The following is a 57,671-nucleotide window of genomic DNA, read 5'->3' on the forward strand; positions in this document are numbered from 1 at the left end:
ACGACCTTTGCCAGAAAATCAAAAACTTCATCGACTATTTCAACAAGACAATGGCCAAACCATTCCGCTGGACCTACCAAGGCAAGCCGTTGGCAGCCTAGCTTGACATGGTCCGAGCACTTTCATCCTGCGGTACTAGTCGAGCCGGTGCTCCTTGATCAACCCCTCGCGATAGGCATGCAACAGCGCATGCAATTCGTCGATTTCTTCCTGGATTTCGCGCCCGCGGTCGGTGTCGCCGATCAGCATCCGGCGCGGATAGGTGTGGATCACCTCGATCTCGGTGTCGATATCGAGCTCCTCCGATACCGCCTTATCAGTCGTTTCAAATGGTTGGTGGGCCGCCAGCAACAGATAGCGCGAATTGGAAATCAGCGTATAACCGGCAATACCGGTCTCCTTCTGATAGGCGCGCGAGAAGCCGCCGTCGATGACGATCAGCTTGCCGTTGGCCTTGATCGGCCGCTCGCCCTTGACCACCTTGACCGGCACATGGCCGTTGATGATGCAGCCGTGATCCGGGTCCAGGCCGAATTCGACGAGAATCTTGCGGGCGCTGTCTTCATTGTCGCGCAACGAGTAATAGGGGTTGCGCCGTTCGGCGTGCGTCGCCTTATCGGTGAGAAAATAGCGCTCAAAGGTGGCCATCTTCTCCTTGCCGAACAGCGGCGACTGGGGCGCGCACCACAGAAACCACATGACATCCATGCCGTATTGCTTCTGCGCCGGGTTATCGATATCGAAATAACCCTGCCGGGCGAGCCGGTCGACCCGGTCGAGAAAGGCCCGGCCGGTGAATGACTCACCGTCGACATTGAATGCGCGGAACTCGCCATCGTCGTTCATGGCAACGCAGCCGTGATAGAGCAGATTGCCGTCGTGGACCAGATACAGGCTGCCCTTGGCAAAGAGGAAACGGGTGTGCTGCTGGAGCTTGCGGCTATTGACAAAGGACTGCCGCAGCTTGTGGATCACCGCGCGTTCTTCGGGCGTCAACACATCGGGGTTAGCCGGATCGATCGTCGGAAACAGGGTATCGAGCAGCGGGTGTTCCACCCCATCCAGGGTGATCACCCCGCGCGCATAGTCGATCTTATCGAGCAACAGGCGGTCATTCATCAGATAGTGCGGGCGGCGCTTGATCGCCTGGCTCTCCAGCTTGAACTGGATAATGGCGATGGCCTTCTGCATCTGTGCCAACAGCCGGACTTCTTGGCTGGTAAAGCTGTGGTCCTTGGGCAGCTTGGGACTGAACAAGGCGCAGGGGTCGTCGCGGTAGTTTTCAAGCGCGAACGAGGCCAATGGCAGCATACTGATGCCATAGCCATTTTCCAGCGTCTCCATGTTGCCGTAGCGCAGACTGAAGCGGATCACGTTGGCGATACAGGCATCGCTGCCGGCCGCCGCGCCCATCCACAGGATATCGTGATTGCCCCACTGGATGTCGACCTGGTGGTATTGCATCAGCGAGTCGAGAATGATGTGGGCACCCGGGCCGCGATCGTAAATGTCGCCGATGATATGCAGCTTGGCCACCGCCAGGCGCTGAATCAGCTCGGCCAGCGCGGTGATGAAGGTGAGTGTGCTGCCGGTGGCGACGATGGTATCGATCTGGCTGCGGTAATAGGCCGCCTTGGACTCGACACCCTCCTGGTCGTACAGCAGCTCCTCGATGGTTTCGGCCACGTGACTGTGCAGAAAGTTGCGCACCGTCTCGCGGCGAAACTTGGCAGTGAGGCTGCGACAGAACTTCACCAGACGAATCAGCGTCAGCCGACTCCATTCGTCCTTGTCGGGCACCGACTGCAACATCAGTGGCGCCTTCAATTCGGGATAATAGATCAGCGTCGCCAGATTGCGCCGTTCCGACTTGGTCATCGCATTGCCGAACATATCGTCGATCTTGCGCCAGATCGACCCGGCACCATTACGGACCACGTGCCCGAAGGCCTCGTGCTCACCGTGTACGTCAGAGAGGAAATGCTCAGTCCCCTTGGGCAGCTGCAGCAGGGCCGTCAGGTTGATGATGGCCGTGGAGGCCGCCTGGATCGACGGGTGTTTTTCCGCTAACAGGTTCAGGTATTTGAGCGAGAGATCGGGGGCTGGCTTGGACATGGGATGGTTGGGCTCACTGACATGCGGTCTGGACGAGTATCTGACGCCCTATTTTCACCCCCGCGGGGCCTGGGGACCAGCGCAACCGTTCCCCGGCCAGCGCCCATTGTGCGGATTTTGCCCCAGCACCCCGTGGGAGCGGTCTTCCGCCGCGACCGGACCTGGCCGGCTACCTGAGGCATCGCCTCGCGGCCGGAGGCCGCTCCCACGGGCAAGGTTCAACTTCCGGGATGCCCGATGTTCCTTCCAGAATAGTCACACGTGCGGGCTCCGTGGTAACGTCTGCCGGTTTAGGTTAACAGACGCTGATAGTCCCAGCCCGGCGCTAGCCCGACCCAGGAAAAATCATGAATCAGAACGGAACCGACATCGAGGCCCGCCTATGGGATGCCGCGGACGAGCTGCGGGCCAACTCCAAGCTGAAGTCCTCCGAGTACTCGGTCCCGGTCTTAGGCCTCGTCTTCCTGCGTTATGCCGACCACAAATTTCAGGCAACCGTCAAGGAACTTGAGGGCGCCCGCAGCGGGCGGCGGCGGATCGGTCCGGCCGACTATCAGGCGCGCGGCGTGCTCTACCTGCCCGAGGTGGCGCGCTTCTCGGCCCTGATCCAGTTGCCGGAAGGGGCCAACATCGGCGCCGCCATCAACGAGGCCATGCGCGCCATCGAGTCCGACAATCCGGATCTGAAGGATGTGCTGCCCAAGACCTACAACCGCTTCGACAACGCCTTGCTCAAGGAGCTGCTCAAGACCCTGAACTCGGTCCCGATGGACCTTGAGGGGGACGCCTTCGGCCGGATCTACGAATACTTCCTCGGTCACTTCGCCATGAGCGAGGGTCAGAAGGGCGGCGAGTTCTTCACCCCCACCGCCATCGTCCAACTCATCGTCGCCATCATCGAGCCCTTCCACGGCCGCATCTTCGACCCCGCCTGTGGCTCCGGCGGCATGTTCGTACAGAGCGCCCGTTTTGTCGCCGAGCACCAGAAGAACCCCAGCGCGGAACTCTCCGTGTTCGGACAGGAAAAAGTCGGCGAGACCGTGCGCCTGGGCAAGATGAACCTGGCCGTCCACGGCCTGGCCGGCGACATCCGCCAGGGCAACGCCTATTACGAAGACCTGCACGACTCCACCGGCCGCTTCGACTTCGTGATGGCCAATCCGCCATTCAACGTCGACCGGGTGGACAAGGAGCGGCTCAAGGACGACCCGCGCTTCCCCTTCGCCCTGCCCCGCACCGACAACGCCAATTACCTCTGGATTCAGCTCTTCTACAGCGCGCTGAACGCCCAGGGCCGTGCCGGCTTCGTCATGGCCAACTCCGCCTCCGACGCCCGCGGCTCGGAGCTTGCGATCCGCAAAGAGCTCATCCAGTCCGGCGTGGTCGACACCATGGTCGCGGTCGGCTCCAACTTCTTCTACACCGTCACCCTGCCCTGCACACTCTGGTTCTTCGACCGTGCCGACAGCGACATCCGCGAGGGCGTGCTCTTCATCGACGCCCGGCACCTCTTCCGCCAGATCGACCGCGCCCACCGCGACTGGACCCCGGCGCAGATCGAGTTTCTGGCGAACATTGCGCGGCTGCACCGCGGCGAGGCGGCCGAGAACCTGCACGACAGCGCCGACCCGATCGCCGAGCATTTCCCTGATCGCCGGTATGCCGATGTGGCCGGCCTGTGCAAGGTCGCGACGCTGGCCGAGATCGAGGCCCAGGGCTGGAGCCTGAACCCCGGACGCTATGTCGGCGTAGCCGCCCGTGCCGAGGAAGACTTCGACTTCAAGGAGCGGCTGGAGGAGCAGAATGAGGAGTTGGAGACCTTGAACGCGGAGGCGCGGGAGTTGGAAGAGCGGATTGCGGAGAATGTGGCGAAGTTGCTGGAGGCGGAATGATGCGGCCACCTAATCATCGTTCAAGCTCCCACGCTCCAGCGTGGGAGCAAGTCCCGACGCTCCAGCGTCCCGCGGGCATCGGGCCGCTGGAGCGGCCAAGACTGCATTCCCACGCTGGAGCGTGGGAACGAGACAAGAATATGGATTTCAAATAATGAGCAAGGTATCTTCTTGGCCGAATAAAGCACTTGAGCAACACGTCGATTTGTTACCTGGCTTCGCGTTCAAGAGCAACCAGTTTACAGATGTTCCATCTGATGTGCCGCTCGTCAAAGGAGCTGATGTTCAACAGGGATATATCGATTGGGATAACTGCAAACACTGGCCAAGATCACTTACTCAAGATCTTGGTAAGTTCTGGCTGCAAGAAGGTGATGTCATTCTGGCCATGGATCGACCCTGGATTCCATCCGGCTTGAAATGGGCGTGGATCAAGCGATCGTCACCTAAGAGTTTGCTGGTACAGCGCGTTGCGAGACTCAGAGGAAAGAACGGCCTTTTCACAGATTATTTGCGATATCTTATCGCAAGTCCTCAGTTTACTGATTACATCCGCCCTATAGTTACCGGCGTGACTGTTCCTCATATCAGCGGAACTCAAATTCTCGGGTTCTCCTTTTATCTTCCTCCATTCACGACGCAGCAACGGATCGCCGCGATTCTTTCGGCCTATGATGACCTGATCGAGAACAACCTGCGGCGAATCAAGATCCTGGAGGAGATGGCGCAGAACCTCTACCGTGAGTGGTTCGTCAAGTTCCGCTTTCCCGGGCATCAGCAAGTCCGCTTTACCGATTCTCCGCTCGGCAGAATTCCGGAGCAGTGGCAGGTTGCGAGCATTTCGGATATCGCCATCATACACCGAGGCCGATCCTACAAGGGTACGGAACTCGCTGACGAAGGCGGCCGACCCTTCATCAATCTCAAGTGCATGGAACGAGATGGCGGTTTTCGGTCATCCGGACTCAAGAGATACACAGGATTATTCAAGGACACGCAAACTGTTCGTGCCGGCGAAATGGTCATGGCAATTACAGACATGACACAAGAGCGTCGCATTGTGGCCCGCGTTGGCCGGGTGTCACGCCTGGATAGCGATTTCGGCATCCTATCGATGGATCTTGTCCGAGCAGCCAGTCGAGGCAAACTATCTGAGGCGTACTTGTACGCAATGCTTCGATGGTCCGGCTTTGCTGACGAAGTGAAGCAGCACGCAAACGGCGCAAATGTGTTGCACCTATTGCCCGATCAAATTGGAGAATACCATTTCGTCTGCCCAACGCCGGATATCGCAACTCGCTTTGAAGAAATCGTCTTGCCGATGCTTTCGCTTTCCGAGACTCTTGAGCATAGAAACACGACGCTTCGCCGCACCCGCGACCTCCTCCTCCCCCGCCTGATCTCCGGCGAGCTGGATGTATCGGACCTGGATGTCGCGGTCACCGAGGAGCCGGCGGTATGAGCGAAATCTTCAACATTTACTGTGATGAGTCCTGCCATCTCCAACATGATCACCAGAAGGCGATGGTGCTGGGAGCCATCTGGTGCCCACTGGATAAGACGCACGAGATCGCAGTACGCCTGCGCGAGATCAAGCGGAAACATGGCATGCCGGCCCCGTTCGAGCTGAAGTGGACCAAGGTTTCACCGGCTAAGACAGCGCTCTATCTCGACCTGATCGATTACTTCTTCGACGATGACGATCTGCATTTCCGCGCCCTGATCGTACCCGACAAGTCCAGGTTACGACATGACGCTTTTCCCGGTCAGGACCACGATGGCTGGTACTATAAGATGTATTTTGACATGCTGAAGGTTATCTTCAGACCGGATGCTCGATACCGGGTCTATGTGGATATCAAGGATACGCGCGGGGCGCGAAAGACCGCTAAACTACACGATGTTTTGTGCAACAATATGTACGATTTTTCACGGAAAGTGATCGAGAAACTGCAATTAGTCCATTCCCATGAAATTGAACAGCTGCAGCTGGCGGACTTGCTGATTGGCGCAGTCAGCTACCTGAATCGCGGGTTAAAGGGCAATGCCGGTAAGATGGCGCTTATTGACCGCATGCAGCGGCGCTCGGGCTACACGCTGGCCAGAACCACCCTGATGCGAGAGGAGAAGATCAACCTCTTTCGGTGGCAGGCAGCGGAGTTTCAGTGATGACGAATGCGCCGAATTGGCTGCCGCCTCTGGTGCTGTTCGGGGAGCACGGCGGCGACTGGGATGCCTATCTAAACGCCATCTACGCCTATTTCAAGCAAGACTTCGTCGATAGCCAGCCGGTCTTCCAGGGACGGCGGCTCGGACTCAAGCGACACCCGCAGACCCATGGCAAAGAGGCAACCTTTTGGCACATGATTCAGGAAGGGGCAATCGAGGAGGACCGCACGCCCGACTTTCGGCGTTGCGAGAGGATTCGTTGGCCAAGACCGATCATCGAACACGATACCGACCCCGCCGTGAAGGTTTGGCGTAACCAGCGTGGACGGGAAGAACGGGTGTGCCTGTGGTTCGAGCAGGAGAACTATCTGGTAATCCTGGCGGATCGCGGGAATTATGTTTTGCCGTGGACGGCCTATCTGGTCGAGCAGCCACACAGACAGCGTAAGCTTTTGAAAGAGTATGAGGATTATCGGCGCAGCAGGACTGGAAAAGGCTGAAGCCGCCCCGGAGGACGGCTTCGTTACTCCTTCTACGCATGGCAGATGAGCTGTTACAAGTATCTGCGCACACGGCCGACAATTCAAGCTATTTGCCCGCAAGTGAGGATGAACCATGAGCCCCGCCGGCTACACCGAGGATTCACTGGTCGAGCAGCCGGCCATCGCCCTGCTGGCCGAACTGGGTTGGAGCACGGTCTGCGCCTATGGCGAATTCGACCAGGGTGCCAGCTGCCTGGGCCGGGAGACCAGGGCCGAGGTCATCCTCAAGTCCTCGCTGCGCCTGGCCCTGCTGCGGCTCAACCCGCAGGCGCCGCCCGAGGCCATCCACCAAGCCATCGAAGAAATCGCGCGCGACCGCTCGCGCCTGAGTCCCGCCGCCGCCAATCGCGAGCTTTACCAACTGCTCAAGGACGGGGTGCGGGTCCCGCTGCCCGACCCGCAGGGCGACGGCGAGACCATTGAGCTGATGCGGGTCATCGACTGGGACGCGCCGGTCAACAACGACTTTCTGCTCTGCTCCCAACTCTGGATCACCGGTGAGATGCACACCCGCCGGGCAGACCTGGTAGGCTTCGTCAACGGCCTCCCGCTGCTCTTCATCGAGCTCAAGGCGGCCATCGCCGCCTGGAGACGGCCTTTACCGGCAACCTGCGCGACTACAAGGATACGGTACCCCAACTCTTCTGGCCCAATGCATTGATCATCCTCTCCAACGGCAGCCAGAGCCGGGTGGGCAGCATCACCGCCGGCTGGGAGCACTTTGCCGAGTGGAAGAAGGTCGGCCGCGAGTCCGAGCCCGGCCGGGTGTCGCTCGAGACCATGCTGCGCGGGGTCTGCGACCCGGTGCGCTTTCTGGACCTGGTGGAGAACTTCACACTCTTCCAGGAGGTCCCCGGCGGCTTGATCAAGCTGACGGCGAAGAACCACCAGTACCTGGGCGTCAATAATGCGATGCAGGCCCTGAGGGTCGTCCGCACCCGCGATGGCCGGCTGGGCGTGTTCTGGCATACCCAGGGCAGCGGCAAGAGTATCGCCATGCTGTTCTTTGCGCAAAAGGTGCTGCGCAAGGTCCCGGGCAACTGGACCTTCGTCATCATCACCGACCGCCAGGAGCTGGACGGGCAGATCTACAAGCACTTCGCCTCGGCGGGGGTGGTGACCGAGGGCCGCGCCCAGGCGGAAAGCAGCAAGCACCTGCGCCAGTTGCTCAGGGAGGACCATCGCTATGTCTTCACCCTGATCCACAAGTTCCGCACCGAGCCGGGCGAGGTCCACCCGGTGCTCTCGGAGCGCCGCGATATCATCGTCATCACCGACGAGGCCCATCGCAGCCAGTACGACACCCTGGCGCTCAATATGCGCACGGCCCTGCCCAATGCCGCCTTTCTGGCCTTCACCGGCACGCCCTTGATCGTGGGCGAGGAGAAGACCAGGCAGGTCTTCGGCGATTACATCAGCGTCTATGACTTCCGCCAGTCGGTGGCGGACGGTGCGACGGTGCCGCTCTATTACGAGAACCGCATCCCCGAGCTACAACTCACCAACGACGACCTCAACGCGGACATGGAACGCCTGCTGGAGGCGGCGGCGCTGGACCCGGCCCAGGAGGCGAAGCTGGAGCGCGAACTCGCCCGCGAGTATCACCTGCTCACCCGCGACGATCGGCTGGAGGCAGTGGCCAAGGACCTGGTGAGCCATTTCATCGGGCGCGGCTTCCAGGGCAAGGCGATGATGATCTGTATCGACAAGGCCACGGCCATTCGGATGTATGACAAGGTGAAGCGACATTGGGGCGAGCGATTGGCCGCCGCGCAGGCGCAACTGGCCGGGGCGGACGAGGATACCCGGCGGGCGCTTGGGGAGCGTATCGCGCTACTCAAGGAAACCGACATGGCCGTGGTGGTCTCGCAAGGCCAGAATGAGATAGCGCAGATGAAAGACAAGGGACTGGACATCCGGCCACACCGCAAGCGCATGGTCGAGGAGGACCTGGAAACCCGCTTCAAAGACCCCGCGGACCCCTTCCGACTGGTCTTCGTCTGCGCCATGTGGATGACCGGCTTCGACGTACCGAGCTGTTCCACCCTTTATCTCGACAAGCCGATGCGCAATCACACCCTGATGCAGACCATCGCCCGCGCCAACCGGGTCTACCCCGGCAAGGTGAGCGGACTGATCGTGGACTATGCGGGGGTCTTCCGCAGCCTGGAACGCGCGCTGGCCATCTATGGCGCACCGGGTGCCGACGGCGGCGGCACGGGCAAGCCAGTCGAGGACAAGGCCGCGCTGGTCGCGGCCCTGCGCCAGGTGCTGGGCGAAACCAGTGGACTCTGTCACCAGCAGGCGGTGGACCTGGCGGCCATCCAGTCCGCCGCGGGTTTTGCCCGTATCGAGTTGCTCGACGACGCGGTGGAGGCCCTGATCGCCACCGATGCGCTCCAGCGTCGCTATCTCGACCTGGCCAATGCGGTGCAGCGGCTCTACAAGGCCGTGCTGCCGGACCCGGCCGCGCAGGCGTTCGCCGTCGCAGTGGCGCCGGTGGCGGTCATCGCGGACAAGATGCGCGCCCTGACGCCACCGGCCGACATCTCACAGGTGATGCAGCAGGTGGAGGCGCTGCTCGACCGCTCCATCGCCACCGAGGGCTATGTGATCCACGAGGCCGGCGCGCGCCCGGGCGAGGGGCCTTGGGTGGCCCTCAGCGGGATCGACTTTGCAGCGCTGGCGCAGACCCTTCAAGACCGGCCGCCGGCGCACCCTCAACGAACGGCTCAAGGGGCAGGTGGCCCAGAAGCTCATGGCCATGGTGCGGCTCAACCGCACGCGCATGGACTACCTGGAGGAGTTCCAGGCGCTGATCGACGCCTACAATGCCGGCAGCCTCAACGCCGAGGCGTTCTTCCAACAACTGGTGGCCTTCGCGCAGCACTTGAACGAGGAAGAGCGCCGGGGCCTGGGCGAGCAATTGGACGAGGAGGAATTGGCCCTCTTCGATCTGCTGACCAAGCCCCAGATCGACCTGAACGACGCCGACCGGGACAAGGTCAAGGCCACCGCCCGGGAGCTGCTGGCACAGCTTAAGGCCGGCAAGCTGGTGCTGGACTGGCGCCAGCGCCAACAGGCGCGCGCGCAGGTGCGGGTGACCATCGAGAAGCTGCTGGATCTGGGCCTGCCGCGCGCCTACACGCCCGAGCTATTCGAGGAAAAGACCAGCGCGGTGTTTCAGCATGTCTATGACGCCTATTACGGCGCCGGGCGTAGTGTGTATGCCCAGGACGCGTGACCATGATCAGCGTCACACTCAAGGCCCATTTCGATGGGCGGTCGATACTTCTGGATGAGCCCTACCAAATTCCTTTCAACGCCCGCTTGCTGGTCACCCTGGTGGAGCCCGGCCAGGACGATGAGCGCGCCTTGTGGGCGGAGCTGTCGCTGTCCGGCCTGGCTGAGGCCTATGACGACGACGAGCCGGACTATGGCCCGGCCGACCTAAAGCGCCAGTGAGCGAGGGTGACGTGGTGTTGGCCGCGCTGCCGCAAGCCGAAAGGCAGATGAAGAACCGCCCTGCGCCGTCGGCCGGGCTTCGCGTTCGCCACCGCCGGCCCGTAAACACCCAGTCCGCACGGCCGATCACTCGTGAATGATCAGTAGGTCGCGATTCAAAAGGCCAGAGCGGCAAGGACGTCCTCGCGTGTCAGGTCCTCATAGTCAGCCAGGATGTCGTCGATGCTCATCCCACCGGCCAGCCATTCCAGAACCGTCTCGACCGGATAGCGCAACCCGCGAATACAGGGCTTACCGTGGCAGATGGCGGGGTCCATGGTAATACGCTCGATCATCGACTGGCTCCGCGGCGATTGAGGCGAGGTCGCTATGATTGCAGAAAATGGTGGGCCGTCAAGGATTTGAACCTTGGACCAAGGGATTATGAGTCCCCTGCTCTAACCGCTGAGCTAACGGCCCATGAGAAACTATTGGCGCGGGATCATCCCTGATTCAGCACGCTGGTTCAACGCCCCAGCGCGCCATTCGCTTCGCATTATATCTTTATCATGTCGGGGGCGCCGCGCGCAGCCACCGCCCCGATGGGGCGACCCCAACGGCGCACCCGACGATCAGTCGTTATCGAGGAAGCTCTTGAGCTTCTCGGACCGGGTCGGGTGGCGCAGTTTGCGCAGCGCCTTGGCCTCGATCTGGCGGATACGCTCACGGGTCACATCGAATTGCTTGCCGACCTCCTCCAGGGTGTGGTCGGTATTCATATCGATGCCGAAGCGCATACGCAGCACCTTGGCCTCGCGCGAGGTGAGACTGGCCAGCATGTTCTGGGTCGCCTCGCGCAGCCCTTCCATGGTGGCGGATTCTACCGGAGAGATGACGCCCGCGTCTTCGATGAAGTCGCCCAGGTGGGAGTCCTCGTCGTCGCCGATCGGGGTCTCCATCGAAATGGGCTCCTTGGCGATCTTCAACACCTTACGGACCTTGTCCTCGGGCATCTCCATGCGCTGGGCCAACTCTTCCGGGGTCGCCTCGCGCCCCATCTCCTGGATCATCTGCCGGGAGATCCGGTTGAGCTTGTTAATCGTCTCGATCATATGCACCGGGATGCGGATGGTGCGCGCCTGATCGGCAATCGAGCGGGTGATCGCCTGGCGAATCCACCAGGTGGCATAGGTCGAGAACTTGTAGCCGCGGCGATACTCGAACTTGTCCACCGCCTTCATCAGACCGATGTTGCCCTCCTGGATCAGGTCCAGGAATTGCAGACCGCGGTTTGTGTATTTCTTGGCGATCGAGATGACCAGCCGCAGATTGGCCTCCACCATTTCCTTCTTGGCGCGACGGGCCTTGGCCTCGCCGATGGACATCTTGCGGTTGACATCCTTGATCTCACCGATGGTCAGGAAGTTCTCGCGCTCCACGTCCTGGAGCTTGCGTTGGGCGCGGCGAATATCGGGGGCGACCTCGGTGAGCCGCGCCACATAGCGCTGACCGCTCGCGAGTTGCTGATCCAACCAAGCGGGGTTGGTTTCGTTGTCCGGGAAGCTTTCGATGAACTGTTTGCGGGTCATGCCGCCGGATTGATCCACGCACAGCCCCATGATGACCTTTTCCTGGCCGCGAATACGCTCGATGGTGGCGCGCAGGATCTGGGTCAATTCTTGGAAGACGGCGGCCACCAGCTTGAACTGGAGGAATACCTCGGAGACCTCGGCCATGGCGGCGCGGGAGCGGGGGTCGTCGCGCCCGTACTGCTCCAGACTGGCCGTGAGCAGGACGAAGCGTTCGCGCAACAGCCGCACACGTCGCGCAACCTCTTCCGGGTCAGGGCCGGTATCGACGACGACCGTCTCTTCCTCGTCCGCCGCCGCATCGTCGCTATCGGCGTCGGCGTCGCCCTCGGCCACCGCCTCTTGGACCTCCGCCACAGGGGCCGCCGCGGCGGCGGCCGCCGGGGTCGGCACCGGCTCAACCTCGGGGTCGTTGAACCCGGAGATCACATCGGCCAGGCGGGTCCCCTCGCGCTCGACCCGGTCGAAGATCTCGAGCAGCTTCTGCACCGAGCGCGGATAGACCGAGAGCGATGACAGGACCTGGTTCAGGCCCTCCTCGATACGCTTGGCGATCTTCAGTTCGCCCTCACGGGTGAGCAGCTCCACCGTGCCCATCTCACGCATGTACATGCGCACCGGGTCGGTGGTGCGGCCGAACTCGCTGTCGACACTGGCGATAGCGGCCGCGGCGGCCTCGGCCGCGTCGTCATCCGAGACGGCGTTGTCGCTCAAGGTCTGATCGATCATGTCCGGCGCGGTCTCGTGGACCGCGATCCCCATATCATTGATCATCCTAACGATGTCTTCGATCTGCTCGGGCTCGACGATGCCGGGCGGCAGATGATCGTTGACCTCGGAGTAGGTCAGAAACCCCTGCTCTTTGCCCTTGGCAATGAGCTGCTTCAGCTGGGACTGTTGCTGTTCTTGATCCATGGGTAACCTTGCCATTCTCGAGTGGACAGTTCGGACAGACCGGGCCGGACAGGCAGGGTCAGCCGGACATCGTTATTTCGGTTCTGGGCCGTGCGCGGAACTGGCCATTTTAGCACAAGACGGACGATCAGCCAATCCGGACAATCCCGCTCAATGCCGCCGGATTCTTGCCTGCTCGGCCTCCCGGTCCATTTGCTCACGCATTTCTTCGGTCCAATCCGCAGTACTACGCCGATTGAGGGGGCGCACGCGCTCGGCGTCCCGCACCTCCTTACTCAATCCCTGTAGGGCACCAATGAACTCTGCTGCACGCCCCTCAACTGGAACCGTGTCTAGGAAGGGCGCCACACTGAGCCGCTGGAGATAGTCGAAGTGAGGGTGTTCGCGCCAACGCTCGACCAAGGTCGCCGTGTTGATGGTTGGCGAAACGGCGATGGTGTCCAACAACTGGGCCAGGACCTGGACTCCGGGATTATCCAGTCGCCGCCAGTCGTCCGGCAGCAAGTCAACCTCCGTCGCTAATTGGGGACGATCAAGCAACAGCGCAATCGCTTGGGCGACGAGACTCAGCCGAGTGGGCTGCTGCGTCTGCGCCGCGCGTCGCCGCGGCCCCGCCGTGCGTCCCTGTGGCGGCGGGGCGATATCCGTCAGCTTCGCCAGCCGAGCGTTCAGCGTATCTCGGTATATGCCCGCAGGCACTTTGTCTATCAACGGCTTTGCCAGGGCGGTCAGGCGCATCGGGCCATCGCCCGTGATCGTGTCGCCCACGGTTTCCTTCAGTTGATTGAACAGAAAAATCGAGAGGTCTTCGGCCTTCTGAAGCCGCTGCTCGAAGGCCGCCTGACCCTCGGCCCGGACCAGGGTATCCGGGTCCTCCCCCTCGGGCAGAAAGAGGAAGCGCAGCGACTGGTTACCGGTGGCCAGCGGCAGCGCGGCCTCCAGGGCCTTCCAGGCCGCGGCGCGCCCGGCACGATCCCCGTCGAAACAGAACACCAACTCCGGGGCCGAGCGCAGCAACACCTGGAGGTGGTCGGCAGTCGTGGCGGTACCCAGCGTGGCGACCGCATAGTCGATGCCGAACTGGGCGAGCGCGATCGCGTCCAGATAGCCCTCGACCACCAGGAGGCGCTCCAGCTTGCGGCGCGCCTGCGTCACCTCGTAGAGCCCGTAGAGCTCGCGCCCCTTGTGGAAGACCGGCGTCTCCGGTGAATTCAGATACTTGGGCTTCCCATCCCCGAGCACGCGGGCGCCGAAGCCAATGACCCGCCCGCGGCGGTCGCGGATCGGGAACATGATGCGGCTGCGAAAGCGGTCATAGCGCTTGCCGTCCTGCTCGGTGATGAGTCCGGCCTGGGCCAGGCGCTCGCGCCCCGCCGGGTCGCCGCCGAGCCGCGACAGCAGGAAATCCCACCCGGACGGGGCAAAACCCACGCCATAGCGGGCGGCAACCTCGCCGCTCAGGCCGCGGCCCTTCAGATAGTCGACGGCCTGCGGGGCCTGCGGGTGCTCGCGCAATTGGCCGCGGTAGAGCTGCGCCGCCTGCTCCAGCACCGCGTAGAGCGGCGCGTGATCCGGGCCGGCGGGGGCGGGCGCGCCCTCAGTCGGCACCTCCAGCCCGGCGCGCCGGGCCAGGTCCTCGATCGCCTCGCGGAAACCGAGGCGGTCGTACTCCATAAGGAAGCCGATGGCGGTGCCGTGGGCGCCGCAGCCGAAGCAGTGATAAAACTGCTTCTCACGGCTGACCGTAAAGGACGGGGTCTTTTCGTCGTGGAAGGGGCAGCGGGCCTGGAAATCCTTGCCGCCCTTGCGCAGTTGGATGCGCCCGCCGATCAGCTCGACGATGTCGGTGCGGGCCAGTAGGTCATCAATGAACTGCGGGGGGATTCTGCCGGCCATGCGCCGCAGCTAGCCTGCGTCAGACCCCGAGACGGCGCTTGACCAGCGCGCTGACCGCGCCCATGTCGGCGCGCCCCTGGACCTGCGGCTTGAGCACGGCCATCACCTTGCCCATGTCGCTCAAGGCCGCGGCACCGCTGGCGGTCACCGCCGCCTCGACCAGCGCGGTCAACTCGGCCTCGCTCAGTGCCGCCGGCAGATAGCCCTGGATCACCTCGACCTCGAAGCGCTCCACGTCGACCAGGTCCTGACGACCGGCCGCGCCGTACTGCTCGATGGAGTCGCGCCGCTGCTTCATCATCTTGTCGAGCACGGCCAACACCTGGGTGTCGTCCAGCTCGATGCGCTCGTCCACCTCACGCTGCTTGATGGCCGCGAGGATGAGCCGGATGACCCCGAGACGGGTCTTCTCGCCCGCCTTCATGGCGGTCTTCATGTCGGCCTGGACTTGAGACTTGAGCATGGGATCCTTCGGGCAGATGGAATTTCAACAAAAACAGACATCGCCGACCTCGGCGCCGGTAAGACGCGCGACCGGCTGGATAACCGATCCGAGGGGCGATGCCGGTGTCCCCGGGGCCGCGGCCGCCGGGGTTTCCGTCAGGGAAGCCGACCGTAAACTAGTACGGGCGCTCCCACCGGCGCGATTCGCGCTGCAACTTCTTGTGGTGACGCTTCACTGCGGCCGCCTTCTTGCGCTTGCGCTCGGAGGTGGGCTTCTCGTAGAACTCGCGGCGACGGACCTCAGCCAACACCCCTGCCTTTTCGCAGGAGCGCTTGAACCGACGCATAGCAACTTCAAATGGCTCGTTTTCTTTGACGCGAACGCTGGGCATGGGGTCCCTATGTCTCCAGAGGATAGGTGGGCGGAAATTCAGCCTTAGGATTCTAGCCGAAGGTGGCAAGCGATTGCAAAGCTTTCGCGCTTTCGCGCTAAAATAACCGCTCACCCCTCCCCCACCCGCCGCGCGTTCCGCGGTTGCCAGCCACCCGGAGCAGCACCCATGCGCGTCCTCGGCATCGAGACCTCTTGTGACGAGACCGGCGTGGCCATCTACGACTCGGTCGGCGGACTGCTGGCCCACGCGGTCTACAGCCAGACCGCGATCCACGCGCAGTATGGCGGCGTGGTGCCGGAACTGGCCTCGCGCGACCACGTGCGCAAGACCCTGCCGCTGATCCGCGAGGTGATGGAGGGCGCGGGACTCACCGCGGTCGACGGCGTGGCCTACACCGCCGGCCCGGGGCTGATCGGCGCCCTGCTGGTCGGCGCCGCGGTGGGGCGCAGCCTGGCCTGGGCCTGGGGGGTGCCGGCCATCGGCGTCCATCACATGGAGGGCCATCTGCTCGCGCCGCTACTGGAGGACCCGGCCCCAGCCTTCCCCTTCGTCGCCCTGCTGGTCTCCGGCGGCCACACCCAACTGGTGGACGTGGCGGGGGTCGGACGCTACCGCATCCTCGGCGAATCGCTCGACGACGCGGCCGGCGAGGCCTTTGACAAGACCGCCAAGATCCTGGGCCTGCCCTACCCCGGCGGCCCGGAACTCGCACGCCTGGCCGAGCAGGGCGACCCGCGGCGCTTTCGCTTCCCCCGCCCCATGACCGACCGCCCCGGGCTCGACTTCAGCTTCAGCGGGCTCAAGACCTTCGCGCTCAACACCCTGCACCAGGAGCTGCCGGGCGCCGCGGACCCGGCGCAGACGCGCGCCGACATCGCCCGCGCCTTCGAGGAGGCGGTGGTGGACACCCTGGTGATCAAGTGCCGCCGGGCCTTGAAGGTCACCGGGCACCGCCGCCTGATCCTGGCCGGCGGCGTCAGCGCCAACCGCTATCTGCGCCAACAGATGGACCAGGCCATCGCGGCGGTCGGCGGCCAGACCTATTACCCGCGCCCCAGCCTCTGCACCGACAACGGGGCCATGATCGCCTACGCCGGCTGGCAGCGCCTGCGCGCCGGTCAGCACGAACCCCTGTGCTTCGCCCCCCGGGCGCGCTGGCCGATGGAGTCCCTGCCGGGGTTGGAAAACGCCGTCACCGAACCTGAACCACCGGCGCTTCCCGAATCGGCAGATTGAGGATGGCGGCCAGGGCGGCGAGCGCCATGTCGGCGTACCACATCCATCCGTAATCGCCGAAGCGGATCATCGTCAGCCCACCCAGCCAGGCGCCGAAAAAGCCGCCGATCTGATGACTCAGCAGGGTCAGCCCGAACAGGGTGGCCAGATAGCGGATGCCGAATAGCTTGCCGACGATGGCGGCGGTGGGCGGCACGGTCGCGAGCCAGGTGAAGCCCAGGCCAGCGGCAAAGGCATAAAAGGTCCATTCGGTCCGCGGCATCAAGAGGTACCAGGCGATCAACAGCACCCGCGATCCGTACATGGCCGCCAGGACATACTTGCTGCGATAGTGGGAGACGCAATAGCCGGCATAAAGACTGCCGAAGATATTGGCCAGCCCGATGATGGCCAGCGACCAACTGGCGACTGCGGCCGGCAGACCGCACAGGGTCACCTCGCCGGGCAGGTGCGTCACCAGGAACGCAATATGAAAGCCGCAGGTGAAAAAGCCGGCATGCAGCAACAGATAGCTGCGGTCCTTCATGGCCGTGGCGATGGCGTGGCGCAGCCCCTGATCGCCATGGGTGTGGACCACCGGGGTGGCGATCGGCGTGGTCAGCCGGCCGACCAACGGCAGTGCGGCCAGTGTCATCACCGCCATCGCCCACATCGCGCCAATCCAGCCCAGCCGCGCAATCAGTTGTTGCAGGATAGGCGCGAAGACGAATTGACCAAAGGAGCCGCCGGCGTTGATGACCCCGGAGGCCGCACCGCGCGCCTGGGCGGGCAACCGCGCCGCGGCGGCCCCCATCAACACTGAAAAGCTACTCGCCCCAGAGCCGATAGCCGAGACCAGCCCCAGCGAGACGATGAGCCCAAAACCAGACCCCATGAACGGGGTGATGGCGCTGCCCAAGGCCATTACCAGAATGCCGCCGATCAATACGGCACGCGGGCCGTAGCGGTCAGCCACGGCACCGGCGATCGGCTGGATCGCCCCCCAGGTGAACTGACCGATCGCCAGGGCCAGGCTGATGGTGACGAGGCCCAACCCGGTCGTCGTATCGATCGGGGCCACAAAGAGGCCCAGCGACTGGCGGGCACCCATGGTGACCATGAGAATACCGGCACCGGCCAGGGTGGTTGCCAGGACCTCGGGGCGTCTTAATACGCGCCACACTTGCGTTTCTTACGAAAAAAATCTATGACGCCGCCAACTGACTACTTGTTCTCGCCCTGTACGCGCGTGATCCCGAGACCATCGATATAGAGACTGGCGATACCGAAGTCGTAAGTTGCGCCGCGCGCCTTCTTCACCAGCAACCCTGCCGTGTCGAGTTGCGCAATGAAGGAATCCAAGGTTGCGTCTTCGCTCGGCGATGTCTTTTTCCAGGCGGTCTCGAGTTCGCCGCGGGAGAATTGCGATCGCAGGGCTTTATCTTTCTTGACATAATCGAGAAAAGGACGGAGTTTGGGAAACTCATTCTTAAGTTCATTTACCCGCGCTTCGGAGGCGGACTTTAGCCCCGCCTGCATTGAAGGGCGACTGAAAAGGCGGTCGGATGGAACCTGTTTGTCATTGCGTCTACGCAACTCTTCTTCTCGCGCCGTATTCAATAAAACCGTCAGTGATCGCGGATAGGTGTTGTCCTGGGAGTCGGTCATTCTTGAGTAGACCCATCTTGCCGCAAATGCCTTTTTGCCCTTCTCTTGATTCAGCCCCCAGAGCGGCGCCAACGCCCGCCGTAGGTCCTCCTCACCAGCTGAGTCGACCTCAGTATCGGTTAAAGGAAACTGGCGTTGAGCTAACGCCCGAAATTCGGCCGAGGCGCCAGTCGCCAGCCGGTAGGCGAGACGTAGAAAATCATCCCGGTTCCACTTCAGTTCAAGGGTCCGAGGATCGCCGAAATGGCTTTTGTTAGTGAATACCAAGGCGCTCCAGATGTCTTCACGGAGGAAGACCTTGAAACGGACATTGTGGAGACCCTGATTGTTTGAATCGTATGCAAGCCGCAGCAAACCGCTCAACGCTTCGCCCTGCCAGGAACTCTCTTCCTTGATGTCCTGATCAAGGTCATCATAGAGCAACCAAAGTTTCCGCCCCGCCCGCCCCAACTCCGTATTCAGATCAATCATAAGATCCCGACAGAGTCCTTTGAATGGCTCACCTAGGAGCTCGAGGAGACCGGTGGTGTGCGTTGATCGCCAGTACCCGCCCGGCTCCACAGTGAAGCATGCGAACAGATGCTGGTGCAGGGCCTTCATGTCTGGTCCCTTCAGCAGCGATTCGACGAGCGCGCGCTTCACGGAGCAAAAGACTCGAATAATCGCATAGGCGCGCCAGAGTGATAACCAATCGTCTTCGCCTTCGATCAACTTCCGTCGAATGGTATTAAAAACGTCGGTTGTCGGCCGAAACTCAGCCCCAACTGCCGGACCATGACCAGGAAGTACATCGATACCCTCGAGCCGTCCGCGCGCCCGTTTGACTGCGTTCTCTTGATGCTCTACAAAAAGATGAAAGAGCGTCGATTTTCCGGTTCCCTTGCGGCCGCGCACAACCCAACGGGCATCGTCGAGGAATTTATCAAAATCCGATGTCTTTTGGAAAAAAAGTTCAAAATCATTGGCCGCGATCGCCTTCGCCTCCCTCTGAGGAAAAGACAGCGACTCGATAATCTTCCAGCGGTCCGTCCGTTGAATCGTCGCTTCTACGCGGTCTTCCGTCTCACTTTCGAGTATCAGGTTGGCGAGCCGCGCATAGCTGGCCATGGCCGTCTCTACCGGGTAAACACCGGCAGAAGCGATACCTGGATTATAGTGAATCTCAACTGGCTGCTCGTCGTCTTCTTCCAGGCCGAGTTGTGGAAGGAACTGATCCACAAGTTTCCTGCCAAGGGGGCCTTCGGGGATAGGCGACAAAACGAGGTGGGTGGGGATCTCCCGGAGTTGCGTGAGTGTCCCACGCACAAAACGGATTCCTTCGCCGTTCTGATCGCTAGGGTACAATACGAGAAAGGCTTCGTCCGCGAGCCGCAGCAGCGACAGACCGCCCCAATCGCCCAAGCCGGTGCGCGCATCAATGAGCATGAAGTCCGGATCGAGTTGTTCAGCTAATTCTTGCTCGAACAGCGCCCAGGCATCGTCGGAGCGCGTCAGCACGTCCTCAAAGGACAGCGTATGCAGCCGTCGAACGTAATCGTCGCCCACCGCACCCGCCGGGATTACTTGGACCTGAGCGCGCGCGACAGGATCCTCGACTGCATAAGAGATCGCCTTGGCCTGCCCTGCTGGGGTACCGACCAAACAGGTTTCCAGGCATTCGTCAGTGACCTCATCGAAGGGGCGTATCTGCCGCTCCCAAAGGTAATCGACAAGACCGGCCACGATGGGCGCTCGATCGGAGCGAGGAAGCACCGTATGGAGTCCCGGTGCCTCAACGTCCAGGTCTATCACTGCGACCCTTTTGCCGGCACGAGCAAGATGAAATGCCGTATGCACAAGGGCCGTGGTGCGACCCACGCCGCCCTTGTAAGAGTAAAAAATGACTCGGCGCGGCTTGCGTTGCGGCCGCTGGACATCGACAGGCCGCTGCCCGGATTCGACCATGGAGACCGCCGTATCCCAAGTCGCTGGGGCAATAATCTGATCCGTCGAGAGGGCGATGCCGCGCTCATCGGCTTCGGCAGGCGTATAAAGCTCAGTGATCCCCGGTCGCAGACCTGCTTCATCGAGTAGCGGTTCGATTTGCATGACACGCTGCTGTCGCGTCTTTCCGGAAAATGACGGATCGATGATTAGAATGATCGCCGTTCGTTCAGCTCCGACATCGAGTTCGTACCGACCGGGAAATGAATTATCGAGCTGACGGCGAAGCTCTCGCACGGCATTCATGATGACCTATCCTCATTCTTTCTCAGCCAGCCACATACGTAATCGAGACTATGCTGCCACTCTCTTATTTCCGTTTCCGACTGCTCTTCAGCCGAATAGCGAAGAGCGATGAAGTCCACGTCAGTAGCCCCCTTCGGGTGCATAAGACGATTCAAATGCATCAAAAAAAAGGGATCCGCCTTTGCCTTGCGGTAGAGATCGTTCATGAGCTTTACCCCAGCGATGAGGCCATGCCCAGGACGTGGAATTGGCTCCTTAGGACCATTAGTACGTCGACTGCGGCAACCCCAATCACTCAAGCCATGGTAACTGACGACAAGCGCCTTGACTTGGCACTCGACCGCGACCCCCCCGAGGTGTGCCGCGGCGGTGGTAAGCTGGATCGGCGCAGCTAGCAATGCCTTGACGTCCGCAAGTCGCGATGCGCAAGCAGCCGCGTAGTCCTCCACGCTCTTACCCCTAACACGAATAATTCGATTGAGTATTCCGCGATTGCTACATCGCGTCAAGATGAGAAACGACGGATGCAGTCGTGGATCGCTCGACAGCACATTTCCCAGGCTCGCCCCCCCGGGAACTCCCGTGCAGTATACACAATCGTCTCTCACCGAAATTGAGCCCATTCGTTGCGCCCCCCCCTGCACGGGACTCGCGGATGAGTAAGCTGCGTCTTACCCATCGGGAGCACGGGCTCAGGCTGCCGCACTACCTTCGACAAAGGCCGCGCTCTCCTCCGCCAGTGCCCGCAGCAGCCCATCGGGCACTCCATCGGCCCCTTGGCCGAGTGCCAGGGCGCGCATCAGGAGTGCGGCCTCATCCTGGGTCAGGACGCCCCGCGGCAGGGCCTCGGCAAAGACCCAGACGCCGGCCTGAGCCGGCGAAGGCGGGGCCTCCTGGCCGGCACGCAGCGCCGCGGCGGCCAACAGCGCGCCGACCAGCAGGTCCATGGCGGCGGCGGGACAGGCCTGGCCGATGAGGACCTCGGCGCCGCGGAGCTTTTCCCGCGCTTGGCGCAACAGCCGCGGTTCGGCGGGGGGCTGGGCGATGTCGGCAGTCGCCTGCTCGGCATCGAACAGGGTGCTGGCACCGGCCACCGGGGAGGCGGCGCCCAGACGGCTCAGACTGCCCAGGGTGCGGCGGTCGATGAGCGCGACCGGGATGGGGCCGGGGATGGCAGCGGCGGCGCGGTCGGCCAGGTCGTCGACCTGGTCGAGGACGACCAGCAGGCCGCCACCAGCACCCAGGATGCGTTCGATCCGCGCCCCGAAGGCGGACTCGACGGCGAGGATGGCGTCGCGGATCGCCTCCTCGGCCTCGTCCGGAAGCGGCTCCGCCAGGGGTTCGGGCACGGCGCGAACGACAGCAGCCTCGTCGGCATCGGGGGGTAATTCCGCTACCAAGAGGTCCGCGGCAAGCCCCTCCCCCACCTCTGCGACGGCCTCGGCCGCCGCTGCGTCGGTCGCCTCAGACTCGGTTTCCGCCTTGCCGCCGACCAAGCCCGGACTCTCCGCCAGGTCCTGGGCCAGGATCTCCAGCAGCTTGCGCGAGACACCCACGACGTCCTCGCTGGCATTCGGGTCCACCACGTTGTCGAACAGGTGGCGCTTGCCGCCGACCAGCTCCAGCACCCGCCCCTCGTAGGAATCCGCGGCGACCAGGAGCAGGATCTGCACCCGCTCGGTCTGGCCCAGGCGGTGGATGCGCCCGATACGCTGGTCGAGCACGGCCGGATTCCAGGGGATGTCCAGGTTGATCAGCACCGAGGCGGCCTGGAGGTTGAGCCCCACGCCTCCGGCATCGGTGGAGATGAAGACCTGGGTGGCGGGGTCGTCGCGGAAGCGGTCGATCAGCGCCCCGCGTTTGTCCGTGGGCACACCCCCGCGCAGACGCACGCAGCCCAGACCCATGGCCCGTACCCGCTGCTCGACCATGCGGGTCATCTGCTCCCACTGGGAGAAGATCACGGCCTTCTGGCCGGACTGGAGGCAGAGATCATCGAGCAGATTGGCCAACTCGTCGAGCTTGGGCGAGCCCGCGGTCTCCTTATCCACCAGGCCGGCGGCGTCGCAGGCCATGCGCGCCTCTTGCAGGGCGGCGAGCAGGCGCTTGGTCTCGGCGGGGGTCAGTGGCCGCCGTCTGGCAATCTGGGCCAAGATGCGGGCATTCTGGAGTGCGGCACCGTGCAACTCCACCTGAGTGGCGTCCATGGGGATATCCAGGCGGCTTTCGATGCGCTCAGGGAGTTGGTCGCGCACCAATTGGCGGTCGCGCCTGAGCATCACCGGGGCCAGGCGGCGGCGCAGTTCCGACAGGTTGCGGTAACCCAGGACCTTGCCGCGCTCGTCGGTGATATGAAAATCCACCAGATAGCGCCACAGCGGTCCCAACACGCGGTGGTCGACCACCTGCATCAGGCTGTAGAGGTCCTCCAGACGATTCTCCAGCGGGGTGCCGGTGAGTACGAAGGCATAGCGCGAGGGGATGCGCTTCACCGCGGCGGCGAGCTTGGTACGCCAGTTCTTGATGCGCTGCGCCTCGTCCAGGATCACCAGGTCCGGGCGCAGGGTCTCGTTGATGACTGAAACGTCGCGCAAGACCAACTCATAGTTGATGATGAAAAAGCTGCGGCCCTCCCGATACTGGACCGCCCGCCCGGCCGCCGGCCCGCCCACCACGCGGGTCTCCTGACCGGTGAAACGCTGGATCTCGCGCGCCCATTGCGCCTTGAGGGAGGCCGGGCAGATCACCAGGATGCGCTCCACCTCGGCGCGCTGGCGCAGCCACGCCGCGGCGGCGATGGCCTGAAGGGTCTTGCCCAACCCCATGTCATCCGCCAGCAGTGCGCGCCCCCGCGCAACCAGAAAGGCTACACCGTCCACCTGGTAGGGATAGAGCCGGGCCGTCACCCCCGGGAGCCGGCCGCCCCCGGCGCGGATCGCCTCGCCCAGGGTGCGCGCTCGCTCGCCCTGGGCCGCCTGCTCGGCCAGGCGGCGGGCATAGTCCAGGGCGTCCGCGCCCAGGTCGATGTCGGCCCGGTCGGCGACCCGTTCGGCCAGGCGCAGGAAGTCCTCCGGCAGGCGACGGCAGAAGACCCCGGACGCATCGAAATGATCGTCGAGCAGGCGGGCCAGGTCGCCATCCATGAAGGTCGCCCGGTGCAGGCGGATGCGCGGGGCCGGGTCCGACTCCCAGTCCAGCCAGACGAAGGGCGCTGGCGACTGCTGTTGCCGCAGTTGGCGGAAATCGCGGCGCTTGCCGATACGGTGCAGCACCGCCTCGATGTGCTTACAGGTGCCCAGTCGATTGCTGGCAAAATCCGGGCAGGTGCAGTAATTCGCACGGCGGGTCAGCGAGCGGATATGGACCCGATAGCCGACCGGCACATGGGTGGATGAGGCGATGGAGCGCGCACTCCAGGCGCCGAATGCGAGATCGCCGGAGAGGTGCTGGACCTGCACCTCGGTGCGCCCGCGCTTCACCCGCTCGTCGATCGCCCCCGCCGCCGCCCCCAGCAGTTCCCGCGCCCCCGCGCCCCGATCCGCCCAGGCGAAGAGGGCCGCCAGGGCGTGGACGCAGGGCGAACCTGATTCGGCGGGACAGGCGCAGTGGGTCGCCAGGTTCCCCGCGTCGTCGCAGGTGAGCTCCAGGGAGACCTGCTCCTCGGTCGCCTCGTCCTCCACCGTCGCCCACAGGCGCTCGCCCTCACGATCCACCGCGACGACCCGGGCGTCTTTGAAGTGACGCAGCCCGGCGCGGACCCGCTCGGCCGGGGCCAGGGACTCCAAGCGCTCCTGGTCGAACAGGAAGGGGTCCGGAGTGACTTCGGGGGCCCCGGCGGGGGCGTCGCTTGAGTGCATTCGGGTGGCCTGCGCGGCGGTTAACGGTGGCGCAATCTTACCAGTACGCCGCCGCGCTCGGGCAGTGCCGCAACCATAAACGGGACGTCGCGATGGGCCATCACGATCAAAGCGATCCGTCCTACCCATTGGGCGAGCGTCGCCGGTGTCCCCATAATTGGCGGGTAAACCATGGCATTGCCCGGCACACCGCGACCCCCAGGAGTTACCGCCCATGTCTGCACCCCGCGAGGGCAGCCTCGAGGCCCCGACCCGCCACCCGCTCGACTGGCAGAACCCGCAGTTCTATGACCAGGGGGCGCTGTTGGAGGAGATGGAGCGGGTCTTCCACATCTGTCACGGTTGCCGACGCTGTGTCAGCCTGTGCCAGTCATTCCCGACGCTGTTCGACCTGGTGGACTCCGCGGAGTCCATGGAGGTCGACACCGTGGCCAAGGCGGATTACGGCAAGGTGGTGGACCATTGCTACCTGTGCGACCTGTGCTACATGACCAAGTGTCCCTATGTGCCGCCCCACGAGTGGAACCTGGACTTCCCCCACCTGATGCTCCGGGCCAAGGCGGTCAAATACCAACAGGGCAAGATCAAAGTCCGCGACCGGGTGCTCACCAGTACGGATCGCGTGGGCCAGCTCGCCGGCATCCCCGTGGTGAGCACGGTGGTGAATGCGGCCAACCGCAATGCCCCCGCCCGCCGCGCGCTCGAGGCGGTGCTCGCGGTCCACCGCGAGGCCCGGATTCCGCAATACCGCAGCCGCACCCTGCGCCGGTCTGAAGCGGGGCGCATCGGCCGGGCGGCCACCGGCGAGCCGGCAGGCGGCACCACCGGCAAGGTGGCCCTGTTCGTCACCTGTTATGGCAACTACAACGAGCCAGCGCTCAACGACGACCTGATTGCGGTCTTCGAGCACAACGGCATCCCGGTCGCACTGGCCCGCCAGGAGCGCTGTTGCGGGATGCCCAAGCTCGAACTCGGCGACCTGGAGGCGGTGCGCGCGGCCAAGGAGGTCAACATCCCGGCCCTCAAGGCACTGGTGGATCAGGGCTGGGACCTGGTGGCGACGATCCCTTCCTGCGTGCTGATGTTCAAACAGGAACTGCCGCTGCTGTTCCCGGACGACCCGGACGTGCTGGCGGTGAAAGAAGCAATGTACGATCCATTCGAATATCTGACGATCCGCCACCGCCACGGCAAGCTCAGGCTCGACTTCAAACAGCCGCTCGGCCGCGTGGTCTATCAGGCGTCCTGTCACCAACGGGTGCAGAATATCGGCCCCAAGACCCGCGAGGTGCTGGCCCTGGTGCCGGAAACCCAGGTCGAGATCATCGAGCGCTGCTCGGGCCACGACGGCACCTACGCGGTAAAGACCGAGTCATACCCCTTCGCGATGAAGATCGTGAAACCGGTGGCGGCCCGGGTCGAGAAGGCCGCGCCCGACCACTTCGGGAGCGATTGCCCGATGGCCGGGGCGCATATTGCACATGCACTGGGGCAGGACGGGCGCCAGCAACACCCATTGAGCCTCCTGCGCCTGGCCTATGGGCTTTGAGCCCGTAATCCTAGCAAGAGCGGTTCTCACGCCAAGGCGCCAAGCTCGCCAAGGTTTTTCAAAACCTTATTGACGTTCGGCCACTCACCCGCACGGTGATGCCGATGCTGCGCACATCTCGTTGTTTCTTCTTGGCGTCTTGGCGCCTTGGCGTGAGCAAGTACCGGAATTCCGGTGAGAGATATTTTTCACAGAATCAGCAGAGCAGACCATGAGACTAACCCGCGCCGACCTGTATAGCCTTGAGGAATACGCCGAGTGCCGGGCAGACTTCCGCGCCCGGGTCATGGCCCACAAGCAGGACCGCCAGGTACCGGTCGGTCCCCACGCCACACTCTATTTCGAGGACCGCCTGACGATGCAATACCAGGTCCAGGAGATGCTGCGCGCGGAGCGGATCTTCGAGGCCCGGGGCATCCAGGAGGAGTTGGACACCTACAACCCGCTGATCCCGGACGGGCGCAATTGGAAGGCGACCTTCATGATCGAATACACCGACGTGGACGCGCGCCACGCGGCCCTGGTGCGCCTGCGCGGGATCGAGGATCGGGTGTGGGTCCAGGCGGGCGGCGACCGGGTCTATGCCGTGGCGGATGAGGACCTGGTGCGGGATGACGCCACCCGGACATCTGCGGTCCATTTCCTGCGCTTTGAACTCACCGCCCGGGTGGCAGAGGCGGTCAAGGCGGGGGCGGCGCTCACCGTCGGGATCGACCACCCCCAATACAGTCACCAGGTCGAACCGGCGGCGCGGGTGCGCGATTCATTGGCGGCGGACCTGAGCGAATAGGTCGCCTTTCAGGCCAGACCGGACGCGGAGCGCCCGCACGGCGTTCCCACGCAGGAGCGTGGGAACGAGAAGAAATTCGGGAATTGCTCACGCCAAGGCGCCAAGCTCGCCAAGAAATACAATACGGCAAACCCACTATCCCGATCACCCGCCGGGTGACTGACCCAACACTGATAACGCACTAAGAAACCTTGGCGAGCTTGGCGCCTTGGCGTGAGAACTGCCCTTCTTGCGCTCACCCACCCCCGCGGGCCGCCCGGTCCAAGGCGCGCAAGCGCTCCAGCTTCTCGGCGATACGGATCTCCAGCCCCCGGTCGGTGGGCTGGTAATAACGGCGCTCGCCCATGGCCGCGGGGAAATAGCGCTCGTTGGCGGCATAGCCCTCCGGCTCGTCGTGGGCATAGCGATAGGCGCGCCCATAACCCAATTCCTTCATGAGCCGGGTGGGGGCATTGCGCAAATGGACCGGCACCTCCGCCGTACCGGATTGGCGCGCATCGGCCAGTGCGGCATTCCAGGCGAGATACACGGCGTTGCTCTTGGCCGCGCAGGCCAGATAGACCGCCGCCTGGGCCAAGGCCAGCTCACCCTCGGGCGAACCCAGACGCTCCTGGGTCTCCCAGGCGTCGACCGCCAGGGCCAGTGCGCGTGGATCGGCATTGCCGATGTCCTCGCTGGCCATACGCACCAGCCGGCGCGCAATATAGAGCGGGTCGCAGCCGCCGTCGATCATGCGCGCCAGCCAATAGAGCGCGGCGTCCGGGCTGGAGCCGCGCACCGACTTATGCAGCGCCGAGATCTGGTCGTGAAAAAGGTCCCCGCCCTTGTCGAAACGGCGCAGCGAGCCCGCCATCACCTCCGCCACCGCCCCGGCCCCGATCGACCCGCCGGCGCTCAATGCGGCCGCCAGCTCCAACAGATTGAGCGCCCGACGGGCATCGCCGTCGGCGGACTCCGCCAGCAGCCGGGCGCCCTCGGCGGACAGTTGCAGACCCTGGGCGCCCAACCCACGCACCGGATCGGCGAGCGCGCGCCGCAGGATCGCCGCGATCTCGTCCGGCATCAGCGGTTTGAGTACATAGACCCGGGCGCGCGACAGCAGCGCGTTATTCAGCTCGAATGAGGGGTTCTCGGTGGTGGCCCCGATAAAGGTGAGCGTACCGTTCTCCACATGGGGCAGAAAGGCGTCCTGCTGACCCTTATTGAAGCGATGCACCTCATCGATAAAGAGCACGGTGGCGCGGTCCTCCAAGCGGCGCAGGGCCTGCGCCTGCGCCACTGCCTCGCGGATGTCCTTGACCCCGGCCAGCACCGCCGAGAGGTTGAGGAAATGGGCGTCCGAGCGCGCCGCCACCAGCCGCGCCAGGGTGGTCTTACCGGTGCCGGGCGGCCCCCAAAAGATCATCGAGTGCAGCCGGCCGCTATCGATGGCCTGGCGCAGCGGCTTGCCCGGGGCCAGCAGGTGCCCCTGACCGGCAAAGCCATCGAGGTCGGCCGGCCGCATCCGGTCGGCGAGCGGGGCCGCCGTGGTATCAACGGGCATCGACAATCATCCTAAATCCACCAATGACTCACGCCAAGGCGCCAAGCTCGCCAAGCAATAAGACCGCTGGTCCGCACAGCGGACCCTACGGGCACGGCGCAAGCCGTAGGGTCCGCGGTGCGAACCGATCGTCGCTGGCGGCAATGATGATCAAGGCCGGACACATAGCACAACGCGAATAACAAACCCGAAACCCTTGGCGGGCTTGGCGCCTTGGCGTGACAATTTCTCTTTCCTGGGCATCAATCGAATGAGAGGAAATCCCCGCCGGTCTTTTCATTGAACTTGAACAGCGCCGCGTCCAACGCCGGGTTGCGCTTGGCAGCGGAGAAGTTGAGCCGGGTGTCCTGCCCGAAGCTGTCCTGCATGATCATGCTCTCCAGACCGGCCGCCCCAAACCCCAGCTCGATACGCACCACCTCGGTATCCGCCGCCTTGGGGGTCAACTCCACCCAGTCGCGCCCGTCGCTACTCTCAATATCGCGCAGGCTAAAGTCGCGCTCCACCGGGGTATCGTTGGCCAACAGCAGGGCCGGGGTGCCGCGCAGGGCCTTGTCCTGGCTTTGGTGCGAGACCTGATCCAGATCCAGGTCATGCAGATAGACCCGCTTGCCGTCGGCGATAATCACCTGCTTGTTCGGGGTCTCGTACTCCCAGCGGAAGCGCCCCGGGCGTTGCAGATAGAAGGTCCCGCGACCCTGCATCATGCGCGTGCGGTCGCCGTTGAAGGTGGTCTGCTCAAAATTCGCCTGGAGACTGTGCAGGCCCTTCAAAAAGGCCGTCAGGCGCTGCGTGCCGTCCGCGGCGGCGGGCGCGGCCAACCCCAGGCCGAACAGGGCGGACAACAGCAGGACGACGGCGCCAAGGCGTCCGTGCGAGTGCGCGGCGCCGCGGTGGGTATGGGGCATAGGGGTCAATCCTCGCGGGCGGAAGGGGGTGCCAGCACTTCGCGGTTACCATTGGTCTCCGCTGGGCCGACGATGCCGATGCGCTCCATCTCCTCGATCATGCGCGCGGCGCGGTTATAACCGATCTTCAATCGGCGCTGTACGCCAGAGATGGAGGCGCGCCGGCCTTCCACAACGATCTGCACCGCCTCGTCGAACAGCGGGTCCGCGTCTTCCACATCCCCGCGCGGCTCCGGATCGATCCCCGGCAGCAACTCCTGCGGCTCGCGCAGGACGTCGTCGAGATAGTCCGGGCCGCCCTGGGCCTTGAGGAAATTCACCACGTTGTGGACCTCGTGGTCGTCCACGAAGGCGCCGTGTACGCGCTGCGGGATGTTGCCGCCCGGCGGCAGATAAAGCATGTCGCCGTGGCCGAGCAGGGTCTCGGCACCCATCTGATCGAGCACGGTACGCGAGTCGATGCGGGAGCTGACCTGAAACGAGATACGGGTCGGGATGTTGGCCTTGATCAACCCGGTCAACACGTCCACCGAGGGCCGCTGGGTGGCCAGCATCAGATGGATACCTGAGGCACGCGCCTTCTGGGCCAGGCGGGCGATCAACTCCTCCACCTTCTTGCCCACCACCATCATCATGTCCGCCAGCTCGTCGATGATGACCACGATATAGGGCAGGTGCCCGATGGTCGGCACCGTCACCCCCGGCTCGGCGGCAAACTCGGCGGCCAGCAGCGGGTCGCGCAACGGCTCACCGGCCGCCTCCGCCTCGGCCACCTTGCGGTTATAGCCGCCGATATTGCGTACCCCCAGCGCGGCCATCAGCCGATAGCGCCGCTCCATCTCGCCCACGCACCAGCGCAGGGCATTGGCCGCCTCCTTCATGTCCGTCACCACCGGTGTCAACAGGTGGGGGATGCCCTCGTAGATCGAGAGCTCCAGCATCTTGGGATCGACCATGATCAGGCGCACGTCGCGGGGTCCATCCTTGTAGAGCAGGCTCAGGATCATGGCATTGATGGCCACCGACTTGCCCGAGCCGGTGGTGCCGGCGATCAGCGCATGGGGCATCTTCGCCAGATCCACCACCACCGGCTCGCCCGAGATATTGCTGCCGAGCGCCAGGCTCAACGGCGACTTGGCGTCCTGGTAGGCATCCGCGCCCAGGATCTCGCTCAAGAACACGGTCTCCCGCTCCTCGTTGGGGATCTCGATACCGATCACCGACTTGCCCGGGATCACCTCCACCACCCGCACGCTGATCTTCGACAGCGCACGCGCCAGGTCCTTGGACAGTCCGGTGATCTTGCTGGACTTGGTGCCCGGCGCCAGTTGCAACTCGAACAGCGTGACCACCGGCCCCGGATAGGCCGCCACCACCTGGGACTGGACCCCGAAGTCCTTGAGCTTCACCTCCACCAGGCGCGACAGGTCCTCGATCTGCGCGTCCGAATAGCCCCGGCCGGTCTTGCGCGGCGGGTCCAGGAGATCGAGCGGCGGACGCGTCAGCTCCCCGCCCACGGACGCCGGATCGGCGCGCGGGGGCAGCGGCGGCGCGCGCCGCGGCACCTTCTGGAGCCGCGGCACCTCCTTGGGCACCGGACGCTGGTCCTTCATCAGATCGGAGAGGGTCAAGACCGGATCGGGCGGCGGCGCCGCGACCCGGTCGGCAACGCCCCCGGCGACGGCATCGGGATCGCTGTCGGGATCGAAGTCGGTATCGAAGTCGGGGGCCGCGACCGGGCCGGGCCGGGGCGCCGCCCGGATCACCGGCGGCGGCGGCGCCTCCGCCACCGGCGCGGGCAGCGGCCGGTTTCCGGGGCGGGGGATCGGCCGCGCCACCGGCTCGGCCGACCGCTCCCAAGCGTCGGCGTGCGCCGCGCGCTCCGCCGCCAGTTCGTCGGGATCGATCAGATTGAGGTCCGCCGGCAGCTCGGCAAGACCGAAGGCGTTGCGGCGTCGATCCAGAGACTCAAACCACTCCGCGAGTGTACCCCGAATGGCACGCGCACCCGCCAACAGGCCATCGCCCAAGGTGTCCAGCAGGGCCAGCCAGGAGACCCCCGAGAACAGCGTGAACCCCACCAGCAGCACCCCGCCCAGCAGCACCTCGGACCCGGCGCCGAACCGCTCGCGCAGCAGCAGGCTCACCGCCTGCCCCAGCCCGCCGCCGCCGCCGTTGGCCAAGTCCGCACCGAGGGCGGCGAGGTGCATGGTGGCAAAGCCGCAGCCCGCGCCCAGGGTCAGCACGAAGCCGATCCAGCGCAGCGCCAGCAGCCAGGTCCGCGGGCGCGCCTCCTGGGGGTTGCCACGGAACACCACCCAGGCGCTGAAGGCCAGCATCAGCGGAATCAGGTAGCCGAAATAGCCGAACAGGTAGAAGCTCACATCGGCAAACCAGGCCCCCGTGGGGCCGCCGATGTTGGTCACGCCAGCGGTCTCACCGACATAGGACCAGCCCGCATCCTGCGGGTTGTAGCTCGCGAGCGACAACACCAGATAGAACGCCACACACATCAGCGCCCACATGGCACCCTCGCGGAGCGCCCGCTCGACATAGTCGCTAAAGGTCAACTGTCCGCTGCGCGTCGCCTGAGCCATCACCCACCCCCGCCGAAAAATAAGGCGGGCATTATAGCCTTACCGTGAAGGTCGCGCCGGGAGCGCGCTCCAACTCTCCCCCCCTCGTGGGGGAGGGTTGGGGCGGGGGGAGTCTAAACCTAGAAAAAGCAGTTATCACGCCAAGGCGCCAAGCCAGCCAAGCCCGCCAAGGTTTTTCAGTGTGTTCTCAGTGCCGGGCCATTGACCCGCCAGGCGATCTGGATGCGCGGCCTATCTTGCTGTCTTTCTTGGCGAGCTTGGCGCCTTGGCGTGAGCAATTCCCGGACTTCTCTCGCTCCCACGCTCCAGCGTGGGAGCGAGGCCGGACGCTCCAGCGTCCGATCGGTCAGGCCGCTGGAGCGGCCAAGCTGCATTCCCACGCTGGAGCGTCACTGCCATTAAGTTAAGGATTTCCCGTTCGCCCTGAGCTTGTCGAAGGGTGAACGGGAAATCATTAACCGACTGAAGTTAAGCCGTCCGTGGTTCGACAAGCTCACCACGAACGGCTTAACTTCATGGCATTGACGCCGGAGCGTGGGAACGAGAAGACCTCGTGCCCCGGTCGCGGCCGGGGGCCGCTCCTACTTCGACCAGCAATAGGGGCTGCCGCCGGTGGGAGAGCCATTGGCCGTGGTCCCGTTGGAGGTCGAATTCTTATTGTTCAATGAGTCCAGCGTCAGGCTGAAACAGGTCTTGCCCTGATCCTTGTCTTGCCTTTGATCGCCCTGGGCCGTCGCGGTGAGGATATAGCAGGCGGTACCGCCGCCGGCCGTACAGGTGCTGGCACCCGAGGCCACGGCGCCGAGCGCCGCCGTCAATGTGTAATAGCCATTGGGGCTGGTGACCGTCGCCCCAGTGGACATACCCAATCCGCCACTGCCGACGGTCGCGGTATAGGCGTTGTTGGCCGTATAGAAGCGCTCCTGCTGCTGGGCGGCATTCACCAGTAGCGCCCAGCCTTCCGCCCGCCGGGTCTTGCGCACCTGTTCGACATACATGGGATAGACGAGGGCGGCCAGGAGGCTCATCACCGTTATCGTCACCAACAGTTCAACCAGGGTGAAGCCCCTGGGGGCCTTGTCATTCATGCGCGATATCCTCGGTTTAACCACCGCCCGGCGGAACGGGGCAGACTCAATGAGCGTAGGAATGGGAAAAAGGACGCGGAGCGTCGGCCGTGCGTTCCCACGCCGGAGCGTGGGAACGAGAAGAATGAACGGCCGCTAACGGATCTGGCTCCACGATTGGCGGGGGGGAGTGCTGTTGCCACTGCTGCCGGATTCAAGAATAGGCATTACTCCGCCGGTTGAACCCGATAGAAATTTTTGATCTTTCCCGCGATCGTCGCAAGAGCACTCGGGGTCGTCGGGGGGGCAGCAGGGTAACCTCAGAATCGCCGGGGCGGTCGGTATACCCACGGTGGATTTCATACCTGAGGGCGATTGCGGCTGACCATTGACGGGGATCAGGTCGCTACTGTCGATCTTCCCATCGCCATTGACATCCCAGGGCGGCAGGCTGGGATCGAGCGGGGTACCGCAAATCGCCGACAGCTCCATCAACCACCCGGTGCCGCTCGACACTGTGGTGCAAGAATCGGCATTGGTACTGGCCAGCGGGACCAGCGTGGTAAAGATCACCCGATTGTTATTCAACAGCGGAAATGAAATGACGCGCTCGCCGGCGTCGGTCAGGTTCATCAACCACCCCTGATTCCCACAACCGTTGTTCGATGTGGTCCGGAAACTATTGCCGTTGATCGTGGTCGTGGAGGTAATGGTATGCGCAATCAGATTGCTGCGCGTCGTGGTGGCGCCGGTGCCGCTCGGCACCGCGGCGCCATTATCCCAGATCCCGTAAAAAGTCTGTGTCTGAGGGCTCGTCAGGTTATTGTCGGTCGACTCGAAATACTTACCCGTGCCGAAATAGACCATGTAGCCGCCGGTACGCCCAGCGGCGGTCGACTTCGCCAGACCGACCACCGGCCGGGAGGTAATGGGCTGGCGATGGGTCTGCTCACAGGGCAGGACCTCGTCATCGTCGCAGGCGACAAACAGCGGACTGCCGCTATTGGCCACCCCCCAACTGGCGGCGGTGCTGCCGGTGACATCGAACTTCCAGAGATTGCCTCGCAGGTCGCCGGCATAGATATAGTCGACGATCTTGTCGCCATCGACATCCGCGGCAAATGGCGTGGAGAGTCCGTTCGCATAGTTGGCGCCGGTGTTGACAAAGGCGCTCTCGTTCGTATTCACCGGATTGAGTGCCCGGATGATATGGCCATCGGCCACGCTCACAATATAGAGCACGGCCAGGTTATTGGCGCTCTGGTAGCCGTTGGCGAAGAGTGCCGCCCAGGACCCGTCATGCATGCGCACGATCGACGGCTGCGACAAGGTATAACCGAGATTGTGCTGGAATCCCCGCACGCCCGAGGTCCCCGAGGTATCCGTCGTCAGGTCCGCGGGGGTCGGGGCCTGGGTCGTGCTGACCTCCCACAACACATTGCTGCCGCTAAAATTGGAGGCAGTGCTGGTGGGGGTCCCAGGGTTTGTGATATCCAGTGCAAAGGCCGCTTGCGCGCCCGCGCCGGTGGTGCCGACCAGGACGGTATGCCAGGCACTGCCGAAATAGGCGTCCGCCGCGGCCGGCGCGCCATCGACGAAATAATGGTGGGCATAGCCGGTACTCGTGAGGTTCGCCAGGTTGGGATAGACCGCATCCGGCACATAGGCGACCTGCTCCTTGCCCGCGGCGGTCCCGGTGCCGGCATCGAAGCCATGCAGCATCCCATCGTTGGCCCCGACATAGATCATGGGACGCCGACCGCTGTAGGTACTGAGGAAGGTGCCATAGCTGCCGCCCTCGGGCGACAGCACGCCATAACCCCAATCGGGCGTCCCCACATAGACCGGACTCGAGTCGACGATATCGCCGAGCAGCCAGGGGTCCGGCGTCATGGACATATTGGTCAAGGGGTCCAGACGGGTGCGATTTCTCAAGATCAGCCCGGCCTTGAGTGACACGCAGGCCGCGTTGGCGGCATTGGCGGCGAGCGAACAATCGGTCCCGCCGGAGGCGATCAGGCGGGTCTCGCTCTGGCCGCTCGCCAAGACCCGCAGGGAATTGACCTCCTCATGGGTCTTGTCGCCGCGCAGCCAGTTCAACCGCCAGATGCCCTGATCGGTCGTGTTGGTTGCACAATTGCTGGTGCTGCCGATGCCCAGATAGGTCTTTTGGGTGGCACTCAGGTTGGCACAGCTAAAGACAGTCCCCTTGTTACTCGTGGCCGATGGGTTATAGGTGAGGATGGTGCGACCGCTCGACGAGGCGTTATAGACATTATTGGTGAGTGCGCCATCGTTGGGGATCAGCGTCGCGGCATTCCATTGCAAGTCGCCCAAGCCACCATAGCCACCCGACGATGCCACTAAATTGATGGGATAGGCGACCAGATCCCCATACCAATTGCCACTGTCGAACTTAGCCTGATAGATCAGCGAACTGCCGCTGGCCTGGGTGGAATTAGCGGCAACCGAGGCCGAGGAACCGATCTGGGCGGAGATGTTGCTGATGACGCTCGCCAGGGCCGCGGCCAGCGCGGTGGCGTCGGCGGCATAGTAGAATTTGCCGCCCCCGGCGGCGGCGGCCCGGGAGAAGACCGAGGGACCGCTTTGGCTCGGGTCGAGACTGGGATCGGCAAAGCCGACGCCATAGGTAATGACGTTATTCTTGGCGTTCGCCGCCTCCACCGCGGGGCGTCTCAAATCCGGTCGCAGGTCCATATCGTAGAGGGCCGCAGCGACATCGTCCAGATAGTCGCTGCCATTGTTGCCGCCCCCGGACTTGGCGTAATTGTACCCGACCTGGGTGCCGTTCTGGCAGGCCAGGTTATAGGTACCGGTGGTGGTGTTGCATTTCGTGCCGCTGGCGGTCAAGGCGAGATTGGGGAGTTGGATCGTATTGCGTGTGGCGTCGCATAGATGTTTGGTCGCACAATCGCCGGTGTAGTCCGCCAACAACGAACCGACGGTGCGGTCGCCATTCGGCAGACCGTCGCTGATCAGGATGGCAAAGCTCTTCTGGCAATAGTTCTGGATCGGGGCCGTGGCGGTGGTACAACCGGTGTCGTCGGTGGCAATCGTCCCGGGTAATTGCAGCGTCCCCTCGGAGAAACCGGTATTGGCCTTGAAATACCAATTGAGCTGATCGCCCCGATAAGGCCCCATGATATCGCCGCCGTTGTACTGCACCGTGTAATACAGACTGGGATTGAAGCATTGATTGCCCACGGTCAGGGTACCGCCGGTGCTGCCATTGTCGGTACCCGATGGACACTGAGCGACCGTACCGTTGCCGACCGGGATATCCAGGGTATCGACCACACAGGCGGCGCCGGTGCCGCTCGTGCAGTTGCAGGTGGCTGGGGCGACCGTGTTGCAGTCCTTACAGGTCACGTTGGGATTGCAGTCACTGTTGCCGGTGCAAGCCGCACCGGTGTTTGAGCAGCTCATATTGCGGCAGTTGCCGGAGCATTCGTTGCCGTTAGGGCAAGCAATGTTGTTGTTGCTCCAACAATAATGGTAGCCCTGACAGAGTCCGTCGTCGCACTGGTCCGCACTCGTACAAACCTTGCCATCGTTCGCACCGCTATTAGAGCAAATCTGCTTACCGGTAAAGCCGGTGCCACCGCACGTTGCCAAACATTGGGCATTGCTAGTACATGACTTCGTTTGGTTTGAGCAGATGCGAACACTTTGGCAAGTCCCTTGCCCCCAGCCGCAAGAATCACCCCACCAGTATATTACGCAGGAGGTATCTAACGCGTTCGAACATCTCAGGCTGGCGCTTTGACAGGTCGGATTCGGGGTATTACATTCGCTTGACTGCGTGCATGTCTTTGTTGGGTCGGTTGAGCAGACGTTATAGCTACCGCTACAGGCAAGACCGCCAACCTGGCAGTTTGAGTCGCCATTGCAGGAGGTAGTTAGACTGTTAGAACAGAAGTTTCTCGTGCTCTGGCTAGTACAATTCCCGAATGAGCAGTCGCTGCCGGTGCTGCAGGAATTGCTGGCATTCGAGCAGCTACCTGTACTGTTGGGTGCCCGGCAAGTCGCGGTATAGCAGCCGCTGTCGCCGGTGCATGAATTGGCGGTGTCGTTCGAGCAAAATTTGCCGGAGGTACTTCTGCAAAGCGCACCATTCCAACAGCTACATCTTGCGCAGGGATAGTAAGTATTACTGTAATCGCCTGGCGGATTGTAGGAAGTACCACTGATATTGTCTCCGGTATGCCAAGTACACGAATTTATGCTCGCGGCGGGGATGGCGTAATCGGTGTTATTTTTAGTATAATACCCGCCGCTGGTGCTGGTACATGCCGTGCTATTCCAATAATTGTTCGGACAGACTTGCTGCCCCTCCTGCGACGGCAGACAGCTACCGCCGCCGGCGGTACAGGTCTGGGCGCCGGTGCTGCCGGCATATTGCGCACAGACCCGGCACACACCATTATTTTTACCCTGGATATAGCAATTACTGGAACCGGGGGCGCAGGTCGTCGTGCCGCTGCTGCCGGCCATGAGCGAGCAGACGCCGGTGGTATCTGCGGTGGTCGTGAAAGACAGCAAATTACCCGTGGTGTTATTGGGGTCCGGCGGGGTGACCGTGGCGCTCAACGCCTGGCGTATCCCATTGACCGCCACCACGCTCGAACTGGTGGAGTAGGTGGAATGGGGGGAAGCGGTCACCTGGGTGGTCGCCGCGATGGCGGGAGAGCCGGCCGCATAACTGATGTCTTGCACGGTACCAGTGGTATTCGCCGTACAGGTCTGACAGGACGACAAGCCGCCGGTGCATTGGCAGACATTGAAATTGCGTTGGTCAGCGCAATAGGGCGCCGTGGTGCCGGTGCAAATGGTCGGCTGGGTGCCCACCACCAGCATCTGGATCGGCGGATAGGTGACGGTATCGGCGGCCAAGTCCAGGGTACTGGCCCCGCCGGCGACATAATTGGTGCAAGGACAGGGCGGGGTATAGGTCGTCAGGGTCCCGCCGACATTTACCTGGCAGCTTGCGCCACTCGCCGGGATGATACAGTTGTCGGGTACGATGACGGTGGTCGTGGTGGGACAGGTGCGAGGGACGGATTGGCTGGAATCGAAGCCGCTGGGACCGAGCCGCGGGGAACTACCCGAGGTCTTGGTAAAGGCCGCGGCAATCGTCTGCAGGCTGGGATTGCTCCCGGGGTGGAGCGTCACATTGCCCGTGTTGTTGCCGGTGGTGTAATAATAACCGATATCCAACAAGGCGGTCGCCAAAGGCGTGGCCGTACTAGCGGACAGACCGTTGATCGCGTTGTTAATTTTGGTTGCCTGACTGATTGTCTGAGAAGGGCGAGGCGTGGCGCTCAGTTCGTCCAATGGAATGACCAATCGGCCGCCATCGCTGGTGTTGCGATAAACCGCCAGCCCCATCCGGACGGTGGGCTGTGCCCCGCTCGCCGGAGTCAACTGGCTGACCATCGCAGTGGCGGCGGCCTTGGCGATACTCAGTCTAGTACCTTGCCTGGTCCCGTTGACCGTCACCGTGTTGGACATGGATCCCGAATTATCCACCATCAGCATGATATTTGGCTTGCCGGGGACGGTCGACAAATACAGCGGCATTTGCGCTATCTCCGCCTGGGGTCCGGCCGACACCAGCACCAGCAACAGGCTGGCCAGGAGGTTCAGGTATTTCCGAAACTGTGTGTTTTTCATGGAAATGGACCCTTGAATCTAAGGCTCGTAGATGGTCTGCAGGATGAAGTTCAGATAATTCCGCAAGTGTTCATCGCGTTTACCCGTTGGAACGATCAATGGCAATAGAGCGATTGCAGGATGGCGACGGCATCGGTCGCCGCCACGATACCGCGGGCGGTCACCCGGTACAAGGTGGCGGACTGACTGGGATCCTTCGGTTTGATGCCCAGGTCGCCCCCGCTCGTCCCACTGGACGGGCAGGTGCCGGCCATGAGCTCGACCACATAGCTCGCCTGGACATTGCCTCCAAGGCTCACGCTGGTACCGGTGTCGCTCCAGCCGAAGACGTTCTGCCAATAAGTTACAAGATCGTTGGTGCCAGTGGTGACCTGCGCGACGGTCGTCGGCGGCGTGGTCGAAGACACATAACGCTCGCCCGCGCGCAACGCCCCCTCGGCGGCTTGAAAGACGATATTGCGCTGATTGAAATTGCCGGCGATGTGCTCTTCTTGCGTGGCACTTTGCATGGCCGAGACCCCGATCAGGCTCAGTGCCAGCAGGAGCACCAGCGAGATCACCAGCACCGCACCCCGTGAGTCGGTCATGTCGCTAGCCCCCCGTCAAGCGGTTACGAATGCCTACGGTGGTGGCGAAGACCTGATAATAACGCCGGTCGGTCGCGGTACTGGTCCGGCCGAACTTGGCGGCGTCGCCGGTATCGGCCGGCCATTGATAGCTTTGGGGTTGCGGCACGATATTGTCCTCGAGCGTCGCCATCAGGAGTGAAATGCGCACCGCCAGCACGTTGTTCCAATTGACTACCGAAGTCGCATCGCGATAGATGTCGACCACACCGTCCGGGAGTCCGGTACCCAAGGGGTCGTTGACGATGGGGTCATCCTCGCCATAGAAAATTTGCATATCCTGGACCCCCTCAGTCACCTCCTGTGCCACCATGGCGCCGAGGATAAATTGCAATTGGTACAATGAATGGGGCAAGGCGCAGGCGCCGGTGCCGCAGGTGGCACTGTTGCCGATATAGAAGGCGGTGGGAATATAATCGCGCAGACCGATTTGAGCGGCGGGGGCCGAGCTACTGACGCTCAGGGTAGCGTCGCTATTTCCGGGGCACGTCTGTCCGGGGGGGCACGTCTGTCCGGAGCACGTCGTCGTCAGGCGCGTGTGCCCGACAGTATAATTTGGGGCAGTGGTCGAAACCGATGTGGCCTGGAAGAGCGACACATTCGAGGTATCGCAGGCAATGAGCAGATCGTATGGCTTCAGGGTCGCCCCAGAGGGTTTGGTGATCGAAGATAAGATGAGTGAGGTGGAGCCGTTAACTTTGACGGGGTAGCCGCCGTCGCCGCCGAGCGCAATCAGGGCATCGGTAGCGCCGATCCGCTTACCGCCGGTCACGGTAGTGAATTGGACATCAGGGAGGCAATCCGTTGACGGAAAGTCTTGTGTGCCATCGTAGCCCCTGATAGAGACCCCCGATGCGGCAGTGGCGCTCGTTGCAAAATTTTCCCACCAAACCGTTGAAGAATTATTTAAAAGATTTGTGATTGGCTGCTCCCGCGAACACCCGGTAAAGCCGGCCATGCGAATATTGCGTGTCACGATACCCAAGGCATAGCGGCCGTTCTCCTGCATCCGCGCGATGGCGGCATTGGACAGATAAATCCCTTTGCTGACGCTCACGATCTTAATCACCCCCAGGGTCAGGAAGACCCCCAGGGTCAGGGCCACCATGACCTCCACCAGCGAGAAGCCGGCCGCGACTGCAATCAAGTCTACACGCCGCCACTGACTTGGGTTCCTATTCATAGCCCGGTCACCGTGGTAAATTGCTGCACGGGCTGCTCACCGCGCGAATCGTCCCACTGCACGGTGACGGTGAATGTCGTGCCGTTGCGGGTAATCTCACCCGTGCCCTGGGGAAGCCCACAGCCCAAGGCCTTACGCCACAGGTCGCGGTCTTGGGCGGCAATACTGGCGGTCGCCAGCGCACTCACGGTCTGTGGACAGCTCACGGCGGTCGGCATACCGCTGTCATCATAGGCGCCCGCGAGTGCCGCCGCGCGGTTCGCCTGCATGCAATCGATGATGAAATAGGCCAGGTTGGTGGCTTGCGAGCGATAGACCGCGCTGGTGCCAAAGCGCATGCCGGTGGAGAGCAGTGCGGAGAGCCCCAGCAGGCCCACCGCCAGCACCACCAGGGTCACCAGCACCTCGACCAGGGTGAAACCGGATTCGTTGCTCATCTTGAAGGCGGCCATGGCGATACTCGACGACTCAGAAACACGGTGAAAGACTGTCGATGGCCAGGCAGTTCGTGTCCGGCGTACAATTGGCAAAGGTATCGCCCTTTCTGCACACATGGGCGTACCCGGTGTTGCCGATCGTCAGACGCTGGAGGCTCCCGCCGATCTCCGATTTATTGCAGACTTTATCATACATTTCAAGCCTGTAAGACACGGTCGAGGTTCGGTTTGTAGCGCCGAAAGCATTCTTGTACGCCACGCCATCGGACCCATAGACCAGAAATCCCATGCCGTTATCCACCACCATGGGGGCGCCCTCGAATGGCCCATGCTGGCGGATGACGATATCGCCGGTATTGACCGTCGAGCTGTTGTCGGCGTCGACAAACACGGTCCAGCCATTCTTCCAGCAGCCACCCCCGCAGGCACCGTTACCACCTTTCTTACAGACCTTGACGTCCCGACCGCGTTTGACCGCCTCGCTACGCGCCAGATTGATATCGCCGACCAGTTCGTTGAACTGGGTCGCCAGACGGTTACCCCGGATCATGTTGATGAAACTGGGGATCGCCACCACGGTCAGAATCAATACGATTGAAAGGGTGACGATCAGTTCGATCAGGGTCAGGCCGCGAAAGTCGCGCCAGGGGCGCGCCGACGGTGGCGACCCGCCGCCGCACCGAGAACCCTCACTGACGGTCTTTGACACGATGGGCATCAGGGCCGGGTATAGCTCTGGGTACTACTCGGCGGCGTCCATCCGCCGGCGTCGCCCTTCGCGAAGATTCGATAATAGTGCGTGGGACCCTTGATTTCGACACCGCGGGGCCGATAACACACCGTGGTGGTGGCGCCCTTATTCACGCAAGCGGCAGCGGTCAGGGTTGCTGGCATATCGACGTTGAGATGCGCGGGATCGGAGGGCCACCCCTTGGCCCAGATGCCCCAGCCGATGGTGCCGAATTGGTTATCCGCGGAGGTATAATGGATGGTATAATACTGAGTATTACCAAAATCCGGTGGATCGCCGATGGCACCGCTGTTGCGCGCCTGCGGGGTGATATGCATGGTGTCGCCGATGAAGGTCAACGACAGTGGCGTGGTGTTCAACCAGACATAGAGAAATTGGTTGAGATCGCTGGCCAAGAGGTCGACCTTGCCGTCCGCGTCGAGATCGGCCACGGCGAGATCGTTCACGCTGCTCCCGGCGGGGCCAATCCCAATCGTCGCTCCGGCGGCCTCAAATGAGCCGTCGCCATTGCCGTTCAACACCGTCACGCCAGGGCCGCCGAGACCGGCCGTGACCGCCACGGCGATGTCGGGCAGGGTGTCGCCGTTGAGATCGCCGACCGTCACCGCGACGGGCAGCAAATTAACGAACGGTTGCGCAGTGGACGCAAAGGCACCGCTGCCGTCGTTCGTCATGATGCTGACATCGCTGGTCGAATAGTTGGCGGTGACGACATCGTCGAGGCTATTGGCCGTATTAAAGCGCCCCACCGCCAGTTCCACCGGCGCGGTGCCGGGGACCGGGTAGGGGACTTGAGCGGCAAAGTTACCGGCGCCGTCATTCGTCAACACACTGATCGAGTTCGCGGATTGGTTGGCGGTGACGATGTCGAGCACGGTCGTGCTATGGGCATGGGCGAGCGCCACCGAGACCGGGCCTGTGTCCACCGCAAGGATACGCGACGCGACCGGGGTCTTGAAGGTGCCGTCACCGTTACCCTCCAATACGGTGACGCTGTTCGACGCAAAATTGGCCGTCACGATGTCCAGTATGCCATCGCCGGTGACATCGCCCAGCGCCACCCCGCGCGGGCCGGTGGCCGCGGTTACACCGTCGGTAAGGCCGTAGGCGACCGGGACCTCGAAGGTCCCGTTGCCGTTGCCTAAGAGCACGCTGACTGTGCTGTTGGTTTGGTTGACGGTCACGATGTCAACTCGCGGGTCAGGAGTTGGGGGGGCGGGGGGGGCGGGGAGAGGGAAGGCCACGCGAAGCTGGCCGGTCGCCACATGGTAGGGGCCGAGCCCGAATGGCAGGGTGATCAGCGTCCCCGCCCCCGGTGTGGGGACGACGAAGGTCCCATCGCCATTGCCGAGCCACACCTCCACCGTATTCGCGCTAGGATCGACGCTGACCAAATCGGCCGCGCCCCCGCCCGTGAACACGCCAGTGGCGATGCCGCGGGGGACGTTGACCGTCGGCAATGACGAGAGCGGGGATGTCGCCGCATCCGTCCCGGTAACGGTCGGGCCGGTGGCCGTCGCGAGACCCGGGGCGCCGAGCAGGGCGCTTACCGCGAGCCATGAGGCCCGATGACGCCACTGAGCCTGAGAACGGACTGTTTCACTTGTCATGGCAGCGTCATCTCCTGATGATGGTTGAACGGCTTCGGTTTTCCGCACTAAAAGTCAGCATCTCGCGGCCCTGACAAGCCGCTTAGCAGTCATCGAGCGGCGGCCCGGCCCCCGCACCGCGAGCGGGCCGTCGCGGCGATGGCAGGCGCCTTGGCTCGCGGGGAGCCCGGCCGCGGACACGGAGTCGTGACTTTGGCCACCGAGACAAGATATCAAGCCCCGTCGCGGGAGGGTTCAAAGCTCCAGCAGCGTCGCCATGGTGTGATAAAAGGCATCGAGCCAGGGCTCCGGCCGATCGAACTGCCAGGATTGCGGTTGCGCGGTCCTGGTCTGGCGCGAGCTGACATACAGGATCTTGCCGTCCCAGGTCAATTCCACCGCATAGGAGGCCTGACCGCCGGGGATGTGCAGGGTGAGGCCGCAGGGGTAACGCTCCCCGCCCAGCACCCCGGCGACCAGTCCCCGCGCGCGATCGGGCCGGCGCAGATAGTCGTCCGGCCAGATTTCTTTGAGCACATCGATCCGGACAAAGCTGCCCTCGACATCGGCAAACGCCTTAAACAGCGGCGCCGCCGCCGCCTGTCGCCGCTGCGCCAACTCCTGCGCCGAGTCCTTACCGCGGGCCGCGGCGGCCTGCCGACGCTGTGCCTCTGCCTTGATTCTACTCAACGTGTCATTCATGGCGTATCGTTTTAGCCCCCATCGATTCGGGGGACCTCCTGAAAGTTTATGGTCCTAGCTGCCGGCGCCCTCGCCCGCCGCACCAACGCCACTGAAACAATAGCGTTGGGGCTCTCGACATCGCCGATTATCACAAGAACGACCGCCCTGCCGCAAGTGCGGGCGACCCCGCCGGGCCGCTCGACGCCGCCCCGGCCGAAAAAACCTAAGATCCTGTAGCAATATGAAAATCCGCTCAGTCGCCCCGCACCTTGTTCCAGGTATACACGGAGGTGACGGCATAGTTCCACACCGCCCCGACGAGGATCCCGGCGACGGCCGAGAGGACCCAGGCGGTCGCGCCGACCAAGTGGGTCTCGAAGGCATAGGTGGCGATCCCGACATTGGCGATGACACCCAGTGAGCAGGCCAGGGTGTAGGAGAACCAGCCGCGCAGCAGACCCCACCCGCGCAACTGCCGATCGCGGTAGGTGAAGGCGTTATTGATAAAGAAATTGAAGGTCATGGCCACGGCGGCCGCGGCGCTCTGAGCGGTGGCAAAGCCCGACCCGCCCAGGTCATAGACCAGCCACAACACCAACAGGTGGACCAAGACCCCGGTCCCGCCGACCAACGCGAAGGGGATGAAGCGGATCGGGACATAGCGGCCCAGGGTCTTATCGAGGAACATCATCAGATAGTCCCAGATGGCGTTGGTGTCGCGCCCGCCCGCCCCCGTCGGCCGGACACCGTAAGGGACTTCGGTAAAACGCAGTGGCCGCCGGTTGGAGGCAAAGAGGTCCGGCAGGACCTTGACGCCGATCCCCGAGAGTCCGCCCAGCGCCCCGTCCAAGACCTCGCGGGTGAGGACGAAGACCCCGCTCATGGGATCGGTGAGGTGGACCTTCAGCACCAACCGGGACAAGCGGGCCGCGACCCGGCCGGCCAACCCTGGCGCGGCCGGCACGGCGCCCAGATAGCGGCTGCCCACGGCGAGATCGAGCCCGTCGCTCTGTACCGCCCGCAGCAGGGCGGGCAGTTGGTCCGCGGCCGGTGCCTGGTCGGACTCCAGCACCGCCAGGTAGGGCGCGGCGCAGGCCAGCATCCCCTCCACGCAGGCACTGGCGAGCCCACGCCGGCCAATCCGCTGCACCACCCGCACCCGCGGGTCCTGCCGGGCGAGCGCGCGCACCGCCGCGGCCGTGCCATCGGGCGAGTTGTCATCGACCACGACGACCTCCCAGGCGATCCCCGCCAGGGCGGCGGCGAGCCGCTCGATCAATGGATCGATCTGCCCGCGCGCATTGAAGGTCGGGACGACGACGGCGAGCTCGGGACTGGGAAACACGATAACCTCTGCGGGTTTGGTGAAATAATGAGGGGGCGGCCTTGATCGTCATTCCGGCCACTTGGGCTCGCCGGATGCGTAGTCAGGCCATCTTGGCCTGACACCGTCAGGGCTGGAAGCCCTGACTACGCACGCCGCTGGCCGGGATTACGATCGACGCCGGGGGTGCCGACCCGCGCGGCCCCCGGCCGCGACGAATATTCATGATCAAGGCCACTTCGCACGCCAGGGGCGCGGCAAAAGCGGTTAACATCCCCGGCCTTCAACCGTCGCCATCGACACGCTACGCTATGCCGCTTAATCAGTCATTGCCCATTTCAGAACACCCAGTACCGCCGGGTGCCGACGCCGCACGCTGTCTCACCTGGTCCGACCTGGACCCACTGCACGCGGGCGCGGTGCCGACGCGCTACGGCATGGAGATCGTACTGTGCGAGCCGGGCGCCGCCCTCCCCGGCAGCTATTTTGGCGACGCCGAGGCAGGTCTGATCGGCAACCGACTCTATCTGCGCCCCGACACGCCGCTGCACTCGATGCTGCACGAGGGCTGTCACTACATCTGCATGGACGCCGCGCGGCGCGCGGCACTGCACACCGACGCGGGCGGCGATTTTCCGGAGGAGAATGGGGTGTGTTACCTGCAGATCCTGCTGGCGGACGCCATCCCGGGCTTCGGGCGGGGGCGTATGTTCGCCGATATGGACGCCTGGGGCTACACCTTCCGGCTCGGCTCGGCGCGGGCCTGGTTCGAGCAGGATGCGCAGGACGCCCGCCGGTGGCTGCGCGAGCACGGGCTGACCGACGACCAGGACCGGCCCACCTGGGCCCTACGCACCTGACGACGCCACCCCTGAGCGTCCGCCCCCGGGTCCTGCTCAAGGCGCTGGGCTGCCGCCTGAACGAGGCCGAGCTGGAGGACTGGGCCGTGGGCTTTCGCGCGCGCGGATTTGTGCTCGCCGGGGACGATGAGCCGGCGGACCTCATCGTCGTCAACACCTGCGCCGTGACCGCGGAGGCGACACGCAAGTCGCGTCAGTGGCTGCGCCGCGTACACCGCGCCAACCCTTTGGCACGCCTGGTGGTGAGCGGGTGTCTGGCCTCCCTGGAGGCGGCCGACCTGGCGCGGGAGTCCGGGGTGGACCTGGTGGTTGAGAACCGCGACAAGGACCGGCTGGTGGAGATTGCCGCGGCCGCCCTCGAATTGCCGATCATGCCCGAGCTGGCCATCGTTGGGTCGGCCAACCCGCTCTTTGCCCGCGGGCGTCAGCGTGCCTTCGTCAAGGTGCAGGACGGCTGCCGCCATGCCTGCACCTTCTGTGTGACGACGCTGGCCCGCGGGTCGGAACGCAGCCGGCCGCTCCCGGAGATCGTCGAGGCCATCCGGCGGCTCGCCGCCAGCGGGGTGCGCGAGGCGCTGCTCACCGGGGTACACCTGGGCGGTTACAGCGATGCGACTGGGGCCGACCTGGGCGCACTGGTGCGGGCGGTGCTGCGTGAGACCGACATCCCGCGGGTCCGCCTGGGCTCGCTGGAGCCCTGGGACCTGCCGCCGGGATTCTGGGGGCTGTTCGCCGACCCACGACTCATGCCCCACCTGCACCTGCCGATGCAGAGCGGGTCGGACGCGGTGCTGCGGCGCATGGCCAGGCGCTGCAAGAGCGCCGAGTTCGCCCGTCTGGCCGAACAGGGACGGGCCGCGGTGCCGGGGCTCAACCTCACCACCGACATCATCGTGGGCTTCCCGGGCGAGACCGCGCCCGAGTGGCAGGAGACCCTGGCCTTCGTCGCCGCCATGGGATTCGGCCAGGTCCATTGCTTCAGCTATTCGCCGCGCGCCGGCACCCGGGCGGCGAGCCTCCCCGGGCAGGTAGACGCAGACACCAAGCGGCGGCGGGTGCTGGAGTTGCAGGCCTTGGCGCAGCGGCTGCAACAGCAGGCGTTCGCCGCGCAGGTCGGGCGCCAGACGGCGGTCCTGCGCGAAGGCCAACCCCGCGCGGGCCAGCCGGGGGACCTGTTCGGCTATACCCCGAATTACCTGCCGGTGCGCATCGACGCACATCCGGCGGCGGCGCCGGTTGGGGCGGTCATGGAGGTGAGGATCCGCGGGATCGATCCGGATGGGGCGGCGTTGCGCGGATACCTCAGCGAACCGGCCGGGTAAGGCCCATTGCGGTCAGGCAGCCGGCCGACGCGACACCTCGATCTGCCCGACCGCGGCGAGCCCATCCGCGACGAGCTCCGGGCTCAGGCTGGGCGTCAGCCCACGCGGCTGGCGTGGATGCGGCGCAAACACCGGCCCGACCCGCTCCAGGTCGGCCTTGCTGCGATTGAAATAGCGCGCCGCCTGAATCGTCTTGGGGAGATTCTTCAGCACCTGCCACAGGCTCCAGCGATGTTGCCAAAGGCGTCGCGCGAAGCGCCGTCGGAAGCCCTTGCTATCATAGAAACGCCGGACCAGCGTGTTATACAGTGCGTCCATCTGCGCACGCGACGCAAAGCCCTTCGGCAGGTAGGCAAAGTTGAGACAGTTCATGAGCCGCCAGTCCTCGTTGAACTCGCCCGATTCGCCGCCGACACACTCGTCCCAGATTGGCGCACCGTACAGGGGGCTGAACTTGCTCATATTCATGTCATCGAGCCCGAGCGACAGCATAAAATCGCTGGTCGCGGCGATCGTCTCCGGGGTCTCGCCGGGCAGCCCAAAGATGAATAGCCCCTTCGCCCTTAGCCCCGCGGCATGAATCTGCTCGACCGTCTGGCGGACCGCGTCCAAGCTGACCCCGGCCTTGTGCCGCTCCATCATGCCCGGAGCGGCCGACTCGATACCCATGGATACCATCACCGCACCGGCCCGCTGGAGCAGGCGCAACAGCGCGTCCGACGTATGGCCGGTGCGCACGGCGCAGTTGAAATTCATGCCCAACGGTTGCGCAATCAGCTGTTCGCACAGCGCGGTCACGCGCTCACGTTGTGCCGTGAACAGATCGTCATAGAAATTGATGTGATGAACGCCAAAACGATCGCGCAGGTACTTCATGTGCTCGTAGACGTAAGCGGCGGAATTCGTCCGGTACCAGCGCTCGAACACCGTGCGGTCGCAGAACGAGCAGGTGTAAGGGCAGCCGCGGGACGTGACCATGGTCGCGCCGTACCGCTTGATAGAGGAGAACAACGGCAGATGATAACCGCGCGGGAAACCGGCGAGTTTTTCGTAAGCGGGAAACGGCAGGTCATCGAGGTCGAGGATGCGCTGCCGCCGGGGATTGACAACGATATCCTCACCGCTGCGATAGCAGAGATTCGCGATCTCCCGGAGGTCGCGCTGCTCGGCCAAGTCCAGCAGCGTACCCTCGCCTTCGCCCAGGCATAGGTAATCGATTTCCGGAAAGTGGCGCAGCAGTTCCCCGCCAATAGCGGAAACGTGTACATTGCCGAACACGATTTGGACCGCAGGACGGCTTGCCTTGATCCGCGCCGCGAGCTCGAAGGCCGCCATGAAGCTGGAAGTGGTGGCCGAAAAACCGACCAATTTGGGATTCGTCGCCAAGATGATCTCGGTATTGGCGGCGAGCGAAGCGGGCGCGCCGGGACCGAGACAATCGTAAACCGCGCACGGATGCCCATGCTGCTCCAGGTAAGCCGCCAGTTGCAGGATGCCGAGCGGCGCCATGCGATTCGCCAGCAGCGAGAAATCCGGCTGCCCGGGTACGAAATTGAATCCAGCCGGGTGAACGAGGGTTATTCTCATATCGGCACCAAAGCGAACGTTGGCGGCCGCGAATGCTGCCGCATTGCCTCGTGTGGACATTCTGCAACGGTCGCTGGGCCGCCGCACCCTGGGGCGCGACGGCAGCGCTTCCCGATTTGCTGCATGTTCGGCCTCAGGCTCGCCCCGACTAACCTGGCGCCGCCTATTTCACTAGCGTGAAACTGGAAATAATCCGCCTAACGCAGGGCCCTGCAAATCTACCTTTGTCATCGCAATGCTTACGATATGATCGATTATTTTACAAAACCTTAGCAGTCACGTGAAGCGCCGATGAAGCGCTGCCATCCGCCCCGGCAGCCGCCAAAATCGCGCGCCGCGGGGCGCGCACGAGAGAGTTTAGGCGGCGTTGGTTATCGAGTAAACTAGCACTCACGGTTCGATCTGGGTTGCCCACAATACGAACGCATCGGGTTGCCACTAACCCACAGCACCGCGCCGGCGCAGACGGTTGGCGCTGCACCTGCGGCGGCGGCCGCGATCCCAAGTAGCTGCGAAACCACCATGACTGAAGCCCATTGTGAACTGCAAAGCGAGGTCGCCCGACTGATCGTCGACGCCCTCAATCTCGACATCAAGCCGGAAGCGATTCAACCCGAGGCCCGCCTTTACGGTGAGGGACTGGGACTCGATTCAATCGACATTCTGGAAGTGGCCCTGGTCGTGTCCAAGCGCTTCGGCTTTCAGTTGCGTACAGACAGTGCGGACAATGCCCGAATCTTCGGCTCTCTCGCCAGTCTCACCGAGCACATCGCGGCGGCCCGGACACAATGAGCCTTGACCCCGAATCATGTCGACACTGCCGCTGATTGCCCATCGCTGCCCTGACGCCAGCGTGGCCTGGCGCGACGGCCTGCCGGTCAGCGCCCGGCAGTTTCTCAGCGACGTCGATCAGGTCGCCGGATTGCTGCCCGCCGGGCGCAACGTGCTTAACCTATGCCGCGACCGCTACCGCTTTGCCGTGACCCTGGCGGCCTGTATCGTCAGCGCCCGGGTCAGCCTATTGCCATCCACCTACACCCCGGAAATGGTCAGGCAGATGCGGCGCATTGCCCCCGATGTCTTTTGCGTCGCCGACCAGGAGGCCCCCGGGGTCGACTTGCCCGTTTTCCACTATCCCGACCGACTGCCGACCTCCGGTGCCGACCTCGCGATCCCCAACATCGCTGGCGAACAGGTCGTCGCGCAGGTGTTTACATCCGGTTCCACGGGCCTGCCGGAGCCCCATCTCAAACGCTGGGGCAGCCTGGTGCGCAACGTGCGTGCGGAGGCGCAACGACTCGGTCTCACCCGCGGCTACGCCATGGTCGCAACCGTGCCGGCCCAGCACATGTATGGACTGGAATCCACCGTGCTGATGCCCTTGCAGAGCGGTGGCGCACTGCATGCCACGCGGCCCTTTTTTCCGGCCGACATCTGCGCGGCGCTGGCGTCCCTACCCCGACCGCGCCTGCTGGTCACAACCCCGTACCACCTGCGCACCCTGCTGGCGGAGTCAGCCAAGGTTCCGGCCGCCGACCTGCTGCTGTCGGCCACCGCGCCCCTGGCGCGCGACTTGGCGCACGCGGCCGAGACCCGTTTCGCCGCCCCCTTGGTGGAAATTTACGGCTGTACCGAGACCGGCCAGATTGCCTCCCGACGCACCACCAGTGGCGCCGCCTGGCAGACCTTCGCCGATATCCGCCTGCGTTGCGAGGGGGAGCGGGTCTGGGCCGAGGGCGGGCACGTCGCGACGCCGACACCGCTGGGCGACGTCATTGAACTGGTGGACGCGGACCCAACGCGGTTTTTGCTGCACGGCCGCCATGCCGATCTGGTCAACATCGCCGGCAAGAGGTCCTCGCTGGGTTATCTCAACTACCAGCTCAACGCCATTACTGGGGTGCTGGACGGCGTTTTTATTGCGCCGCTGGACGGCGACGATCGCGCCATGGAAGGCATCCGCCGCCTGATGGCCGTGGTGGTGGCACCGGGGTTGACGTCGGCGGACATCATGCAGGCGCTGCGCCAACGCATCGATCCGGTGTTTCTGCCGCGGCCGCTGCTGTTCGTGGATGAGCTGCCGCGCAATGCCACCGGCAAGTTGCCCGAGCACGCGGCGCAGGCGCTGCTGGCGCGCGTGCGGTCGCCAATGACAACGGACCTAAAGCGATGATACGTGAAAAAACAATGCTCACGCCAAGGCGCCCGCCACTTTCAGCTTGCGGGGTGGTGCGGGCGCCATGGCCGTTAGCCTGCCGCTGTCGGTGCTTGCCGATCACCCGGCCTATGCCGGTCATTTCCCCGGCCAACCCATCCTGCCGGGCGTCGTGCTGCTGGATGAGGTCCTGCATGCAGTGGCGGTACGGCTGGGACTCGGGGACGCCGTCGGCGAGATCAAGTCGGCGAAGTTGGTGCGCCCGGTCACGCCGGGAGAGCCCTTGAGCCTCAACTATGTCCAGACGGCAGCGGGTGTTTTCCGCTTCGAGGTCATGGCCGGCGAACGCTTGGCCGCCAGCGGTGTCGTTGCCTTTGCGGCGACTGGTGTGGCCGGTGGGGCGCAGTGAGCGCTCCCAACCCGGCCGAGTGGGTGCGGCGCCCGGAGCGCAGCAACATGGCCATGCTGCGCGTGATGACGTGGATCTCGCTGCGGCTGGGGCGCCGCATCGCGCGCGCCCTGCTGTTCGGCGTAAGCCTTTACTTCCTGCTGTTTGCCACGGCCGCCCGCCGTGCCTCGCGCGCCTATCTGCGGCGCGCCCTGGGGCGGACACCGCGTCTGCGCGAACTGTTTTGGCACTTTCACACCTTCGCCTCCTGCACCCACGACCGCATTTACCTGCTCAATGAGCGCTTCGATCTATTCGCTATCCAGGTGCATGGCGCGGCGGCGCTGGAGACCGTGCTGGCCGCCGGTCGGGGCGCCTTTTTGCTCGGCGCCCATGCGGGCAGCTTTGAGGTGGTCCGCGCGGTCGGTCGGCAGCGCCCGGGGCTACGGATTGGCATGGTGATGTACGAGAAGAATGCCATTAAGATCAATTCCGCCTTGGCCGCCATCAACCCGACAGCGGTGCAGGACATCATCCCCCTGGGCCAACTCGATTCCATGCTCCAGGTGCAGGCCCGGCTGGACGAGGGGATGGTGCTGGGGGTGTTGGCCGATCGGACCTTGGACGATGCGCCCACCCTGCCAGTGCAATTTCTTGGGTCGTCGGCCCCATTTCCTCTCGGTCCCATGCGCCTGGCGGCCATCCTCAGGCGTCCGGTGCTCTTCATGACTGGCCTGCATCTGGGCGGCAACCGCTATTGCATTCATTTCGAGCCCCTGGCGGATTTCACCGGCATCGAGCGCACCGGACGCGATGCGGCCATCCGTGAGGCGGTCGCCGCCTATGCCGCCAGTCTGGCGCGGCATTGTCGCGAAGCGCCATACAACTGGTTTAATTTCTTTGATTTTTGGCGCCTACCCGCGGGTAGCGGGCGCGACGCCGCATGATCCGCGGGATGCAGCGATTGTTCAGGAGGGCGATACTGCACAGTATTTTGCTCGGGTGCAGTCTGTCGGCGCAGGCCGCCCAGTTCACCATCGGCGAACTCATGGCTACACTGGCGAACCGCCACGATGGGGTAGCCACCTTCACCGAGACGAAATACCTCGCCATCCTGGACCTGCCGGTCGAGTCGTCCGGCGAACTTCTATTCGCCCCACCCGCCCGTCTGGAAAAACGCACGCTTAAGCCGAAGGTCGAAACCCTGGCGCTGGATGGCGAGGTACTCACCGTCGTGAGCCAGACCCAGCGTCATGTGCTGCAACTCAAGGATTATCCCGAAGTGGCAGGGATCGTCGAGAGCCTGCGCGCCATCCTGACCGGCGACCGCCAGGCATTGGAACGGCTCTATCGACTCAAACTCGAAGGCAGTCCGCAGCGTTGGGCGCTGGAGCTCAAACCGCTGGACGCCGCAGTGGGCTGGTCGATCGCCCGCATCCGCGTGGAGGGCACCGGCGATGAGGTCCGCTCGGTCGAGATCCAGCAGACCGACGGCGATCGTTCGGTGATGAGGGTGCAGAAGGGCGTCTCGCCATGAGGCAAGGCGGCAGGGTCGCGATCGTCCTCTGGCTGGGATTGCTGGGCGGGTGTCTATGGGTGGCGATGCGGACACACTACACGGCTGACTTGTCGGCCTTTTTGCCGGGAAGGCCGACTGCGGAACAGCAACTGCTCATCGACCAACTCAAGTCCGGCGTCACCTCCCGCCTGATCCTGATTGGCATCGAGGGGGGCGATCGTGCGGCCCGGGCCCGGGTCTCGCGCGCGCTGGCCGCGCGCCTGCGCGCCGATCGGCAATTTCTGCATATTGCCAATGGCGAGACCCAGAGCCTGGAACGCGACCGCCAGGTCCTGCTTGCGAACCGCTATCTGTTGAGCCCGGCCATGACGGCCGATCGCTTCACGGTGGCGGGTCTGCGTGCCGGCGTCGCCGACAGCATCGATCTGCTTGCCACCTCGGCGGGGCTCTTCAGCAAGGCCTTGCTGCCGCGCGACCCCACCGGCGAGTTCATGCAACTGCTCGACGCCATGGGGAGCGGCCACCGGCCACCAACGGCCGACGGCGTCTGGGTGTCACGCGACGGCAACCGGGCCCTGCTCCTGGCCCGCACCCGTGCCGAAGGGGCGGACACAAACGGACAGTCCATGGCGGTCGTGACCATCCGGGCCGCCTTTGCAGCGGTGTCCGCGCCCGGCCTGCGGCTCGCGCTGACCGGCCCCGGCCCCTTCTCCGTGGCGGCCCGCGCCACCATCAGACACGAGGTGCTCGCCCTCTCCGGGCTCGGCAGCCTGATCATCATCGGCCTGCTGCTGCTGGTCTATCGTTCGCCCATGGCGTTGCTGCTGGGCTTGTTGCCGGTACTCTCCGGCGCCGTGGCCGCCATCGCGGCGGTCAGTCTGGCGTTTGGCATGGTGCATGGTCTCACCCTTGGCTTTGGCATCGCGCTCATCGGCGAGGCGGTCGACTATTCCACCTACCTGCTCATGCAGTCCGAACGCACGAGCGGCGCCGCCGGCACGTCCCCCAGCGCGACCCCCAGCACGACCCAGGCCCACTGGAACGCGGCCTTCTGGCCGACGATCCGCATCGGCGTGCTGACCTCCGTCATCGGCTTTGCCTCGCTGCTCTTTTCCAGCTTCCCCGGCCTGTCCCAGTTGGGCCTGTTTGCGATCGCCGGTTTGGTCACGGCCGCGCTGGTGACCCGTTTCGTCCTGCCCATCCTCCTGCCGCGTGACCTGCGGGTGCGCGATGTCACGGCCTTTGGTCGCCGCCTGCAGGCCGGGGTCGAGCGGGTAGGGCGGCTGCGCCTACCCGTACTGGTCCTGTTCCTGGCCGCCGGCGGCGTGCTGCTGGCGAAGCATGACGATCTGTGGAACCGGGAACTCGCGGCCCTGAGCCCGGTGTCGGGCGCCGACCAGGCCCTCGACATGACCATGCGCGCCGACCTGGGCGCCCCGGACGTGCGCTATCTGGTGGTCGTGAGCGCCGCCGAGCGCGAGGCGGCCCTGGCCGCGAGTGAAGCGGTCGCGGTCACGTTGAAGCGGCTGCAAGCCGCCGGGACCATCCAGGGTTTCGAGAGCCCCGCCGCCTATCTGCCCAGCCAGGCGGTGCAGCGCCGGCGCCAGTTGAGCCTGCCGCCCGACGCCGAACTGCGCCGACGCTTCACTGCGGCCATTGCCGGACTGCCCCTGCGACCGCATTGCTGCGAGCCGTTTTTTGCGGAGGTGGCGAAGGCGCGCAGCCAGGCGACCCTGACCCCGGACGACCTCCAGGGCACGTCCCTGGCAGAGGCTGTGGATGCCCTGCTGATGCAGTCGCGGGGGCGCTGGACCGCCTTGCTACCGCTGCGCGTCGCGGGCACCGAGCGCCTCGACGCGCAGGACCTGCGGCTGGCGCTGGCCCAGACCGGACTGGCAGATGTCTATTTTATCGATCTCAAAGGCGCGGCCGACCACCTTTACGCGGGCTATCTGCACGAGGCCAGCGCGCTCTCGCTGGCCGGCCTGGCCGCCATCCTGGGCCTGCTCTTCGTGACCACCCGCTCGCCGGGTCGGGTGTTGCGCATCGCCGCCCCGCTGGCGATGGCCGTGGCCGTGACCATCGCCGGCCTGGTCCTGGCCGGTCAGCAACTGACCATTTTGCACTTGGTGGGCATGTTGCTGGTGGTGGCGGTGGGTTCCAACTACGCCTTGTTCTTCGACCAGGGGGCGGTGGCGGGGGGGATGTCTGCGCGGGTCCTGGCGTCCCTCGTGGTCGCCGTCGGCACGACCGTGGCCGGTTTTGGTATTCTGGGCTTTTCCAGCGTGCCGGTACTCAAGGCGGTCGGCTGCACCGTGGGGCCGGGCGCGCTGCTGGCCCTGGCCTTTTCCGCCATCCTGACGCGCCGCCCATGACGGTCCTGCCGCGCCCCCATGCCCGCCGCCAATGGCACCCCACGCCGCTCTTGCAGGCGACCTTCGCGCTGCACGCCGGGGTCTTGGGGGGGCTTGCGATGCAACCGCAATGGTGGCCCTGGGGTCTAGGTGCGTTGGCCGTCAACCACCTGACCCTGACCGCGGCGGGCCTCTGGCCGCGTAGCCGCAGCCTCGGTCCCAACTGGGTGCGACTACCGTCGGCGACGGCGCCGCGGTCGATCGCGATCACCATCGATGACGGCCCCGACCCGCAGGTGACGCCGGCGGTGCTCGACCTGCTCGGGCGCTACGATGCCCGCGCCACCTTTTTCTGTATCGGCGCGGTGGCGCAACGCTATCCCGAACTGTGCCGGGACATCGTTCGGCGGGGTCATGCCGTGGAAAACCACAGCCAGCACCATGTTCATCATTTCTCCATGCTCGGGCCGCGCCGCATGGCGCGCGAGATCGCAGCCGGTCAGGACAGCCTGACCGCCCTCACCGGGGAGCGGCCGCGTTTCTTTCGGCCGCCGGCCGGCCTGCGCAGCCCCTTTCTGGAGCCCATCTTGGCCCGGCATGGCCTGCATCTGGCCAGTTGGACCCGGCGGGGCTATGACACCCGCAACCGGGACGCGGATGAGGTGGTCCATCGCTTGACCCAGCGCCTCGCCCCCGGCGACATCCTGCTGCTGCATGACGGTCATGCGGCCCGCACCCTGGCCGGTGTGCCCGTGATCCTGGCCGGTCTGCCCCGCGTTTTGGAGTTGGCGGCGGCCACCGGTCTGAAACCCATCACCCTGCGTTCCGCCCTGAGTATGTCCCCTCAATGACCCTCAGCCCCGAAACCCTGCGCCGGCGCCTCATCGACCATACCTGCGAACCTTACCGGGCCGTCGGACGGTTTGCCTGCCATCTGCTGATTGCCCGGTTGGGCGAGCAGTCCGGCGCCGGGGCCTAGATCAGAGCAACCTTCAGCATGCCAGTGTCCTCCTTATGACGCCTGTGCGCTTTTCCCACTTCACTGCCAGCAGTTGTCTGGGCTGCGGCCTCGATGCAACGCTGGCGGCATTGCGTGCGCAGCGTGGCGGTCTTGCCCCGTGCGGATTCGAGGGTGCAGACGACCTGGCAACCTACGTCGGCGAGGTACCGGCGTTGGACGCTGTCGCGTTGCCCACCGAGCTTGCCGAGTACGAATGCCGCAACAACCGCCTGGCCTTGCTTGGTCTGCAACAGGACGGATTCAGCGGCGCCGTTGCGGCAGCCAGCGCCCGGTATGGCCGAGGGCGGGTGGGTGTTCTGCTCGGCACCAGTACTGCCGGCATGCTACAGGCCGAGCTGGCCTACGCTCGCCGGGACCCGGACACCGGCGCCCTGCCGGACGACTTTATCTATCGCACCACCCACAATACCTATTCGGTCGCCGCTTTCATTCGCGATTATTTTCACCTCGAAGGACCGGCGATGGTCGTCTCCACTGCCTGCTCGTCGAGCGCCAAGGTATTCGCCTCGGCCGCCCGCCTGCTGGCCGCCGGCGTCATCGACGCCGCTCTCGTGGGTGGGGTGGACTCGCTGTGTCTGACGACGTTGTACGGATTTAATTCGCTGGAGTTGCTGTCACCCGCACCCTGCCGGCCGTTTGCTGCTGACCGGCAGGGCCTCTCCATTGGTGAGGCCGCCGCCTTTGTCCTGTTGGAGCGGCCGGTTGACAGCCTCGACGCCGCTGCGGTGCTGCTGCTCGGCACCGGTGAGTCCAGTGACGCCTATCACATGTCCTCACCCCATCCCGACGGTCTTGGCGCTCAACTGGCCATGAGCGCCGCGCTGCGCTCGGCGGGTTTGCAGGCGGCCGACATCGACTATATCAACCTGCACGGTACCGCGACGCCGAGCAACGATGCCGCCGAGGGCAAGGCGGTGGCCGCACTGTTCGGCAACCGGACGCCGGCGAGCTCGGTCAAGGGTGCGACCGGGCATACCTTGGGGGCGGCGGGCGCCTTGGAGGCCGTCATCAGCGCCCTGGCGCTGCAATACGCCTTCCTGCCGGGAGGGGTCAATACGCCGAACCCCGACCCCAATATTCCCATTCATTATCTGACCGCCAATCGCACACTGGCGCCGCGTCGGGTGATGACTAATTCATTCGGCTTCGGCGGTACCAATTGCAGCCTGGTGTTGGGGCGCGCCGGCTGACATGGCATCCCCCACCACCTGCAAGCTCAACGCCTGGATCGACGGCATCGGCCTGTTAGGTCCGGGCCTGGACCAGTGGGCTAGCGCACGGCCGCTCCTGGCCGGCGCTGCCGACTATGCCCCTCAGCCGGTCGTCGTGCCGCCGCCGATGGCGCTTCCCCCA

46 protein-coding genes, 1 tRNA gene and 2 pseudogenes (1 of these 49 running past the window's edge) are annotated in these 57,671 nt (G+C 64.0%); 24 read left to right on the forward strand and 25 right to left on the reverse strand.

Annotated features, from left to right (window positions below):
• Positions 1-135: 135 nt before the first annotated feature.
• On the reverse strand, positions 136-2,115 hold the full coding sequence (locus QZX93_RS16220; protein WP_295394756.1) for a fructose-1,6-bisphosphatase: 1,980 nt from the start codon (positions 2,113-2,115) through the stop codon (positions 136-138).
• A 347-nt stretch (positions 2,116-2,462) separates the two neighbouring features.
• On the opposite strand from QZX93_RS16220, the gene QZX93_RS16225 reads away from it, so the two are divergent.
• From QZX93_RS16225 to QZX93_RS16260, 8 genes and pseudogenes are all read left to right on the forward strand, one after another.
• On the forward strand, positions 2,463-4,007 hold the full coding sequence (locus QZX93_RS16225; RefSeq protein WP_295394759.1) for a class I SAM-dependent DNA methyltransferase: 1,545 nt from the start codon (positions 2,463-2,465) through the stop codon (positions 4,005-4,007).
• A gap of 154 nt (positions 4,008-4,161) precedes the next feature.
• Complete coding sequence (locus QZX93_RS16230) at positions 4,162-5,469, forward strand: restriction endonuclease subunit S (RefSeq protein ID WP_295394761.1); 1,308 nt, start codon at positions 4,162-4,164, stop codon at positions 5,467-5,469.
• The gene (locus QZX93_RS16235; RefSeq protein ID WP_295394763.1) at positions 5,466-6,176 is read left to right on the forward strand and encodes a DUF3800 domain-containing protein; all 711 of its coding nucleotides are present in this window, start codon (positions 5,466-5,468) and stop codon (positions 6,174-6,176) included. Before QZX93_RS16230 ends, QZX93_RS16235 begins: the two co-directional genes overlap by 4 nt.
• Positions 6,173-6,676 carry a hypothetical protein gene (locus QZX93_RS16240; RefSeq protein ID WP_295394766.1) on the forward strand — a complete coding sequence of 168 codons (504 nt, stop codon included), beginning with the start codon at positions 6,173-6,175 and terminating at the stop codon, positions 6,674-6,676. Before QZX93_RS16235 ends, QZX93_RS16240 begins: the two co-directional genes overlap by 4 nt.
• A gap of 115 nt (positions 6,677-6,791) precedes the next feature.
• Complete coding sequence (locus QZX93_RS16245) at positions 6,792-7,379, forward strand: type I restriction endonuclease (RefSeq protein ID WP_295394768.1); 588 nt, start codon at positions 6,792-6,794, stop codon at positions 7,377-7,379.
• Positions 7,328-9,271 (forward strand): annotated as a pseudogene (locus tag QZX93_RS16250) (type I restriction endonuclease subunit R); the annotation flags it as partial. The gene QZX93_RS16245 and the pseudogene QZX93_RS16250, both read left to right, overlap by 52 nt.
• 211 nt (positions 9,272-9,482) lie before the next feature.
• On the forward strand, positions 9,483-9,962 hold the full coding sequence (locus tag QZX93_RS16255; protein ID WP_366760537.1) for a type I restriction enzyme endonuclease domain-containing protein: 480 nt from the start codon (positions 9,483-9,485) through the stop codon (positions 9,960-9,962).
• 2 nt (positions 9,963-9,964) lie between these two features.
• Positions 9,965-10,183, forward strand: coding sequence for a hypothetical protein (locus QZX93_RS16260; RefSeq protein WP_295385450.1), 219 nt, complete (start codon positions 9,965-9,967; stop codon positions 10,181-10,183).
• A gap of 155 nt (positions 10,184-10,338) precedes the next feature.
• On the opposite strand, the gene QZX93_RS16265 is transcribed toward QZX93_RS16260, so the two are convergent.
• The 6 genes from QZX93_RS16265 to rpsU all read right to left on the reverse strand — a co-directional run bounded on the left by QZX93_RS16265 (position 10,339) and on the right by rpsU (position 15,398).
• Positions 10,339-10,500 carry a DUF433 domain-containing protein gene (locus QZX93_RS16265; protein WP_295385462.1) on the reverse strand — a complete coding sequence of 54 codons (162 nt, stop codon included), beginning with the start codon at positions 10,498-10,500 and terminating at the stop codon, positions 10,339-10,341.
• Positions 10,501-10,566: 66 nt separating this feature from the next.
• Positions 10,567-10,642 (reverse strand) — tRNA-Ile (locus QZX93_RS16270).
• A gap of 152 nt (positions 10,643-10,794) precedes the next feature.
• Entirely contained in the window at positions 10,795-12,666 is a 1,872-nt protein-coding gene (gene rpoD, locus QZX93_RS16275; protein ID WP_295385448.1) for an RNA polymerase sigma factor RpoD, read from the reverse strand.
• 150 nt (positions 12,667-12,816) lie between these two features.
• Positions 12,817-14,562: a DNA primase gene (gene dnaG, locus QZX93_RS16280; protein WP_295385446.1), complete on the reverse strand. Its 1,746-nt coding sequence runs from the start codon at positions 14,560-14,562 to the stop codon at positions 12,817-12,819.
• A gap of 19 nt (positions 14,563-14,581) precedes the next feature.
• On the reverse strand, positions 14,582-15,025 hold the full coding sequence (locus QZX93_RS16285; RefSeq protein WP_295385444.1) for a GatB/YqeY domain-containing protein: 444 nt from the start codon (positions 15,023-15,025) through the stop codon (positions 14,582-14,584).
• A gap of 157 nt (positions 15,026-15,182) precedes the next feature.
• Positions 15,183-15,398, reverse strand: a complete 216-nt coding sequence (gene rpsU, locus QZX93_RS16290; protein ID WP_100920841.1) for a 30S ribosomal protein S21 — start codon at positions 15,396-15,398, stop codon at positions 15,183-15,185.
• 168 nt (positions 15,399-15,566) lie between these two features.
• Between rpsU and tsaD the strand changes: the two genes are divergently transcribed.
• Positions 15,567-16,637, forward strand: a complete 1,071-nt coding sequence (tsaD, locus tag QZX93_RS16295; protein ID WP_295385440.1) for a tRNA (adenosine(37)-N6)-threonylcarbamoyltransferase complex transferase subunit TsaD — start codon at positions 15,567-15,569, stop codon at positions 16,635-16,637.
• Here the strand turns inward: tsaD and QZX93_RS16300 are convergent.
• The 4 genes from QZX93_RS16300 to QZX93_RS16315 all read right to left on the reverse strand — a co-directional run bounded on the left by QZX93_RS16300 (position 16,594) and on the right by QZX93_RS16315 (position 24,370).
• The gene (locus QZX93_RS16300) at positions 16,594-17,799 is read right to left on the reverse strand and encodes an MFS transporter (RefSeq protein WP_295385438.1); all 1,206 of its coding nucleotides are present in this window, start codon (positions 17,797-17,799) and stop codon (positions 16,594-16,596) included. The genes tsaD and QZX93_RS16300 overlap by 44 nt on opposite strands.
• A gap of 41 nt (positions 17,800-17,840) precedes the next feature.
• On the reverse strand, positions 17,841-20,513 hold the full coding sequence (locus tag QZX93_RS16305) for a P-loop NTPase (RefSeq protein WP_295385436.1): 2,673 nt from the start codon (positions 20,511-20,513) through the stop codon (positions 17,841-17,843).
• A complete protein-coding gene (locus QZX93_RS16310; protein ID WP_295385434.1) occupies positions 20,510-20,719 on the reverse strand; it encodes a hypothetical protein in 210 nt (69 codons plus the stop codon). Before QZX93_RS16310 ends, QZX93_RS16305 begins: the two co-directional genes overlap by 4 nt.
• 486 nt (positions 20,720-21,205) lie before the next feature.
• Positions 21,206-24,370: a DEAD/DEAH box helicase gene (locus QZX93_RS16315; protein WP_295385432.1), complete on the reverse strand. Its 3,165-nt coding sequence runs from the start codon at positions 24,368-24,370 to the stop codon at positions 21,206-21,208.
• A 214-nt stretch (positions 24,371-24,584) separates the two neighbouring features.
• Between QZX93_RS16315 and QZX93_RS16320 the strand changes: the two genes are divergently transcribed.
• Together QZX93_RS16320 and QZX93_RS16325 are read left to right on the forward strand one after the other, a co-directional pair.
• Complete coding sequence (locus QZX93_RS16320; protein WP_295385430.1) at positions 24,585-25,919, forward strand: heterodisulfide reductase-related iron-sulfur binding cluster; 1,335 nt, start codon at positions 24,585-24,587, stop codon at positions 25,917-25,919.
• Between the two features lie 211 nt (positions 25,920-26,130).
• Positions 26,131-26,709, forward strand: coding sequence for a DUF3501 family protein (locus tag QZX93_RS16325; protein ID WP_295385428.1), 579 nt, complete (start codon positions 26,131-26,133; stop codon positions 26,707-26,709).
• A gap of 235 nt (positions 26,710-26,944) precedes the next feature.
• Here QZX93_RS16325 and QZX93_RS16330 read toward each other — a convergent pair whose 3' ends face one another.
• The 5 genes from QZX93_RS16330 to QZX93_RS16350 all read right to left on the reverse strand — a co-directional run bounded on the left by QZX93_RS16330 (position 26,945) and on the right by QZX93_RS16350 (position 36,271).
• Positions 26,945-28,252, reverse strand: a complete 1,308-nt coding sequence (locus QZX93_RS16330) for a replication-associated recombination protein A (protein ID WP_295385426.1) — start codon at positions 28,250-28,252, stop codon at positions 26,945-26,947.
• A gap of 242 nt (positions 28,253-28,494) precedes the next feature.
• The gene (lolA, locus tag QZX93_RS16335) at positions 28,495-29,160 is read right to left on the reverse strand and encodes an outer membrane lipoprotein chaperone LolA (protein WP_295385424.1); all 666 of its coding nucleotides are present in this window, start codon (positions 29,158-29,160) and stop codon (positions 28,495-28,497) included.
• Between the two features lie 5 nt (positions 29,161-29,165).
• Positions 29,166-31,757 carry a DNA translocase FtsK gene (locus tag QZX93_RS16340; RefSeq protein WP_295385422.1) on the reverse strand — a complete coding sequence of 864 codons (2,592 nt, stop codon included), beginning with the start codon at positions 31,755-31,757 and terminating at the stop codon, positions 29,166-29,168.
• A gap of 581 nt (positions 31,758-32,338) precedes the next feature.
• Positions 32,339-32,845, reverse strand: a complete 507-nt coding sequence (locus QZX93_RS16345; protein WP_295385420.1) for a type IV pilin protein — start codon at positions 32,843-32,845, stop codon at positions 32,339-32,341.
• A 135-nt stretch (positions 32,846-32,980) separates the two neighbouring features.
• Positions 32,981-36,271 carry a PilC/PilY family type IV pilus protein gene (locus QZX93_RS16350; protein ID WP_295385418.1) on the reverse strand — a complete coding sequence of 1,097 codons (3,291 nt, stop codon included), beginning with the start codon at positions 36,269-36,271 and terminating at the stop codon, positions 32,981-32,983.
• Between the two features lie 1,048 nt (positions 36,272-37,319).
• Here QZX93_RS16350 and QZX93_RS16355 point away from each other — a divergent pair.
• Positions 37,320-37,484: a hypothetical protein gene (locus QZX93_RS16355; protein WP_295385416.1), complete on the forward strand. Its 165-nt coding sequence runs from the start codon at positions 37,320-37,322 to the stop codon at positions 37,482-37,484.
• Positions 37,485-38,074: 590 nt separating this feature from the next.
• Here the strand turns inward: QZX93_RS16355 and QZX93_RS27425 are convergent.
• The 8 genes and pseudogenes from QZX93_RS27425 to QZX93_RS16390 form a co-directional block, all read right to left on the reverse strand.
• Positions 38,075-38,518 (reverse strand): annotated as a pseudogene (locus tag QZX93_RS27425) (VWA domain-containing protein); the annotation flags it as partial.
• Between the two features lie 95 nt (positions 38,519-38,613).
• Complete coding sequence (locus QZX93_RS16360) at positions 38,614-39,105, reverse strand: PilX N-terminal domain-containing pilus assembly protein (RefSeq protein ID WP_295385414.1); 492 nt, start codon at positions 39,103-39,105, stop codon at positions 38,614-38,616.
• Positions 39,106-39,109: 4 nt separating this feature from the next.
• Complete coding sequence (locus tag QZX93_RS16365) at positions 39,110-40,252, reverse strand: PilW family protein (protein ID WP_295385412.1); 1,143 nt, start codon at positions 40,250-40,252, stop codon at positions 39,110-39,112.
• 71 nt (positions 40,253-40,323) lie between these two features.
• Positions 40,324-40,779 carry a type IV pilus modification protein PilV gene (gene pilV, locus QZX93_RS16370; protein WP_295385410.1) on the reverse strand — a complete coding sequence of 152 codons (456 nt, stop codon included), beginning with the start codon at positions 40,777-40,779 and terminating at the stop codon, positions 40,324-40,326.
• Positions 40,780-40,795: 16 nt separating this feature from the next.
• The gene (locus tag QZX93_RS16375; RefSeq protein ID WP_295385408.1) at positions 40,796-41,473 is read right to left on the reverse strand and encodes a GspH/FimT family pseudopilin; all 678 of its coding nucleotides are present in this window, start codon (positions 41,471-41,473) and stop codon (positions 40,796-40,798) included.
• Positions 41,474-41,481: 8 nt separating this feature from the next.
• A complete protein-coding gene (locus QZX93_RS16380) occupies positions 41,482-43,125 on the reverse strand; it encodes a VCBS repeat-containing protein (protein WP_295385405.1) in 1,644 nt (547 codons plus the stop codon).
• Positions 43,126-43,359: 234 nt separating this feature from the next.
• A complete protein-coding gene (locus QZX93_RS16385) occupies positions 43,360-43,806 on the reverse strand; it encodes a hypothetical protein (protein WP_295385403.1) in 447 nt (148 codons plus the stop codon).
• A 235-nt stretch (positions 43,807-44,041) separates the two neighbouring features.
• Positions 44,042-45,133 (reverse strand): glycosyltransferase, encoded by a 1,092-nt coding sequence (locus QZX93_RS16390; RefSeq protein WP_295385401.1) that lies wholly within the window; start codon positions 45,131-45,133, stop codon positions 44,042-44,044.
• A gap of 416 nt (positions 45,134-45,549) precedes the next feature.
• On the opposite strand from QZX93_RS16390, the gene QZX93_RS16395 reads away from it, so the two are divergent.
• Positions 45,550-45,972 (forward strand): hypothetical protein, encoded by a 423-nt coding sequence (locus QZX93_RS16395; protein ID WP_295385460.1) that lies wholly within the window; start codon positions 45,550-45,552, stop codon positions 45,970-45,972.
• Between the two features lie 11 nt (positions 45,973-45,983).
• A complete protein-coding gene (mtaB, locus tag QZX93_RS16400; RefSeq protein ID WP_295385458.1) occupies positions 45,984-47,294 on the forward strand; it encodes a tRNA (N(6)-L-threonylcarbamoyladenosine(37)-C(2))-methylthiotransferase MtaB in 1,311 nt (436 codons plus the stop codon).
• Between the two features lie 12 nt (positions 47,295-47,306).
• Here mtaB and QZX93_RS16405 read toward each other — a convergent pair whose 3' ends face one another.
• Positions 47,307-48,803 carry a radical SAM protein gene (locus tag QZX93_RS16405; protein WP_295385399.1) on the reverse strand — a complete coding sequence of 499 codons (1,497 nt, stop codon included), beginning with the start codon at positions 48,801-48,803 and terminating at the stop codon, positions 47,307-47,309.
• A gap of 600 nt (positions 48,804-49,403) precedes the next feature.
• On the opposite strand from QZX93_RS16405, the gene QZX93_RS16410 reads away from it, so the two are divergent.
• The 10 genes from QZX93_RS16410 to QZX93_RS16455 all read left to right on the forward strand — a co-directional run.
• Positions 49,404-49,673, forward strand: a complete 270-nt coding sequence (locus QZX93_RS16410; protein ID WP_295385397.1) for a phosphopantetheine-binding protein — start codon at positions 49,404-49,406, stop codon at positions 49,671-49,673.
• A gap of 16 nt (positions 49,674-49,689) precedes the next feature.
• Positions 49,690-51,054: an AMP-binding protein gene (locus QZX93_RS16415; RefSeq protein WP_295385395.1), complete on the forward strand. Its 1,365-nt coding sequence runs from the start codon at positions 49,690-49,692 to the stop codon at positions 51,052-51,054.
• Between the two features lie 67 nt (positions 51,055-51,121).
• A complete protein-coding gene (locus tag QZX93_RS16420; protein WP_295385393.1) occupies positions 51,122-51,445 on the forward strand; it encodes a hypothetical protein in 324 nt (107 codons plus the stop codon).
• Positions 51,442-52,371 carry an acyl-CoA synthetase gene (locus QZX93_RS16425; RefSeq protein ID WP_295385391.1) on the forward strand — a complete coding sequence of 310 codons (930 nt, stop codon included), beginning with the start codon at positions 51,442-51,444 and terminating at the stop codon, positions 52,369-52,371. The genes QZX93_RS16420 and QZX93_RS16425 overlap by 4 nt, the downstream gene beginning before the upstream one ends.
• Positions 52,372-52,379: 8 nt before the next feature.
• Positions 52,380-52,961, forward strand: coding sequence for a LolA-related protein (locus QZX93_RS16430; RefSeq protein ID WP_295385389.1), 582 nt, complete (start codon positions 52,380-52,382; stop codon positions 52,959-52,961).
• A complete protein-coding gene (locus QZX93_RS16435) occupies positions 52,958-55,318 on the forward strand; it encodes an MMPL family transporter (protein ID WP_295385384.1) in 2,361 nt (786 codons plus the stop codon). Before QZX93_RS16430 ends, QZX93_RS16435 begins: the two co-directional genes overlap by 4 nt.
• Entirely contained in the window at positions 55,315-56,148 is an 834-nt protein-coding gene (locus tag QZX93_RS16440; protein WP_295385382.1) for a polysaccharide deacetylase family protein, read from the forward strand. Before QZX93_RS16435 ends, QZX93_RS16440 begins: the two co-directional genes overlap by 4 nt.
• Positions 56,145-56,276 (forward strand): hypothetical protein, encoded by a 132-nt coding sequence (locus QZX93_RS16445; RefSeq protein WP_295385380.1) that lies wholly within the window; start codon positions 56,145-56,147, stop codon positions 56,274-56,276. The genes QZX93_RS16440 and QZX93_RS16445 overlap by 4 nt, the downstream gene beginning before the upstream one ends.
• Before the next feature lie 35 nt (positions 56,277-56,311).
• Positions 56,312-57,508: a beta-ketoacyl-[acyl-carrier-protein] synthase family protein gene (locus QZX93_RS16450; RefSeq protein ID WP_295385378.1), complete on the forward strand. Its 1,197-nt coding sequence runs from the start codon at positions 56,312-56,314 to the stop codon at positions 57,506-57,508.
• A gap of 1 nt (position 57,509) precedes the next feature.
• Positions 57,510-57,671, forward strand: the beginning of a protein-coding gene (locus QZX93_RS16455; RefSeq protein ID WP_295385375.1) for a beta-ketoacyl synthase chain length factor. The gene runs 654 nt beyond the window's last position; only the first 162 of its 816 coding nucleotides appear in the window; its start codon is at positions 57,510-57,512; its stop codon lies off the right edge, out of view.

Source organism: uncultured Thiodictyon sp., assembly GCF_903946935.1.
GTDB lineage: Bacteria > Pseudomonadota > Gammaproteobacteria > Chromatiales > Chromatiaceae > Thiodictyon.

Excerpts from the sequence above, each read along its gene's own strand:
- QZX93_RS16220 (WP_295394756.1), bottom strand. The coding sequence starts at position 2,115 with ATGTCCAAGCCAGCCCCCGATCTCTCGCTCAAATACCTGAACCTGTTA.
- QZX93_RS16225 (WP_295394759.1), top strand. The coding sequence starts at position 2,463 with ATGAATCAGAACGGAACCGACATCGAGGCCCGCCTATGGGATGCCGCG.
- QZX93_RS16230 (WP_295394761.1), top strand. The coding sequence starts at position 4,162 with ATGAGCAAGGTATCTTCTTGGCCGAATAAAGCACTTGAGCAACACGTC.
- QZX93_RS16235 (WP_295394763.1), top strand. The coding sequence starts at position 5,466 with ATGAGCGAAATCTTCAACATTTACTGTGATGAGTCCTGCCATCTCCAA.
- QZX93_RS16245 (WP_295394768.1), top strand. The coding sequence starts at position 6,792 with ATGAGCCCCGCCGGCTACACCGAGGATTCACTGGTCGAGCAGCCGGCC.
- QZX93_RS16255 (WP_366760537.1), top strand. The coding sequence starts at position 9,483 with ATGGTGCGGCTCAACCGCACGCGCATGGACTACCTGGAGGAGTTCCAG.
- QZX93_RS16260 (WP_295385450.1), top strand. The coding sequence starts at position 9,965 with ATGATCAGCGTCACACTCAAGGCCCATTTCGATGGGCGGTCGATACTT.
- QZX93_RS16265 (WP_295385462.1), bottom strand. The coding sequence starts at position 10,500 with ATGGACCCCGCCATCTGCCACGGTAAGCCCTGTATTCGCGGGTTGCGC.
- rpoD (WP_295385448.1), bottom strand. The coding sequence starts at position 12,666 with ATGGATCAAGAACAGCAACAGTCCCAGCTGAAGCAGCTCATTGCCAAG.
- dnaG (WP_295385446.1), bottom strand. The coding sequence starts at position 14,562 with ATGGCCGGCAGAATCCCCCCGCAGTTCATTGATGACCTACTGGCCCGC.
- QZX93_RS16285 (WP_295385444.1), bottom strand. The coding sequence starts at position 15,025 with ATGCTCAAGTCTCAAGTCCAGGCCGACATGAAGACCGCCATGAAGGCG.
- rpsU (WP_100920841.1), bottom strand. The coding sequence starts at position 15,398 with ATGCCCAGCGTTCGCGTCAAAGAAAACGAGCCATTTGAAGTTGCTATG.
- tsaD (WP_295385440.1), top strand. The coding sequence starts at position 15,567 with ATGCGCGTCCTCGGCATCGAGACCTCTTGTGACGAGACCGGCGTGGCC.
- QZX93_RS16305 (WP_295385436.1), bottom strand. The coding sequence starts at position 20,513 with ATGAATGCCGTGCGAGAGCTTCGCCGTCAGCTCGATAATTCATTTCCC.
- QZX93_RS16310 (WP_295385434.1), bottom strand. The coding sequence starts at position 20,719 with ATGAACGATCTCTACCGCAAGGCAAAGGCGGATCCCTTTTTTTTGATG.
- QZX93_RS16315 (WP_295385432.1), bottom strand. The coding sequence starts at position 24,370 with ATGCACTCAAGCGACGCCCCCGCCGGGGCCCCCGAAGTCACTCCGGAC.
- QZX93_RS16320 (WP_295385430.1), top strand. The coding sequence starts at position 24,585 with ATGTCTGCACCCCGCGAGGGCAGCCTCGAGGCCCCGACCCGCCACCCG.
- QZX93_RS16325 (WP_295385428.1), top strand. The coding sequence starts at position 26,131 with ATGAGACTAACCCGCGCCGACCTGTATAGCCTTGAGGAATACGCCGAG.
- QZX93_RS16330 (WP_295385426.1), bottom strand. The coding sequence starts at position 28,252 with ATGCCCGTTGATACCACGGCGGCCCCGCTCGCCGACCGGATGCGGCCG.
- lolA (WP_295385424.1), bottom strand. The coding sequence starts at position 29,160 with ATGCCCCATACCCACCGCGGCGCCGCGCACTCGCACGGACGCCTTGGC.
- QZX93_RS16340 (WP_295385422.1), bottom strand. The coding sequence starts at position 31,757 with ATGGCTCAGGCGACGCGCAGCGGACAGTTGACCTTTAGCGACTATGTC.
- QZX93_RS16345 (WP_295385420.1), bottom strand. The coding sequence starts at position 32,845 with ATGAATGACAAGGCCCCCAGGGGCTTCACCCTGGTTGAACTGTTGGTG.
- QZX93_RS16350 (WP_295385418.1), bottom strand. The coding sequence starts at position 36,271 with ATGAGCTGCTCAAACACCGGTGCGGCTTGCACCGGCAACAGTGACTGC.
- QZX93_RS16360 (WP_295385414.1), bottom strand. The coding sequence starts at position 39,105 with ATGACCGACTCACGGGGTGCGGTGCTGGTGATCTCGCTGGTGCTCCTG.
- QZX93_RS16365 (WP_295385412.1), bottom strand. The coding sequence starts at position 40,252 with ATGGTGGCCCTGACCCTGGGGGTCTTCCTGACCCTGGGGGTGATTAAG.
- pilV (WP_295385410.1), bottom strand. The coding sequence starts at position 40,779 with ATGGCCGCCTTCAAGATGAGCAACGAATCCGGTTTCACCCTGGTCGAG.
- QZX93_RS16380 (WP_295385405.1), bottom strand. The coding sequence starts at position 43,125 with ATGACAAGTGAAACAGTCCGTTCTCAGGCTCAGTGGCGTCATCGGGCC.
- QZX93_RS16385 (WP_295385403.1), bottom strand. The coding sequence starts at position 43,806 with ATGAATGACACGTTGAGTAGAATCAAGGCAGAGGCACAGCGTCGGCAG.
- QZX93_RS16395 (WP_295385460.1), top strand. The coding sequence starts at position 45,550 with ATGGAGATCGTACTGTGCGAGCCGGGCGCCGCCCTCCCCGGCAGCTAT.
- QZX93_RS16405 (WP_295385399.1), bottom strand. The coding sequence starts at position 48,803 with ATGGCGCCGCTCGGCATCCTGCAACTGGCGGCTTACCTGGAGCAGCAT.
- QZX93_RS16410 (WP_295385397.1), top strand. The coding sequence starts at position 49,404 with ATGACTGAAGCCCATTGTGAACTGCAAAGCGAGGTCGCCCGACTGATC.
- QZX93_RS16415 (WP_295385395.1), top strand. The coding sequence starts at position 49,690 with ATGTCGACACTGCCGCTGATTGCCCATCGCTGCCCTGACGCCAGCGTG.
- QZX93_RS16420 (WP_295385393.1), top strand. The coding sequence starts at position 51,122 with ATGGCCGTTAGCCTGCCGCTGTCGGTGCTTGCCGATCACCCGGCCTAT.
- QZX93_RS16430 (WP_295385389.1), top strand. The coding sequence starts at position 52,380 with ATGCAGCGATTGTTCAGGAGGGCGATACTGCACAGTATTTTGCTCGGG.
- QZX93_RS16435 (WP_295385384.1), top strand. The coding sequence starts at position 52,958 with ATGAGGCAAGGCGGCAGGGTCGCGATCGTCCTCTGGCTGGGATTGCTG.
- QZX93_RS16440 (WP_295385382.1), top strand. The coding sequence starts at position 55,315 with ATGACGGTCCTGCCGCGCCCCCATGCCCGCCGCCAATGGCACCCCACG.
- QZX93_RS16445 (WP_295385380.1), top strand. The coding sequence starts at position 56,145 with ATGACCCTCAGCCCCGAAACCCTGCGCCGGCGCCTCATCGACCATACC.
- QZX93_RS16450 (WP_295385378.1), top strand. The coding sequence starts at position 56,312 with ATGACGCCTGTGCGCTTTTCCCACTTCACTGCCAGCAGTTGTCTGGGC.